Annotated in this window: 47 protein-coding genes, 1 tRNA gene and 1 riboswitch (2 of these 49 only partly in view); of the genes, 29 read left to right on the forward strand and 19 right to left on the reverse strand. The window is 36.6% G+C overall.

Features of this window, described 5'->3' with window-relative positions:
• The 4 genes in view from BK580_RS04630 to BK580_RS04645 are tightly spaced (each overlapping or abutting the next) and all read right to left on the reverse strand, a layout consistent with a single transcriptional unit that may run on beyond the window.
• Window positions 1-756, reverse strand: partial view of a Na+/H+ antiporter subunit D gene (locus BK580_RS04630; RefSeq protein ID WP_078379230.1) — the 5' portion only. Its footprint begins 726 nt before the window's first position; only the first 756 of its 1,482 coding nucleotides appear in the window; it begins with the start codon at window positions 754-756; its stop codon lies beyond the left edge, outside the window.
• The gene (locus BK580_RS04635) at window positions 749-1,090 is read right to left on the reverse strand and encodes a Na(+)/H(+) antiporter subunit C (RefSeq protein ID WP_078379231.1); all 342 of its coding nucleotides are present in this window, start codon (window positions 1,088-1,090) and stop codon (window positions 749-751) included. Before BK580_RS04635 ends, BK580_RS04630 begins: the two co-directional genes overlap by 8 nt.
• On the reverse strand, window positions 1,090-1,515 hold the full coding sequence (locus BK580_RS04640; protein WP_169864821.1) for a Na(+)/H(+) antiporter subunit B: 426 nt from the start codon (window positions 1,513-1,515) through the stop codon (window positions 1,090-1,092). The genes BK580_RS04635 and BK580_RS04640 overlap by 1 nt, the downstream gene beginning before the upstream one ends.
• Entirely contained in the window at window positions 1,499-3,910 is a 2,412-nt protein-coding gene (locus tag BK580_RS04645) for a Na+/H+ antiporter subunit A (RefSeq protein WP_078379232.1), read from the reverse strand. The genes BK580_RS04640 and BK580_RS04645 overlap by 17 nt, the downstream gene beginning before the upstream one ends.
• A 301-nt stretch (window positions 3,911-4,211) precedes the next feature.
• On the opposite strand from BK580_RS04645, the gene BK580_RS04650 reads away from it, so the two are divergent.
• From BK580_RS04650 to BK580_RS04660, 3 genes are all read left to right on the forward strand, one after another.
• Complete coding sequence (locus BK580_RS04650; protein ID WP_078379233.1) at window positions 4,212-4,469, forward strand: hypothetical protein; 258 nt, start codon at window positions 4,212-4,214, stop codon at window positions 4,467-4,469.
• Window positions 4,470-4,658: 189 nt separating this feature from the next.
• The gene (locus tag BK580_RS04655) at window positions 4,659-6,008 is read left to right on the forward strand and encodes a glucose-6-phosphate isomerase (RefSeq protein ID WP_078379234.1); all 1,350 of its coding nucleotides are present in this window, start codon (window positions 4,659-4,661) and stop codon (window positions 6,006-6,008) included.
• Window positions 6,009-6,178: 170 nt separating this feature from the next.
• Entirely contained in the window at window positions 6,179-6,586 is a 408-nt protein-coding gene (locus BK580_RS04660) for a YugN-like family protein (protein WP_078379235.1), read from the forward strand.
• On the opposite strand, the gene BK580_RS04665 is transcribed toward BK580_RS04660, so the two are convergent.
• On the reverse strand, window positions 6,583-7,584 hold the full coding sequence (locus BK580_RS04665; protein WP_078379236.1) for a potassium channel family protein: 1,002 nt from the start codon (window positions 7,582-7,584) through the stop codon (window positions 6,583-6,585). The two genes, BK580_RS04660 and BK580_RS04665, sit on opposite strands and share 4 nt — an antisense overlap.
• Entirely contained in the window at window positions 7,574-7,831 is a 258-nt protein-coding gene (locus tag BK580_RS04670) for an atypical membrane-integrating protein (Mistic protein) (protein WP_078379237.1), read from the reverse strand. Before BK580_RS04670 ends, BK580_RS04665 begins: the two co-directional genes overlap by 11 nt.
• A 127-nt stretch (window positions 7,832-7,958) precedes the next feature.
• On the opposite strand from BK580_RS04670, the gene BK580_RS04675 reads away from it, so the two are divergent.
• Window positions 7,959-8,147, forward strand: a complete 189-nt coding sequence (locus BK580_RS04675; RefSeq protein ID WP_078379238.1) for an H-type small acid-soluble spore protein — start codon at window positions 7,959-7,961, stop codon at window positions 8,145-8,147.
• Between the two features lie 88 nt (window positions 8,148-8,235).
• On the opposite strand, the gene BK580_RS04680 is transcribed toward BK580_RS04675, so the two are convergent.
• Window positions 8,236-9,402 (reverse strand): dicarboxylate/amino acid:cation symporter, encoded by a 1,167-nt coding sequence (locus BK580_RS04680; protein ID WP_078379239.1) that lies wholly within the window; start codon window positions 9,400-9,402, stop codon window positions 8,236-8,238.
• A gap of 458 nt (window positions 9,403-9,860) precedes the next feature.
• Between BK580_RS04680 and cspD the strand changes: the two genes are divergently transcribed.
• The 7 genes from cspD to BK580_RS04715 all read left to right on the forward strand — a co-directional run bounded on the left by cspD (window position 9,861) and on the right by BK580_RS04715 (window position 15,952).
• Window positions 9,861-10,058, forward strand: a complete 198-nt coding sequence (gene cspD / locus BK580_RS04685) for a cold-shock protein CspD (protein WP_078379240.1) — start codon at window positions 9,861-9,863, stop codon at window positions 10,056-10,058.
• Between the two features lie 235 nt (window positions 10,059-10,293).
• A complete protein-coding gene (locus tag BK580_RS04690; protein ID WP_078379241.1) occupies window positions 10,294-11,070 on the forward strand; it encodes an SDR family oxidoreductase in 777 nt (258 codons plus the stop codon).
• A 27-nt stretch (window positions 11,071-11,097) separates the two neighbouring features.
• The gene (locus tag BK580_RS04695; protein WP_078379242.1) at window positions 11,098-11,565 is read left to right on the forward strand and encodes a hypothetical protein; all 468 of its coding nucleotides are present in this window, start codon (window positions 11,098-11,100) and stop codon (window positions 11,563-11,565) included.
• Window positions 11,562-12,596: an alpha/beta fold hydrolase gene (locus BK580_RS04700; RefSeq protein WP_139364840.1), complete on the forward strand. Its 1,035-nt coding sequence runs from the start codon at window positions 11,562-11,564 to the stop codon at window positions 12,594-12,596. Before BK580_RS04695 ends, BK580_RS04700 begins: the two co-directional genes overlap by 4 nt.
• 264 nt (window positions 12,597-12,860) lie before the next feature.
• Complete coding sequence (locus BK580_RS04705) at window positions 12,861-13,160, forward strand: DUF3817 domain-containing protein (protein WP_078379243.1); 300 nt, start codon at window positions 12,861-12,863, stop codon at window positions 13,158-13,160.
• A 159-nt stretch (window positions 13,161-13,319) separates the two neighbouring features.
• Entirely contained in the window at window positions 13,320-14,378 is a 1,059-nt protein-coding gene (locus BK580_RS04710; protein ID WP_078382638.1) for a metallophosphoesterase, read from the forward strand.
• 131 nt (window positions 14,379-14,509) lie between these two features.
• On the forward strand, window positions 14,510-15,952 hold the full coding sequence (locus BK580_RS04715) for a DEAD/DEAH box helicase (protein WP_078379244.1): 1,443 nt from the start codon (window positions 14,510-14,512) through the stop codon (window positions 15,950-15,952).
• A 133-nt stretch (window positions 15,953-16,085) separates the two neighbouring features.
• Here BK580_RS04715 and BK580_RS04720 read toward each other — a convergent pair whose 3' ends face one another.
• A complete protein-coding gene (locus tag BK580_RS04720; protein ID WP_078379245.1) occupies window positions 16,086-17,408 on the reverse strand; it encodes an aspartate aminotransferase family protein in 1,323 nt (440 codons plus the stop codon).
• A gap of 261 nt (window positions 17,409-17,669) precedes the next feature.
• Window positions 17,670-17,776: riboswitch (SAM riboswitch) on the forward strand.
• A 61-nt stretch (window positions 17,777-17,837) separates the two neighbouring features.
• Between BK580_RS04720 and BK580_RS04725 the strand changes: the two genes are divergently transcribed.
• Both BK580_RS04725 and BK580_RS04730 read left to right on the forward strand, forming a co-directional pair.
• On the forward strand, window positions 17,838-18,068 hold the full coding sequence (locus tag BK580_RS04725) for a Fur-regulated basic protein FbpA (RefSeq protein ID WP_328589037.1): 231 nt from the start codon (window positions 17,838-17,840) through the stop codon (window positions 18,066-18,068).
• Window positions 18,069-18,300: 232 nt separating this feature from the next.
• On the forward strand, window positions 18,301-19,851 hold the full coding sequence (locus BK580_RS04730; protein WP_078379246.1) for a multicopper oxidase family protein: 1,551 nt from the start codon (window positions 18,301-18,303) through the stop codon (window positions 19,849-19,851).
• A gap of 123 nt (window positions 19,852-19,974) precedes the next feature.
• Here BK580_RS04730 and BK580_RS04735 read toward each other — a convergent pair whose 3' ends face one another.
• From BK580_RS04735 to BK580_RS04750, 4 genes are all read right to left on the reverse strand, one after another.
• Entirely contained in the window at window positions 19,975-21,153 is a 1,179-nt protein-coding gene (locus BK580_RS04735) for a Ger(x)C family spore germination protein (protein WP_078379247.1), read from the reverse strand.
• On the reverse strand, window positions 21,150-22,241 hold the full coding sequence (locus BK580_RS04740) for a GerAB/ArcD/ProY family transporter (protein WP_078379248.1): 1,092 nt from the start codon (window positions 22,239-22,241) through the stop codon (window positions 21,150-21,152). The genes BK580_RS04735 and BK580_RS04740 overlap by 4 nt, the downstream gene beginning before the upstream one ends.
• Window positions 22,242-22,278: 37 nt before the next feature.
• Window positions 22,279-23,895 (reverse strand): spore germination protein, encoded by a 1,617-nt coding sequence (locus BK580_RS04745; protein ID WP_235863993.1) that lies wholly within the window; start codon window positions 23,893-23,895, stop codon window positions 22,279-22,281.
• Between the two features lie 163 nt (window positions 23,896-24,058).
• On the reverse strand, window positions 24,059-25,027 hold the full coding sequence (locus BK580_RS04750) for a S8 family peptidase (RefSeq protein WP_078379249.1): 969 nt from the start codon (window positions 25,025-25,027) through the stop codon (window positions 24,059-24,061).
• Between the two features lie 388 nt (window positions 25,028-25,415).
• Between BK580_RS04750 and BK580_RS24015 the strand changes: the two genes are divergently transcribed.
• The 6 genes from BK580_RS24015 (at window position 25,416) to BK580_RS04780 (ending at window position 30,351) form a co-directional block, all read left to right on the forward strand.
• Window positions 25,416-26,585 (forward strand): exosporium glycoprotein BclB-related protein, encoded by a 1,170-nt coding sequence (locus BK580_RS24015; protein ID WP_213083616.1) that lies wholly within the window; start codon window positions 25,416-25,418, stop codon window positions 26,583-26,585.
• Between the two features lie 247 nt (window positions 26,586-26,832).
• Window positions 26,833-27,183, forward strand: coding sequence for a lmo0954 family membrane protein (locus BK580_RS04760; RefSeq protein WP_078379251.1), 351 nt, complete (start codon window positions 26,833-26,835; stop codon window positions 27,181-27,183).
• 16 nt (window positions 27,184-27,199) lie between these two features.
• Window positions 27,200-27,847: a PspA/IM30 family protein gene (locus tag BK580_RS04765; RefSeq protein WP_078379252.1), complete on the forward strand. Its 648-nt coding sequence runs from the start codon at window positions 27,200-27,202 to the stop codon at window positions 27,845-27,847.
• Between the two features lie 110 nt (window positions 27,848-27,957).
• Window positions 27,958-28,683, forward strand: coding sequence for a cell wall-active antibiotics response protein LiaF (gene liaF, locus BK580_RS04770; RefSeq protein ID WP_078379253.1), 726 nt, complete (start codon window positions 27,958-27,960; stop codon window positions 28,681-28,683).
• Window positions 28,680-29,726 carry a sensor histidine kinase gene (locus BK580_RS04775; RefSeq protein ID WP_078379254.1) on the forward strand — a complete coding sequence of 349 codons (1,047 nt, stop codon included), beginning with the start codon at window positions 28,680-28,682 and terminating at the stop codon, window positions 29,724-29,726. Before liaF ends, BK580_RS04775 begins: the two co-directional genes overlap by 4 nt.
• A complete protein-coding gene (locus tag BK580_RS04780; RefSeq protein WP_078379255.1) occupies window positions 29,719-30,351 on the forward strand; it encodes a response regulator transcription factor in 633 nt (210 codons plus the stop codon). Before BK580_RS04775 ends, BK580_RS04780 begins: the two co-directional genes overlap by 8 nt.
• Before the next feature lie 439 nt (window positions 30,352-30,790).
• Here BK580_RS04780 and BK580_RS04785 read toward each other — a convergent pair whose 3' ends face one another.
• The gene (locus BK580_RS04785; RefSeq protein WP_078379256.1) at window positions 30,791-32,935 is read right to left on the reverse strand and encodes a catalase; all 2,145 of its coding nucleotides are present in this window, start codon (window positions 32,933-32,935) and stop codon (window positions 30,791-30,793) included.
• Between the two features lie 316 nt (window positions 32,936-33,251).
• Here BK580_RS04785 and BK580_RS04790 point away from each other — a divergent pair, with 316 nt between their 5' ends.
• Window positions 33,252-34,154 (forward strand): TRM11 family SAM-dependent methyltransferase, encoded by a 903-nt coding sequence (locus BK580_RS04790; protein WP_078382641.1) that lies wholly within the window; start codon window positions 33,252-33,254, stop codon window positions 34,152-34,154.
• Window positions 34,155-34,292: 138 nt separating this feature from the next.
• On the opposite strand, the gene BK580_RS04795 is transcribed toward BK580_RS04790, so the two are convergent.
• Window positions 34,293-35,084: a DUF169 domain-containing protein gene (locus tag BK580_RS04795; protein ID WP_078379257.1), complete on the reverse strand. Its 792-nt coding sequence runs from the start codon at window positions 35,082-35,084 to the stop codon at window positions 34,293-34,295.
• A 21-nt stretch (window positions 35,085-35,105) separates the two neighbouring features.
• Window positions 35,106-35,804 carry an N-acetylmuramoyl-L-alanine amidase gene (locus tag BK580_RS04800; protein WP_078379258.1) on the reverse strand — a complete coding sequence of 233 codons (699 nt, stop codon included), beginning with the start codon at window positions 35,802-35,804 and terminating at the stop codon, window positions 35,106-35,108.
• 169 nt (window positions 35,805-35,973) lie between these two features.
• Here BK580_RS04800 and BK580_RS04805 point away from each other — a divergent pair, with 169 nt between their 5' ends.
• Both BK580_RS04805 and BK580_RS04810 read left to right on the forward strand, forming a co-directional pair.
• A complete protein-coding gene (locus BK580_RS04805; RefSeq protein WP_078379259.1) occupies window positions 35,974-36,171 on the forward strand; it encodes a ChaB family protein in 198 nt (65 codons plus the stop codon).
• Between the two features lie 111 nt (window positions 36,172-36,282).
• Window positions 36,283-36,522 carry a glutaredoxin family protein gene (locus BK580_RS04810; protein WP_078379260.1) on the forward strand — a complete coding sequence of 80 codons (240 nt, stop codon included), beginning with the start codon at window positions 36,283-36,285 and terminating at the stop codon, window positions 36,520-36,522.
• Between the two features lie 97 nt (window positions 36,523-36,619).
• Here BK580_RS04810 and BK580_RS04815 read toward each other — a convergent pair whose 3' ends face one another.
• Window positions 36,620-37,183, reverse strand: coding sequence for a hypothetical protein (locus BK580_RS04815; protein ID WP_078379261.1), 564 nt, complete (start codon window positions 37,181-37,183; stop codon window positions 36,620-36,622).
• A 262-nt stretch (window positions 37,184-37,445) separates the two neighbouring features.
• Window positions 37,446-38,585, reverse strand: a complete 1,140-nt coding sequence (locus BK580_RS04820; protein WP_078379262.1) for a zinc-dependent alcohol dehydrogenase — start codon at window positions 38,583-38,585, stop codon at window positions 37,446-37,448.
• A 174-nt stretch (window positions 38,586-38,759) separates the two neighbouring features.
• Here BK580_RS04820 and BK580_RS04825 point away from each other — a divergent pair, with 174 nt between their 5' ends.
• The 4 genes from BK580_RS04825 (at window position 38,760) to BK580_RS04840 (ending at window position 43,660) form a co-directional block, all read left to right on the forward strand.
• On the forward strand, window positions 38,760-39,842 hold the full coding sequence (locus tag BK580_RS04825; RefSeq protein WP_078379263.1) for an endospore germination permease: 1,083 nt from the start codon (window positions 38,760-38,762) through the stop codon (window positions 39,840-39,842).
• On the forward strand, window positions 39,839-41,299 hold the full coding sequence (locus BK580_RS04830) for a spore germination protein (RefSeq protein WP_078379264.1): 1,461 nt from the start codon (window positions 39,839-39,841) through the stop codon (window positions 41,297-41,299). The genes BK580_RS04825 and BK580_RS04830 overlap by 4 nt, the downstream gene beginning before the upstream one ends.
• Window positions 41,300-42,472 carry a Ger(x)C family spore germination protein gene (locus BK580_RS04835; protein WP_078379265.1) on the forward strand — a complete coding sequence of 391 codons (1,173 nt, stop codon included), beginning with the start codon at window positions 41,300-41,302 and terminating at the stop codon, window positions 42,470-42,472.
• A gap of 183 nt (window positions 42,473-42,655) precedes the next feature.
• Window positions 42,656-43,660 carry a DUF3231 family protein gene (locus BK580_RS04840; RefSeq protein ID WP_078379266.1) on the forward strand — a complete coding sequence of 335 codons (1,005 nt, stop codon included), beginning with the start codon at window positions 42,656-42,658 and terminating at the stop codon, window positions 43,658-43,660.
• A gap of 518 nt (window positions 43,661-44,178) precedes the next feature.
• On the opposite strand, the gene BK580_RS04845 is transcribed toward BK580_RS04840, so the two are convergent.
• Window positions 44,179-44,251 (reverse strand) — tRNA-Ala (locus BK580_RS04845).
• 61 nt (window positions 44,252-44,312) lie between these two features.
• Entirely contained in the window at window positions 44,313-45,014 is a 702-nt protein-coding gene (locus tag BK580_RS04850) for an MgtC/SapB family protein (RefSeq protein WP_078379267.1), read from the reverse strand.
• A 127-nt stretch (window positions 45,015-45,141) separates the two neighbouring features.
• On the opposite strand from BK580_RS04850, the gene BK580_RS04855 reads away from it, so the two are divergent.
• The 3 genes in view from BK580_RS04855 to BK580_RS04865 are tightly spaced (each overlapping or abutting the next) and all read left to right on the forward strand, a layout consistent with a single transcriptional unit that may run on beyond the window.
• Window positions 45,142-46,053, forward strand: coding sequence for a DMT family transporter (locus tag BK580_RS04855; protein WP_139364841.1), 912 nt, complete (start codon window positions 45,142-45,144; stop codon window positions 46,051-46,053).
• Window positions 46,050-46,592, forward strand: coding sequence for a GNAT family N-acetyltransferase (locus BK580_RS04860; RefSeq protein WP_078379269.1), 543 nt, complete (start codon window positions 46,050-46,052; stop codon window positions 46,590-46,592). Before BK580_RS04855 ends, BK580_RS04860 begins: the two co-directional genes overlap by 4 nt.
• Window positions 46,585-47,083: the 5' portion of a GNAT family N-acetyltransferase gene (locus BK580_RS04865; RefSeq protein WP_078379270.1), read on the forward strand. It continues 335 nt past the right edge of the window; the window shows 499 of its 834 coding nt (coding positions 1-499); it begins with the start codon at window positions 46,585-46,587; its stop codon lies off the right edge, out of view. Before BK580_RS04860 ends, BK580_RS04865 begins: the two co-directional genes overlap by 8 nt.

A 47,083-nucleotide genomic window follows, 5' to 3' on the forward strand; every position in this document is an offset into this window, starting at 1 on the left:
CCCTACCTTAGTTAATAATGCTCCAAAAAGTGCGGTTATCGGGTAAGGAGGAGCTTGGTAAGAACCTGGTAGCCAGAAATAAAGTGGGAAAATCCCGCCTTTTAGCCCAAATACTATTAAAAATAAAATGGCGATGACAGTCAGTAAGCCTGTTTGACCAGATTCTGCTACTCTGCTTGAAATATCAGCCATATTTAACGTGCCTATGACTCCATATAGGTAAGCAAGCGCTATAACGAATAAAGCAGATGAGATAATGTTCACAAGTAGGTATTTAAGAGACTCTCGAAGCTGAATGCGAGTACCACCTATCACTATTAATGCGTAGGATGATATTAACATTACCTCAAAGAATACAAATAAGTTGAAGATATCACCGGTTAAAAATGCACCCATTACACCAGTAATTAAGAATTGTGTAAAGGCATAGTAGAAATAGTTCTCTCGTTCTTTTCCGATGGAACGGAATGCAAACAATACACAAGTGAAACTAACGATAACACCTGTTAAAACTAATAGAGAAGAAAACATATCAGCTACTAGTACAATTCCGAATGGAGGTCGCCAACTTCCTACCTCTAAAGTTTGTATCCCATTTGTAAATACTGTTTGAACTAATACGAATGAGGCAATTGTTGTTAAAGATAACGCAATCACACTAATCACTTTTTGTAGCTTTAGCTTTTTAGGGAAAAGCAAAAGAAGTGTCCCTGTAATTAAAGGGATTAGTATGGGTAAAATTACTAAGTTATTCATGATTATCATTTCCCCTTAATTGATCCATATCGTCTGTCTTCAGTTCTTGATATGCACGATAAGCCAGTACGAGTAAAAAGGAGGTAACACCGAAAGCAATAACAATTGCTGTTAATATTAGTGCTTGTGGAAGCGGGTCTGTATAGACATCTGCTTCTTGTCCAAGCAAGGGTGCTGCTCCACTCTTTAACCCACCCATCGTTAAAAGGAAAAGGTGAGCGCCGTGTGATAAGAGTACGGTTCCAAATATAATTCTCAAAATACTTTTTGATAGCATTAGATAGGTAGCAGTTGCAATTAAGATGCCTGCTACTACTGTCATTAATAGTTCCATTATTCGCTCTCTCCAATCGTTTGAATAATGGTCATCGCTACACCGACAACAACTAAGTAAACACCTAAATCAAAGGCTAAAGTAGAAGCAATCGCGGTTTCTCCAAGGATAGGTAACTCAATATAGTCAAAAGTATGAGTTAAAAAAGGAACATCAAAAAAGAATGAACCGACCCCTGTTAAAATAGAAATTAACAATCCACTTGCAGCTACTGTTAAAAAATTTATCGGAAAAACTTTTTTTATCGTTTTTAAGTCAAATGCCAATAGTAACAGAACTAGGGCTGCTGATGTCATTAATCCTCCAATAAAGCCTCCGCCAGGCGTATAATGTCCGGCAAAGAATAGGTAAAAGGAGAAGATGATAATGATAAAAGCTAAAATAGTGGTGACGGTTTGCAAAATCAAATCATTTACTTTCACCATTTACTCCTCCTTTCTTGTCTGAAAGACGAAGCTTAATAAGGGCATAGATTCCAAAAGCAGCTATAGTTAATACCGAAATTTCAAAAAGTGTATCGAATCCACGGAAATCGACTAAAATTACGTTAACCATATTCTTTCCGCCTGCCTCTTCATAAGAAGCTGTTTCGAAATACTCAGATATCGATTCGAATAGTCTAGAACTATTTACAGAGAATCCGATTAGGATAACGATTAATCCAACTCCTATAGAGATGATAAAATTCGTCAGTTGAAATCTAACTCGATTCATTTCCTTCGCTAATTTTGGTAAATGATAAAAACATAGTAGGAATAATGCGACAGACACAGTTTCCACTATCAATTGTGTTAATGCTAAATCTGGTGCTCTAAATAATACGAAAAACAAAGCCATCGAATAACCGACTACACCAAGTGAAATAATTGCAGCCAAACGGGATTTGGCAAATACAGTGGTTAGTGCTCCAATTACCATTACTAATGCAAGAATCACTTCATATGCTCCTATTGGAGAAACGTTTGTAAGACTCACTTTAAACGCATTTGTTTTAAGTAACAATCCACCAAGTAAAAGTATAATAAAACCGAATATTACCACAAGGTAGTCACGAAGAAATCCTGTCATGTATGTGCGTGTAAAAACAAAGGAGCCTCTATCCAGTCCAACTAAAGCTCCGTCATAAAGCCTATTTAAGGCTAGACGCTGTGGGAACCAATCGTAAATCTTCCCCCATTTTGCAACAGTTAGATAAAGCAACGTTCCGACACTAATGACCCCAATAGTCATAAATAATTCCGTATTCCATCCATGCCAGAAATAGATATTTACTTCTTTCACAGTGAAATTGCTTGGGAGAATGGAATGTAAAGTTGCCTCAATTATGTTCTTTAAAATCATTGGGAAGAATCCAAAGATAATCACTAATGAAGCAAGGATAATTGGAGGAATTAACATACCAATTGGCGCTTCATGTGGTTTCTTATCAAAGTTTTTTGGTTGATATTTTCCAGTAAATGTTTTGAAAACAATTAACATACTATAAATAAATGTGAAGATGCTTGCCACCCATGCTAAAACAGGGAATAACCAACCGATTGTTTCAACATTCCATATCCCAATCTCTGTGACACTAAGCATTCCAGTAAAGAACATTTCCTTACTTAAGAAGCCGTTAAATGGCGGCAGACCAGCCATGGAGAAACAGCCAATTAAAGCTAGAGTGAACGTAATTGGCATAATGTTCATCAAACCGCCGAGCTTACGGATATCCCTTGTCCCAGTTTCGTGATCTACAATACCAACAACCATGAACAAACTACCTTTAAATGTTGCATGGTTTATTAAATGGAATACTGCAGCTAATGTGGCTACCGTGTAGATATTTTCATCTAAATAATCATAGTAGACAGCCGCACTTCCAACTCCGAGAAGTGTCATAATTAAACCGAGCTGACTTATAGTGGAGAAGGCTAGCACCGATTTTAAATCGGTTTGCTTTACCGCAGAGAACGATCCCCAGAATAAAGTAATGATACCGATGACGGAAATAATCCAAAACCACTCAGGTGCTCCTGCAAATACAGGACTCATTCTAGCTACAAGGTAAATTCCAGCTTTCACCATAGTAGCGGAGTGTAAATAAGCACTAACTGGTGTAGGCGCTTCCATCGCATCTGGTAACCAAATATGGAACGGAAATTGTGCGGATTTTGTAAATGCTCCTAGTAAGAAAAGAATTAGTGCTGGCACAAATAACTCATGGCTAGTAACGACATCTACATTCGCTATTATTTCCCGTACGCTGAAGGTGCCTGTCATATTGTAAAGGAGAACGATACCCGCAAGCATGGCAAGTCCACCGAAAACAGTAATGACCATGGATTTTAACGCACCATAGCGCGATTTTTCCCGTTTATACCAATAGCTAATTAATAAAAAGGAAGAAATACTAGTTAACTCCCAGAAAGAATAAAGAACAAGAAGATTGTCGGATAATACTACTCCGAGCATCGCTCCCATAAACATTAATAAATAGACATAAAATGTGTTAAGCGCTTCCTTTTCTTTTGGGAGATAATAAATAGAATAGAGAACTACTAAAGCACCTATTCCTGTTATTAGGAGGGCAAATAGTAAACCTAATCCATCTAAATATACACTGAAGTTAATTCCCATAGAAGGAATCCAACTCATCGTGCTTAATAGTGCCTCGCCGTTCATGGTTATGGCTAGAAAACCAATAAAATATAGAAACAAGGCAAGTGGGAGGATTAAAACAAACCACCCGGTATGTATTGGCTTAAAGTACTTATGCAAAAATGGTACAAATATCGCCAATAAAAACGGCGATAAAATCACTAAATGAATCAGTGACAAGACGCAAACCTCCTTCAATTTCTTTTAAAACTTTCATACAAAACAAAGCACAACAAAATAAAGCACTTTTTTTATAAGCACTTTTCCATGTTTTAATTGAAAGTAATGTAAGAATAAATACTACTAAAGTAAAGTATATACTAAATCAAAACCTTGTGCATCATAGCAGATTCTTAGTATGGTCTGATTTTTCCTGATGTATTAAATAAATAGAAACTCGGTAAAATAAATCGAAAATTTTTTTTGAAACTGCATAAAATATTGTTTAATTAGCCATTCTATATTTAGGGTGGTGGTAGATATGACGAAAACAAAAGCAACTGTGGCTCTCTCCATATTTTCCACTTTATTTGCTGGTGCTTGGTGGTTTAATACAGAAATGAAGAGTGATTTCAATGAACAAATGAACAACTCTAATTCAGGGGTTGTGTTAATGAACACTAGTCAAATGGAAGGTCAAGGCAGCCTAAATGTCATTCAACCATTTAAGCCCCGTGAATATATCAGAGTTGTAGTTGCAAAAAAGCAAGAGGAAAAGAAAGAAGTAGAACCTTCTTAAGTGAATTTAATGTTTATTTAGTTAGAAGCGGTTATACACATCGTATAGCCGTTTTTCTATGGGAACAATTAAAAATTTTGATTAATTTTACACTGTATCCGCTTTCACTGAGGGAGCATTCTTGATATATTGAACTTATTTCTGTAAAGTGAAAATTGGAATAGTAAATCTGTATTAGGAGGGTTTAACATGGTACATATTCGTTTCGATTATAACAAGGCTCTATCTTTTTTTGGGGAACATGAAATTACATATTTAAGAGATGCTGTAAAAGTTGCGCATCATTCACTGCATGAGAAAACAGGCGCTGGTAACGATTACCTTGGGTGGATTGACTTACCGACTGCATATGACAAAGAAGAATTTTCTCGTATTGTAAAAAGTGCGAATAAGATTAAAAGTGATTCCGATGTTTTATTAGTGGTAGGGATTGGTGGCTCTTATCTTGGAGCTCGTGCTGCGCTTGAGATGCTAAACCATTCATTCTATAATGCTTTGACAAAAGAACAGCGTAAAACACCGCAAGTAGTTTTTGTTGGTAACAATATTAGTTCTACTTATATGAAGGATTTAATGGACCTAATAGAAGGAAAAGATTTCTCTATTAATGTTATTTCTAAATCCGGTACTACAACGGAACCAGCATTAGCTTTCCGTATCTTCCGTAAGATTTTAGAAGAAAAGTATGGCAAAGAAGAAGCTCGTACACGTATCTATGCTACTACTGATAAAGAGCGTGGAGCGTTAAAAACTCTTGCATTAGAAGAAGGATACGAATCATTCATTATTCCTGATGATGTAGGTGGCCGTTACTCCGTGCTTACGGCAGTAGGTCTATTACCTATCGCAGTTTCAGGTGCTGATATAGAAGCGATGATGAAGGGAGCGGCAGATGCAAGCCAAGAGTTCTCTAACTCAGAACTAGAAGAAAATGCCGCTTATCAATACGCAGCAGTTCGAAATGTCCTTTACAATAAAGGAAAAACGATTGAAATGCTAATCAATTATGAGCCAGGATTGCAATATTTCTCTGAATGGTGGAAGCAGCTATTTGGCGAAAGTGAAGGGAAAGACCAAAAAGGAATTTTCCCAGCATCCGCAAACTTCTCTACAGACCTTCATTCTATGGGTCAATATGTACAAGAAGGACGCCGTGATCTATTTGAGACAATCATCAAGGTTGAAGATTCAAGACACGAGTTACTTGTGGAAGAAGAAGCATCTGATTTAGATGGTTTAAACTATCTTGCTGGCAAAACAGTAGACTTTGTAAACACAAAAGCTTATGAAGGTACGTTACTTGCTCATACTGATGGAGGGGTACCTAATCTAGTGGTGAACATCCCAGCGATGGATGCTTATACTTTTGGATACCTCGTTTACTTCTTTGAAAAAGCGTGTGCCATGAGCGGATACTTATTAGGCGTAAATCCTTTCGATCAGCCTGGAGTAGAAGCTTATAAAGTGAACATGTTTGCTCTTTTAGGGAAACCAGGGTTTGAAGAAGTTAAAGCCGAATTAGAAAAACGTTTAAAATAGAATGTAAATGAAAAACGAAGCTGCCGAGTTTATGGGTGGCTTCTTTTTTGTTTGGCTTTGTTAAAGTACAGCGGTGTTTAACAAAGCCTTTTGTTTTGAAAAATGCCGTATCAGAACTTTTGTATATAAGTTTTTACTAAGGGAAACCTACTTCAAAAGGGGGGATTTCTATGATTCCAATTCCTTCAAAGGTAGAAGGTACAGATTTTCATCTATACAAATTAGAAAAAGAATTGCAAGAGTTAGGATATTCTATTGGGGGCAACTGGGACTATGACCATGGGTACTTTGATTATAAGATTGATGATAAAGTAGGGTATCAATATTTACGGGTACCATTTCAAGCGGTGGACGGTCAACTCGATTCTCAAGGTACAACAGTAAGAATAGGCAGGCCATTCTTACTGTCCCATAAATATCAAATTGGTGTGGACGATAATGCACATGTAGGTAATGGAGCAGCGGCCTTTAATCAGTTTTCAGAACCTGTGGATTCAGATGCTTCCTTCCCAAAGGAATATGTTGAATTAGGTCGTTCTTTGGTGAAGGAATTAGAAGCTGTTCTTTTAACTAATTAGTCTTTGATTACAAGTAGACAATCGTCAGCTTGAATGAGTGTGTAAAGAGGAGGATTAACCATTGTCTCTCCTCTTCTTTTTATGCCTATAAGTAGTATTTTATTTTGCATGAGTGTGTTACTTACTGATTCAAACGTGTTTCCAATATGAGAATTCTCGACGTCTAAGTATTTTAATTTACTACCCTTCAACTGATCAAGCATGTGTAAAAGTGTATTAGACATTCCATTGGAAACCATACTGTTAATCATGACATAACTAGATAGCATATTGGTTTGAATAATTTCATCTGCCCCAGCGCGTTGAGCATTTTTCACCTGAACGGAAGTTAATATTTCAACAATTGTATAAACATTCGGGTTCAATCCTTTGACAGTTAATAAGGTTAAGATCGCATTCATATCAGCTTGGACTTCATCTTTACTTTGATCAGATGTAACAACAACAAGTTCAGCTTTTTTTATATTCGCATGAAGTAAAATATGATCGTAAATAGGATTGCCCTTAATATAGTGTACATTATGACCAGGTAATGGATTTTGATCAAGGGTCTGATCAATTAAGACAATGGATAATGGTTTCTTTCCGAGACCTTTTATCTGTGTTAGTGTTTCTTTCACTCTTTCGTTCCAGCCTACAATTATAATATGTTTCTCATCTTTATACTCCACTTTGCCCTCCAGATAAGCATTTTGTGTTGTAATGGCACTTGATGCAAGTGCAACGAAGTAGGTAGTGACAAATCCAGTTCCGATGAAGATTAATAAAATTGCCAAGGTTCTTCCTGGTATGGTTATGGGTACATAATCTCCATAGCCAAGAGTTGCTGTTGTAACGAGTGCCCACCAAATGCCATCAAAAATGGAGGGAAACTCTGTAGGTTCAATAAAATGTATGATTACTCCAAATGTAATATTGATTATGAAAATAATACATAAAACTCTTATAATAACTGGCCAATGAATAAAGTTGAAATGAAATGAGGTATTATTCTTCATGTTCTTTCTCCTCAGTTGATACGAAGGAAAGAACCTCCTTTATAATAGTGTTTATCCTCTTGGTTAGCGCGGCTTCTCCAAATTTTTCTTTTCCAGCTTCAAGTAATTGCAAAACCTCTTCATCAAAATCAATTATGGCTTTATCTTCCTCCGCCTCGTTATATAATTCAATAAATTGGTCTAAGCCTTCATTCATGCGGTCTATTGCATCACTTAAGGCTACTTTTTCATTCGGTTTTAACTTCAATTCATTCACCTCAATGCTTATTGTTGACAAAACAAGGAGATGATTAAACTTGAGAGGCATAATTATCATGAAAAAAAGCAAAAATAAGAAAGATATGTCATGATGTTCTTAAGCAGGAGTGATAAAAATGGAAGAAAAACGAGTGAGACAAATATTATCATCGTCAGCTACTATAAATGTCACCTTTCAAGGCGCTAGTGTATGGATTGACGATGTAAGTCAAGATGGAAAAACGGCAACAGTTCATCTTCGCGGTCCAGCTGGAGAAGAACGAACTACTGTAGATATTCAGGATTTGCAGGAGGTAGAGGGGTAATTAGATGATAGTTTTATCTATTTAAAACAAAAAAAAGAGGTGCACACATTTTTAAAATGTCCACCTCTTTTTTTGTTATTTATTTGGATTAAGCAGATTTTGTTCTTGTTAAACGATCTACAGCATTAGCAATTGCACCGTCTCCGGTTACGTTACATGCAGTACCAAAACTATCTTGAGCTAGGTAAAGTGCTATCATTAAGGAAACCATTGTCGCATCAAAGCCAAGCATAGTTTGTAATAGACCTAATGCTGCCATTACTGCTCCTCCTGGAACTCCTGGTGCTGCAATCATTGTCACACCTAGCATAAGAATAAATCCAAGAATTGAAAGGAAAGTGTATTCCATCCCGTTAATAAACATTACTGCAAGCGCACATGTGACCAAGGTTATCGTACTACCAGATAAATGGATGGTAGCTAGTAATGGTACAGTAAAATCGGCTGTTTTTTCGTTCACATCCATTTTCTTAGCTCGTTCTAATGTTACTGGTATGGTTGAAGCGGAAGATTGTGTTCCAAGTGCTGTGAAATAAGCCGGCATCATTGTTTTTAACATTTTTAATGGATTTTTCTTCGTTAAAACGCCACTAGTTGTATATTGTAAAAGTAACATAGTCAAATGGAGTAAAATAATTAATACGAATACTTTTGCAAAAACAGAAATAATTGTTTGAACTTGTCCACCATAAGTCATATTCGCAAATATACCTAAAATATGAAATGGTAAAAGTGGAATGATTACCTTTGAAATAACTAATTCTATAATCTTTCTGAATTCAATCATTACTGTTTTTAGTGCGTTTCCTTTAATTGCTGCCATACCAAGTCCAAGTGTAAAGGAGAGAACTAATGCAGTCATGACTCCCATAGCTGCCGGGATTTCCAATTCAAATAATGGAGATAGTAATGCTTCCTCAGGATTATCGAATGCGTTAGATAAACTAGCATTTTTTAATATAGTAGGAAATAATGAGTTTGCTGCTAGAAAGGCTAATAGACCAGCAACGATAGTTGATAAGTAAGCAATTACTGTTGTAAGACCTAGTAACTTTCCTGCCCCTTTGCCAATTTCCCCAATTCCCGGTGCAATGAAAGCAATGATGATTAATGGAATAGCAAAACCTAAGAAATTACCAAAAATTTCATTGAAGGTTACAAAAATTCGTATTAACCAACTTGGTGCAAAATTACCTAAAATAATTCCTAAAATAATTGCTACTATGATTCTGGGTAAAAGTCCAAATGTTTTCATGTTGTCCTCCCTGCTAGTACAGTTGTCTATGTATTGTAACAATTTCTATGTTACATCATTCGATTACAAAAAGGGAAGATTAAATTGGTTTAATTTTATGAATGTTATTTCCAGTTGTTAAAATTTTTTTAAATAGGTTTATAAATTTGTTTATAATGGGTACACTACTACAGAAATTCACCATAGTTGTAGCTTTTTGCTGCATAATCTTTCTAATGAATTTCTCCATTCGTTATTGTGTCTTTTCCAGCAACATCGTTGAATATTGATGGAAGTTACTAGCAAAACCAAATAAAACTTGATTTTTAAAGAAGAAACCTCTATGATTAAGTTAATTGTTTTTGTTCGGTAAGGCTGATAGAAGGAATTTACTTCAATGTTTTTCGTCTTGAAAGATTATGCAGAGCAAGAATGGTAATACAATTGTGGGAACTATCCACTGTAGGAGGAAACATATTATGTTACAAGGTAAAGTAAAATGGTTCAACGCTGAAAAAGGTTTCGGTTTCATCGAAGTAGAAGGACAAGACGATGTATTCGTTCATTTCTCTGCTATTCAAGGCGACGGTTTCAAATCTTTAGAAGAAGGTCAAACTGTATCTTTCGAAATCGAACAAGGTGCTCGTGGACCACAAGCAACTAACGTTCAAAAGTAATAGTTTTGACAAAGAAAGGCTCCCTTTATGGGGGCCTTTTTTGCGTTTTTTTTATTGTTATCGGGTTGGGGGCTCTTTTGTTGTTCTATTAAAAATATGCTACGGCGATATCATCATTTTAGACACCACTCTATCACGTTTTATCTATAATATATAGAAGTCTCTTGTAAGTATGAATGAATTACTAGATAGGATTCTACTTGCATGAGAGTTAATAGGGAAAGGAGGTTGCTTAGTGGAAATAGCAGAGCTTTTTCAGTTGAATGGTAAAACAGCGATAGTAACAGGTGGAGGTAAAGGGCTCGGTGCTCAGATTGCCAATGCTTTAGCTGAGGCAGGGGCTAATGTTGTGGTGTGTTCTCGAGATTTAGAGGCATGTAAGTTAGTTAGGGAACAGTTAGAAAAAAAGGGGGTTCGTTCACTTGCACTTTCATGTGATGTAACAAAGTCAGAGGATATTCAAGAGGTTGTTCAAACTACACTTCAACATTTTGGAACGATTGATATTTTAGTTAATAATAGTGGAACCTCGTGGATGGCGCCAACATTAGAGTTACCAGCGGATAAGTGGGATAAAGTAATGAATGTTAATTTAAAAGCTGTTTTCTTGTTTAGTCAGGCAGTAGCAAGAGTGATGGTGAAGCAAGGTAGTGGAAAAATTATTAACATTGCTTCGATTACAGGACTAGGTGGAACACATCCTGCTTTAATGGATACAATTGCGTACAACACAAGTAAAGGTGGTGTTATCACTTTCACCAAGGACTTGGCAGTAAAGCTAGCTTCACATAATATTCAAGTCAATGCGATTGCCCCAGGAATGTTTCCAACAAAAATTACGAAAAGCATTGTAGAAAAGTCGGCACCTACATTAATGAGTCAAATACCTGCTCAGCGCTTTGGCAGTGAGTCAGATCTTAAAGGAGCGGCGGTGTTTTTAGCTTCACAGGCTTCTGATTATTGTGTCGGCCATATCCTTGTAATAGACGGAGGAATGACAGCACTAGTTTAAAGCGTAAATAAGAAGGGAGGGATAAGAATGGCAAATGCTAATAATGTAGTAGCGTTAAATAGACTTAAAAAGAAAGGGTTTGAGATTGAACAACTATTAAACGGAATGATTCAATCGCAGTTAAACAAAGAGAGTGTTGCTCGATATGCTGGGGTAGGTAGTGAATATCTTGCAGAAAGAATGCAGTTAGTAAAGGATGAGGTGGAGCTTCTTTCTTTGCAGTATAATTTTCCAACAAAAAATGATGTTGCGAATCTAGCAAAGCTTATGATTCAAATTGAGGAAAAAATAGAAGCAATAGAGGGGCAGCTTGCAAGTGTAACCCAAACATTAGAAGAGCTAAATAAAAAAGTAAATAGTAATCTACCAAATCAAAGATATTTACGAGAGTTGACCCCAAAAGGTCAATCAGCCAAAAATGGTGGAGTTGTTCTATCAAAGACACCTGGTAAGGACTCGAAAGTAGTTCAGATGGAGAGGTGGTTTTATCTTTGAAAAGAAAAGAATTATCAAAATGGAAGGATGAAATGCTAACGTACAATAAACTTCCATACAGTGACGGAATAACACCTAGACAAGCAATATGGAAAAAGAATAAAGCAACACTATGGTACTATGCTGCTTCCGAGAAAAAATATAATGTTCCGCTGTTCCTTATCTATTCTCTAGTTAATCGTCCGTTTGTATTGGACTTAATGGAGGGTGGAAGCTCTATTGAGGCGTTCGTCTCTAATGGATTTGATGTGTATCTATTAGATTTTGGTGTGCCAGGTTTAGAGGATAAAGACTTATCTATTGATGATTATGTCACAGATTATATCCCAAAAGCGGTACAGAAAGCGTTAAATCATGCAAGCGTAGAGGAGATGACGATAGTAGGATACTGTCTCGGTGGAACACTGGCAGCAATATATGGTGCGATAGCTGAAGAATCAATTAAAAATATTGTCCTTATTGTAACACCGATCGACTTTAGCGAGATCCCAGTTTTTGATAAATTATTACATGCAGTTAGAGAAAATGACATTTCTTTTGATAAATATATAGAAGAAATAGGCATTGTTCCAGCTAGAAATGTTGAAGCTGGTGTACGTTTAATAACATCCCCAATTTATTATAGCCCCTATCTATCCCTTTTACTAAGAGCAGATGATCCAAATTATGTAGAAAGATGGATTCGCTTTAATACTTGGACAAAGGGTCATATCCCACTTGCTGGTAAAACGGCAAAGCAAATATCAGAAGATTTACTAAAAGGAAATAAATTAATAAAAGGTCAATTAAAGATAAATGGAAAACAGGTGAAGCTATCTAATATACATGCGAATCTTTTGGTTGTTGTCACCGAAAATGACCGCTTAGTTCCGAAAGAACAAAGCATCCCTATTTTAGAAGAAGTTTCAAGTTTAGATAAAAACTGCGAAATACTGCAAGGAGGGCATACAGGGACAAACATAAAAAAAGATAATCTACCAGCGTATTTAGCAGAATGGCTGCCGCTTCGTTCAGAACGATTGGAAAAATAGAATAATAGGGAGGTATGATGTCATGTATTTTTTATTTACTGACTTGGACAAAAGGATCGATCCCTATACAGAGTATATGGGAATAGGAGCCATTGTCTATCAACAGTTTTTTATGTATTTTAAATAAAGAGTAGAGAGCCGATAAAATATTTGGCTCTCTTTTCATTTCCTGTTGTTTCACAAGATTGTCATGTTTTCTATGGTATTACTAGACCAACCTAATTTATAATACAGGAAGCAAAGTCTGAAAGTAGGGTGGTTGAAATGGTAAAAACACCGGTTGATAGATTTCGAGTAATGGGTTTAATAGAAGGGGGCTCCCTATTAGTTTTATTATTTATTGCGATGCCAATAAAATACGGCTTAGATATTCCAGAAGTAGTAAGCATTGTAGGGGCAATACACGGTTTGCTTTTCGTTATGTACCTTTTCTTTATTGCCTATGTAACGTATAAAATAAGATGGTCCTATAAATGGGCAGCGAGTGCTGTAGTAGTTGCCTTTATCCCTTTTGGTAATATGATTTTTGATTCATATATCAAAAAATCTTCACTTGTAAACTGACTCTGTTCAATGGGTCAGTTTTTTTTGTGCTTAATATTTCTTGGTTTTTACGTTATTAGCTTATAATAATAACTGCATAGGTTACTAAAAGGAGTTGTAGAATTGAAGTTTCGTCCTATCTTATCAATTATTGCTTTTTTTTCACTCTATAATATTTTAATGTATTATCTTGGCTGGAATGTTTGGGTTTATTTACGTGTTATTTTTGAATGGGAAAGCCCTATTATTTACAGCATCCTGCTAGCGCTAATCGCTTATTCCTATATTTTAGGAAGACTCATTAAATCGTTATCTTGGTTATCTGTGGTAGGTTCGTATTGGTTTGCTTTGGTGCAATATGGTTTACTATTGTTTCCTCTAGCTAATCTCACAGTTTATCTCCTAAATCAATTCCCAATTGACGAGAGGAGTGCCATAATATGGACTGGAAGTATCACATTATTATTATTGCTGCTTCTGTTTATCGTGGGCACCTATAATGCCTATAGTCCGGTTATTCGTCATTATGAAATAGCTATTTCCAAAGAGATAGAAAACTTAAAGGAACTCCGTATTGCGGTGGCATCCGATATGCATTTTGGAAAACTTTCTGGACGAGCCCATGTCAATCGCTTAGTAAAGACAGTGGAAAAGATAAAACCCGATCTTATCCTCTTACCTGGGGACATTATCGATGATGATCCTAAACAATTTGTCCGAAAAAAAATGGGGGAAATCTTAAAACAGCTTCAAGCCCCATTAGGAGTTTATGGTGTATTAGGTAACCATGAATATTACGGAAGAGAGATTCCCGCGTTTCTGGAAGAGATGGAGAAGTTGGATATTCGAATATTAATGGATGAAGTAATCAACATAAATAATAGTTTTTATTTATTGGGAAGAAAAGATAAAACAGATGCAAGAAGAAAATCATTTACGGAATTAGTGGATGGTTTAGAACCTGGAATACCAATCATTGCAATGGATCACCAACCAGCAGAATTGAAAGAAGCAGAGGTAAGCGGAATTGATTTAATTTTGTCTGGTCATACCCATCGTGGACAAATGGCTCCCAACCACTTCATTACACGAAAAATATTTGAATTGGATTGGGGATACTTAAAGAAAAATAAACTACATGCAATTGTGTCTTCTGGTTTTGGATTTTGGGGACCGCCAATTCGAATTGGAAGTAGGTCGGAAGTAGTGGAGATTACGGTGAAATTTTTGAAGGCATGATGTTACCCTTTTATTCCCTTGTGGAGTGAAAGGGTATTTCTTTGTATAGGTATAAGCTATAATAGCTAAGAATAAGAAACACTTGTCATTATTATAGATAAAATAAAAGCATCAGGATAAGAGGTACCTAAATGAATAACAAATTTGAGAAATATAAAGTTAGTCACGAAATAATAAAAGCACTTACTAGCTTACAGTACACAACCCCTACAGAAGTTCAGGAAAAGGTAATACCGATTGCCTTGCAGGAAAAAGATCTTGTCGTGAAATCTCAAACAGGAAGTGGGAAGACCGCTTCTTTTGGAATTCCATTATGTGAGCTAGTAGAGTGGGAAGAAAATAAGCCACAAGCGCTTGTCTTAACTCCTACTAGGGAACTGGCTGCACAGGTAAAAGAGGACATAACAAATATAGGTAGATTTAAACGTGTTAAAGCGACAGCTATCTATGGAAAGCAGCCCTTTGATAGACAAAAACTTGAGTTGAAACAAAAGTCGCATGTTGTAGTTGGTACACCAGGACGTGTACTTGACCATATTGAAAAAGGAACCTTTGAGGTAGATCAGCTTAAGTATCTCATCATCGATGAAGCGGATGAAATGTTAAATATGGGATTTATTGAGCAAGTGGAGGCGATTATTCAAGCGTTGCCAAGAGAGAGAGTGACGATGCTGTTTTCTGCTACATTCCCAGAGGATGTTGCCCATTTATCTCATAAATATATGAAAGATCCTATTCGGGTCGAGATACAAGCTACAGGAATTACAACGGATAAAATTGTTCATCGTGTTATAGAAGTGCAGGAAAATGAAAAATTTCAATTATTAAAGTCTGTGACTATCATCGAGAACCCTGAAAGCTGTATTATCTTCTGCCGTACACAAGAACAGGTAGATAATGTTTATAGTGGTTTAGACCGTTCTGGGTATCCATGTGATAAACTTCATGGCGGACTAGTTCAAGAAGATCGGTTTGCTGTGATGAATGATTTTAAAAGAGGGAAATTTCGCTACTTAGTGGCAACAGATGTTGCCGCAAGAGGGATTGATATAGATAACATCACTCACGTTTTCAACTATGATTTGCCGCTTGAAAAAGAGAGCTATGTTCATCGAACAGGGCGTACTGGCCGAGCAGGGAAAACTGGAAAGGCCATCACATTTGTCACACCTTATGAAGACAGGTTTTTAGAAGAGATTGAAGCGTATATCGGATTCGAGATTCCTAAAATGAGCGCACCAACTAAAACAGAAATTACCAATGCAATGGTTTCTTTTGAAGAGAGATTAAATACTCGCCCAGATCTAAAAGAAGAAAAAGGTGCGATATTAGACAAAGATATAATGAAGCTCTATTTTAACGGTGGCAAGAAAAAGAAAATTAGAGCGGTAGACTTTGTTGGAACAATCGCGAAGATAAAAGGTGTAACTGCTGCTGACATTGGAATTATTACAATTCAGGATAATGTTTCATATGTAGATGTATTAAATGGGAAAGGGCCACTTGTTTTAAAAGCAATGAAAGATACGACCATCAAGGGAAAGCTTTTGAAAGTGCATGAGGCGCGGAAGTAGTATAAAAACTGCCATGCTTTTCGCTCCCCTGTTAATAAATAAACCATCTTCCTTAAGAGTTAAAACTCAAGCTCCTGTGGAAAGATGGTTTATTATATTTGTCTTAGCTAAACGAGAGTGCAAGTTTCATTCACTATTTTTTCATTACAACTGCTTGTTTATGTTCATATACGGTTATAGCCTCATCTAACATTCGTAACCCCTCATCTACTTGTTCTTTCGTAACGGTCAATGGAGGGATCATACGAATGACTTCACTGTTATTCCCACAAAAATAGAAGAGTACGCCTTTTTCTAAGGCAATATCTAATATTTCAAATAAGGCATCGCCATGAGGTTCCCCGCTCTCTGGATGAACGATTTCGATACCAATCATCAAACCAATGGAACGTATTTCCCCAATAATGGAATGCTTTTCTTTTAGCTTATAAAGTTGTTCAGTAGCATATGCTCCAACTTCTCGGGTATTTTTTAATAAGTCCTCTTCTTCGATTATATCCAATACAGCTATAGCTGCCTTGCAAGCGATAGGATTCCCGCCAAAGGTTGTTCCATGGCTTCCAAGTGGCCATTGCTGCATAAGGGTATGGGAAGCAACTGTAGCACTCAATGGTATTCCATTGGCAATTCCCTTAGCTATTGCCATGATATCAGGTGTTACATCAAAGGCTTGTGCTGCAAACCATTCACCTGTACGACCAAATCCGGTTTGTACTTCATCGAATATAAGTAAAATGCCGTGCTGATCACAAATCTCGCGTACTTTTTTTAACCATGCTTTTGGTGGAACAATGTAACCACCTTCTCCTAGAATTGGTTCAACAATGACTGCTGCTACTTCTTCAGGTGTTACTTGGTGTGCAAAAAGTCTTTTGAAGTCTTTTTCAAGTTGCTCTACTACATACTCCTCTGGATTAACGCCTAGTGGGCAGTCAGAGGTATTTGCATAAGGTACCTGATACGATCCGCTTGGCTGTAAAAACTTACGATACTTACTTTTAGAAGTAGTTACGCTCAATGCCCCCATGGAGCGACCATGAAAACAACCGATAAAGGAAACAATATAAGGGCGTTTTGTTACATGTTTTGCTAGTTTAATAGAGCCTTCGATCGCCTCTGTTCCACTGTTAGCAAAGAAGAAGCAATCTAAATCTCCTGGTAATTTTTCAGCTAGTCGATCGGCAAGTCTTAAAATAGATTCATAGATAATAACGCCGGATGGTCCATGTGCAAGTTCGTCTGCGGCATTTTTTATTGCTTGCACGACTTTTGGATGTCGATGTCCTACGTTTGTCGTAGCAATTCCAGATGTGAAATCTAAGTATTGTTTCCCATCAAGTCCGTAATAGTAGCATCCCTCTTCCTTTACAACAGGTAAATTTGGATGATCCTTCGCCATACTTGGTGCTAATCGTTTGGACATGTTTTCTACTAAATGACCCCAATCTTTTTTCATGATATTTCCCTCCTAGTTGCCAGAAACTCTTTTATTCTATTAATAATTGAATTTTTAGATTGTATTTAAAATATCATTAATTGCACGCTTATACAATATAAACTGATTATCACGGAGAAAGTGAATCTAAATTACTTATCATTGTTCTATTGTAACCAAGATGAAAATAGGACAAATAACCTCTTAATTCCTAGTTGACTAATCGGAATTCGAGGGTATATACTGAAAGAGAAGTATAAATCAATCAACCAAATAATATAAAACTTATCCAGAGAGGTGGAGGGAATGGCCCTTTGAAACCTCAGCAACAGATTCTTCGTTGAATACTGTGCTAACTCCAACAAGCATAAAAGCTTGGCAGATAAGGTGAGGTGTTTATTCCAGAGCTAAGCCCTCTTCTTGTCTTTATACAAGAAGAGGGCTTTTATTTTGAATAGGAAAGGAGATGGAGAAGAAATGGGGAAATTATTGCGGCAGGCTGTAGAAAATAGACGGATAGAATTAATAAACAAACTTATTTATTTTCAAGTTTTTAAAAAAGAAGATCAACACTTATTTGAGTTATCTTTAACAGACTTAGAAAACGAATATAAAAAAATTCAGTCGTATGTACATCCGCATGATGATATGGGTTCGATTCAATGGGTTAACAGAAAGTAATAGAAGTAGAAAAATTTGCTGGTCTTGGCTACCCTGAAAATACGGTGACTCCTTTGAACACCTTGATGATTTCCGTTCCTGGTGTTCACTTTCTGAGGGATGGGCAAGCTCCGGGATTCAGCGGCTAAAGAACCTATTACTCCGCTCGGCGATAACTCAACATTTTAAAAAGAATTATCTTAGCGCTGGATGAATATTGTTATGGGAGAGCAAATATCAAGGGGGTATATCAATGAAGGGGAAGCATGTAATATCAACTCTTGCTAAATTTGTAGACGCCCTCCCGATTCCTTCTATATTAAAGCCAATAAAAAAAGATGCTACTTTTACTTATTATGAGGTTAAAATGACAGAATGTAAGCAATCACTCCATAGGGATCTAAAGGAAACAACTATTTGGGGTTATGAAGGCTGTTATCCTGGTCCAACGATTGAAGTGGAAAGTGGAGAGCAAGTTTTTATTAAATGGATGAACAATCTCCCGAAAAAACATTTACTACCTGTCGATTTTACTGTGCATGGGGCTCATAAAGATGTTCCAGAAGTTCGAACGGTTGTACATGTTCATGGTGCTAGTGTGGAGGCAGAGAGCGATGGGTATCCAGAGGCTTGGTTTACTAGAAACTTCGAACAAGTAGGTCCATATTTTATGAAAGAGGTTTATCAATACGATAACTACATGGACCCATGTACACTTTGGTATCACGATCACGCACTTGGTATTACTCGCCTGAATGTTTATGCCGGTCTAGCTGGCTTTTATCTTATTAAAAATAAGTGGGAACGTTCTTTGAATTTACCGACTAGTGAGTATGATATCCCGCTGCTTATCCAAGACAGAACTTTTCATGATGACGGTTCGCTTTTTTATCCTAATCAGCCAGATAATCCCGTACCAGAATTGGAGACTTCTGTTGTCCCTGAGTTTTTTGGAAATACTATTTTAGTAAACGGGAAGGTATGGCCCTATTTAAATGTGGAGCCTCGTAAATATCGTTTTCGAGTTCTTAATGGTTCCAATAGTCGCTTTTATAGAATAAAGCTTAATTCTGGCCAGCTGATGTATCAAATAGGAACTGATAGCGGGTTCATGGAACATCCAATAGGAATTCGAGAAATCATTCTTGCTCCTGCCGAAAGAGCAGAGCTCGTCATCGATTTCACCAATCTCGATGGAGAAAGCGTGATAATGACAAATGATGCTCCTGCTCCTTTTCCGAATGGTGAAAAAGAAAATGAGATTAACGAAGTGTTGGAATTTCGCGTGCAACATCCTCTTCAACATATAGATACTAGTGTAATTCCTCAATTTTTAGAGAAAATCCCAAAACTAAGCATGCAATCCGTTTCGAAAAAACGATTTTTGACTTTAGACCATACATTAGATAAATATGGTCGTGAGCTGATGTTATTAGATAATAAAGATTGGGATGCTCCGATATCAGAAATACCAAAACTAGGGAGTACGGAAGTTTGGTACCTGATCAACTTAACACCAGATACACACCCTATTCATATTCACTTAATTGATTTTCAAATTCTTAGTCGGAGAGAGTTTGATGTCGACCGATATCTGCGAGAGAAGATCATACATTATACAGGTCCAGTACTTCCGCCAGAGCCCCAAGAGTCTGGTAGGAAGGATACAGTAAGAGCTAATCCTAATCAAGTAACAGAGATTATCATGAAATTTGGTCCATATTGTGGGCTATATGTCTGGCATTGTCACATGTTAGAGCATGAGGATTATGAGATGATGCGGCCGTATGTCGTTATTCGATAACATCCTATATCTAGAAAATGGTGAATATTCTAGAGTGATTATAGGAAAAACTTCTAGGGAATGTAACTTTTTAAGTGTCTGTATCCATGGTAATAGAGGCTGGATACAGACACTTATCTCCAATTAATTATTAATATTCACCCCATAATCGGCTATATTGATATCTACCTTATAATTAATAGAAGTCTGACTAAAAATATTGTCCCAATCATTTTTGTGATCTGCCCAATACTTTGGATACTTAATCCTTACGTAATCATGAAAACCAATAACGTCTACTTGTAATTCTTGTTGAATTTTCACGAGGCTATTTTTAATTTCTTCTTTAACCTTTTCTTGAATAAGCTTCTTTAGTTTTTTTATATTTTCTTCTTTTGTAATATCATCAGTTTCAGCTAGTATTTCGGTTATGATGCCGTCTAACTTCACTTTTACATCAAAAGAAAGTTGTCCATTTTCTAAAATAGGTATTACTTTACTTTTTATATCCTCAAGTTCATATATAATAACTTCTTCTGTTTCTTCTTCAAAGATCTTGACGATCCCACCATCTGTGGAAGCGGTTAACCATGTGACACCAACTAAATCTTCTTCATCTAAAAATCCGACAAGAGATAAGGTACTACCTTTTATAACAGCCGCTCCTGTCATTTTAATTTCCTGGTTACTTAATATAACATTTTGTAATAAAAAGCTAGTTTGTGATACAAGCTTAGCATTGGTTTTTGCGAGGGTCATTCGTTCTATTAACTTATTTGATTTTTCTGTATGTTCTGAAATGTCGAATATATGGAGTGATGGAATGTCATCAGTTTCCATATAATCAAGCAGTTCTTTCGCTAATCCGTCAGTAACCATTACAAGGCAACTCAGTCGAGCTTCAGGGTCACGGAAGAAGAAATCTAGTATTTCTCTAACATTTCGATCTCTTAATACTTCACTGCTTATTAAAATAATGCGCTGGTGCTGCCCGTTTAAAATATTCTTTCGTTTAAGAATGACGTCTCGGGCTGTTTCAAGAAAAGAGGAACCCGTTTCCTCTACATTCCGGTAGGGTTTAGCCGAATCCGAGGACTCGTTAATACTTTGCTTGTGATTTATTTTCGCAAGTTGATAAGTGACAGTTAATAATTGCTCGTCAGTTCCCGCATGCTGTTGGAGGTCATCCTGTACTACATCTACTCCAATTCCAATAATCATATCTAATTTTTCGATATCTTTTGAACTCCAGCATCCTGTAAGAAGTACAACGGTGAAAAGAATTGGTAAAGCAAGTTTAATAATGGTTTTAGACTGCTTCATCTATTTATCCTCCTCAAATAGGAGATAGATAATAAAAGAATTGGTAAAATACCGAATAAAAGAATCGCTGCATTTCCTAGCATGTCTCCTAAGGAGAAGATTTGATGTAGATCTTTAGGAAGCATGGAAATAATAAAAACAATGGGAAGCAGGGCATACATAAAGTATTTTATATTTTTATTAAATATCTGGGAAAGTCCTAATGATGCAGCAAAAAGTGTGATAGAAGTAGTAGCGAATATTTGTAAAATCCAAACTATCAGAAACAAAGAGTCGTATCTTTCAAAGAATATACCTGGGAACTCAAAGGATCGTATTAAGGTAATCGTAGGCCAAGTTAAGTTGCTAACACCTTCCACCGATAAAGCGCCTATAACAATAACAACAGTTATTAGATAGAAAATCATTGGCATTAATACTCCAATTAATACAATTTTTTTCCCCTTATTTTTGTCAGTTAGAAAGACAGAGAGGATGATCATTATTTCAATTCCTATGTAAGACAGAGATGTAGTTTTTATACCTTTTAGTACAGGAACAATTCCATTTCCTAAAACAGGACGTAAATTATTTAATTCAAATAAACCTAGACTCAACAAGGCTAGAAATATGAAAATAAATACAGTTAAGGGGAAGATGATTTGAAACATACGTGCAATGGAATTAATTCCATCAATGTTTAAATAGAGAGTAAGCCAAAGAAACAAAATGATGAGAATTTGAACTGGAGTACCCTCAAGTAGATATGTTTCTGTTACCTCTGCCATAACCCTTACTTCAAAACTAGATAATGTAATGAAATAACCAATCATGAATAATCCAAGAATGATGCCTAGAAATTTCCCAACAATATTTTTACAGTATTGATAATAGGTTTTGTTCGGATATCTATTGTTAAGTTTTAAAATTATTAACCCTGCTGCTATTGGGAAGATGCTACTAATTAAAATGGTAATCCAAATGTCAGGAGTTCCTACCTCGGCAGCAGCAGTCCTTGGTAACGTTAATATGCCTACACCAAGTATATAATTGATGATTATAATGATTGCTTGAGTAGGATTAATAATTGCCTGGCGATGTGTACTCATTTTTTTATTAGTCCCTTCTCATAAGTAATGCCTATTATCACTTTCGAATAGTGTCATTTGGTTTGATAATTTTCGGCCTTTTTTTCATAGCTGATAATGGTAATCGAATGAAAAGATCCTTCCAATCTCCTAGTTGATATGGTACTGCTGGGCTAAGATAAGGAACACCAAAACTATTTAAACGAACAAGATGTATACTGAAGAAAAGAAAGAAAATAATCACGCCATATAATCCGAAAGTTGCTGCAAGAAACATTGCAATAAATCTTAGGATTCTTAATGAGATGCTGAAATTATATTGTGGTAGAGAAAAGGAAGAAATGGCTGTTAAGGCAACAACGATGACTGTAACAGGACTTACAATTCCTGCCTGTACAGCAGCATCTCCGATTACTAAGCCCCCAACAATTCCTATGGTTTGTCCAATAGGTTTAGGTAAACGGAGACCAGCTTCCCTTAAAATTTCAATAGAAACTTCCATTAAGAGGGCTTCAATAAGAATTGGAAATGGAACTCCCTCTCGGGAACTGATAATGGAAATAGCAAGTTTGGTTGGAATAAGCCCCTGATGAAATGATACAAATGATATATACAAAGCTGGGGTAAATATGGCAATAAAAGATGCAACATATCTTAACATTCTAATTAAGGAACTGGGAATCCAACGCTCATAGTAATCTTCTGGAGATTGTAAAAACATATTGATAGTCACAGGAACTATTAAAACGAATGGTGTGCCATCTAATAAAATACCAACCCTTCCCTCAGATAATGCCGCAATAACCCTATCAGGTCGCTCTGTGCTCTGAACTTGAGGAAACAAGGAAAAATTATTTTCTTCTATTAACTCCTCCACATAACCAGATTCAGGTAAATTATCAATAGTGATTGTTTTTATTTTATTAATCACATTGTCTACTATCTCTTCATTAGCAATACCATTTAAATAGGTAATTACTAATTCTTTTTTAAAACGCTTTCCAACTTGATAGCTGAGAAATCTGAGGTCGGTATTCACACCAGCTTTTCGGAGAAGTGCTATATTATCCATAATATTCTCATTGAATCCAATTCGTGGTCCTCTTACTAGCAATTCAGTGGTAGGCTCTTCTTGATTTCGAGCTTTTGTATCACATGTTTTCAATATGAAAGCCTTATCGTAATTGTGGAATAATAACGCCGTCTCCCCTTTTAATATTTTTGACGTAATGTTATTTATACAACTTTCTTCATATATTTCGCTAATGGGTAAGCTGTTTTTTAAATGATTGAATGGTGAGATATCAATATCTATAGTCCATTCAAAAATATCTAACATTAACGGCTCCAATATATTATTATTAATGACATTTATATCAACTAGGCCCTTTGTAAAGATGATTGCTGCCTCGATGTTTTCCTTTCCAATTACAAATTCTCTTGTGACAATGTCATGACTTACACCGATTGCTTTATTGATTGTAGAAATATTATTTGAAAGGTTGTTAGAAAGAACAGATGTGTCTTCCTCCAATATACCGTTTCCTTGTTGAATATTATTATTGTACAGCGAAATTAGCTTGGTAATAAATAGGGGGGCAATCAGTGAAATGAGGGCGAAAACGTATATATTTGTTTCAGGAATAAATTTTTTTATCATTTCAAAATATTGCAATGTTGAACCTCCTAAAGCTAGAAGAGAGGATATATATAGTTTATAATACTCTCATTATATTCCTGTTTATTCTTGCTAAAATATCTAAAATTATACGTTAATTCATTCTAAACAAAAACCCCTGTGGCAAAATGCCACAGGGGTTAAAAAGAGTAATTATATGTTATACACCAATAGAATCTACTACGTTCTCTTGCCTTAGGTATTCGGCTAACAATTCAGGTGCAGTTAAATAAATGAGACCATTTCCTTCCAAGCTCTTCGGATAGCCAAGAGGGATGGTTCTTTTTATAAGTTGGGCATAAATTTCAGGCTCTGAGAGTATGCGTTCAAAGTCTGTTTCAGCTTGTTTTTTGATTAAGGCAAGCGCACCTGCTACATGTGGTGCGGACATGGATGTTCCACTAAAGACGGCGTATCGACCACCTGGTACAGTCGAGATAATTTTTTCACCGGGTGCAACAACATCTATTTCATTGTTAGAGTTTGTAAAATAAGAAGATTGTCGCTGAAGATTCACAGCTCCAACTGCAATTACTTCAGTGTAGCCAGCAGGATAGGAGAACTCTTCTGTAGAGTGATTTCCATCACCTTCATTACCAGCTGCACATACGACTAATATTTGCTTTTCAACTGCTACTTTTATCACATCATGTAGCTCTGGAACGTCAAGTGGCCCACCTAGCGACATGGAAATTATATCTACTTTTTCGTTAATTGCATAGTCGAGGGCATTGATTATCCATTCATATTCTCCAGAACCTTCTTCACCTGCGAGTGCTTTGAGTATGATTAACTTTACTTCTGGAGCGACTCCAATTACACCAGACTCTGCGTTTGTAGCAGCAATCGTTCCAGCAACATGTGTCCCATGTCCATTGTAATCGGTAAATACCTCAGGATCTCCATTATCATCATCAGTAAAATTGCGACCGGAGATTATTCTTCCCGCTAAATCAGGGTGCTGTGTATCGCAGCCAGTGTCAATAACGGCAATTACGACATTTTCCCCTTTAAATCCTTGATTCCATAGGGCAGGTGCTTGAATTAAATCAATACCCTCAGGAATTTGCTGTGTCTCAAATAATTGATTATCAACTTTGTACGGAATTAAATGTACTAACTTTTCCATCACAACGCCTCCTAATCATTTTTTCTAATAGAGAAACTAGAGACAGGTACATGTGTAACTTACTGAAAATTCTATCAAATGTATTAATAGAGTAACAAGGGCCAAAAAGACTAGTAGAATGCAGATAACAATCGTAGTTCAAAAAGTCCACTTCACAGATTAGAAAATAGCTTCTTTCTGATAATCAAAAAAGATTACATTAAGCAGATAAAATTCTGAGGATTTTGTAAAAATGAATGAAATATGAAAATATAATACATCACTGAATTGGAACAAAAAATGGGCTTATCCTTTTAGCTATGTATATTAGGAATAGTTCCATATTAAGGAAGGTGGAGTAATATGTTAAAGATTATGATTTAAATTACTATGTGGAGGTATATATACGTTGGGGATTTATAGAGATAACTGTTCTAGATGTTCAGGTGCAATAAATATTACTTGTAATTGTGGAGGAAATACTAATGGTGGCGGGGGTGTTGGTGTACCAGGTGCACCAGGTGTATCAGGTCCGGCTGGCCCGGCTGGTCCACAAGGTGTGGCTGGCCCAGCAGGCCCACAAGGTGTGGCTGGTCCTGCTGGATCGCAAGGAATTCCAGGGGCAGCAGGACCAGCTGGGGCAACCGGTCCGGTAGGTCCACAAGGAGAAGCGGGTCCACAAGGAGAAATAGGTCCACAAGGAGAAGCAGGTCCACAAGGAGAAATAGGTCCACAAGGAGAAGCAGGTCCACAAGGAGAAATAGGTCCACAAGGAGAAACAGGTCTACAGGGAGAAGTTGGTCCACAAGGGGAAGCAGGTCCACAGGGAGAAGTCGGCCCACAAGGAGAAGCTGGTCCCCAGGGAGAAGCTGGTCCCCAGGGAGAAGCTGGTCCCCAGGGAGAAGCTGGTCCCCAGGGAGAAGCTGGTCCCCAGGGAGAAGCTGGTCCACAAGGAGAAACAGGTCCCCAGGGAGAAGCAGGTCCACAAGGAGAAGTTGGTCCCCAGGGAGAAGCAGGTCCACAAGGAGAAGCTGGTCCCCAGGGAGAAGCTGGTCCCGCAGGCCTTCCTGGAGCAAGTGCAATAATTCCGTTTGCATCCGGAACACCTATTGAAGTAGCTACAGTGTTAGGTGGTTTAACAGAAACTATTGGTCTACTTGGATTTGGTAGTTCTGAATCTGTAGCACTTGTTTTAGGAGCCCCTCTGACTCTTTCAGGAGCTGGTGGATTATTGAATTTTGCGTTTACATTACCGAGAGAGGGAACAGTTACTTCTATAAGTGCATTTTTTAGTGTTTCTTTAGCGCTAGCCTTGAGTCCGGCATTTTCAATTGTAGCAACACTCTATAGTGCAGAGCCGGATAGTGATGAATTTACTCCAACAGCAGTAACAATAGAACTGGATCCTGAATTATCCGGATTAGTTAATGTCGGTACTACTGCTAACGGTTTGGCTACAGGTTTTACCGAGACTTTTCCAGCCGGAACACGATTATTAATGGTGTTTTCTATTGATGTAGGTCCAGGAGTGATTACAAGCGCTACAGGATATGCAAGTGGTAGTATAGCAATAAATTAGTTTTATGCTATAGGATAAAATGAGAAATTGCTTTTTATTTAGTATGAGATGAATAGATAAAATATATTAGTTACTGAAAAACAGGTGGTCTATTTCACACCTGTTTTTTTGTGCTTTGTATTTACATAATTGCAGTCAAGCCCTAACCCCGATAAGCCTCAAGTCTTACTTCAAAATATAGCTCAGGCTCATTATAGAAACATGTGGATGCAGGTAAGATAGAGACATAGAAAGGAGGAAACAACAAATGAAAAAATTCGGCTTGTTTTTAGTAGGTGTTATCGCATTTTGTATATTACTCGGAAACATCGGTCCGCTAGTAGGTTTGGCAATTAGCTTAGTCGTTTCCTATTATGCAGTAAAGGAATTTATGAAAACCGATTCCACAGCGAATAAAGTTTTATGGGGAGTTATCGGATTCATCGCTATTTCGTTCTCCATTGCAAATGTTCCTGCAATTCTAGGTTTAGTAGCAGCGTACATCCTGTATGTTATCTATAAAAACTGGAATAAATCAAAAGAAGAAGTAACCGTAGTAGACAGCTCAGACCCATTTACAAACTTTGAGAAGCAATGGAATGCACTAAATAAAAAATAAAGAGGAGTGGAAAAACATGAACTTATTTACAAGAATTAAAAACTCAATTTCAGCTGATTTTCACGAGGTGTTAGATAAAAAGGAACAGAAGAATCCAATTTCAATGTTAAATCAATATTTACGTGATTGCGAAAAGGAAGTAGAAAAGGTACGTAACTTAGTGGAACGTCAAAAATTATTAAAAGAAGAATTTGTAAGAGAACATTATCAGGCAGCAGACCTTGCGAAAAAGCGTAAATACCAAGCTGATATCGCATCAAAGGCTGGAGAGTCAGAGCTTTATGAATTTGCAAATAGAGAATATCTACAATATGAGGAACGTGAAAATCAGCTTACACTTTCCTTGGAGAAAGTTACACAAGACTTAACGACTCTAGAGCAAAAGTATGAAAGCATGAAGCATAAATTAAAGGATATGTACATCAAGCGTATGGAGCTAATGGGAAGAGAAAATGTAGCGCGCGCTAACCATCGAATGAACCAAGTATTAGAATCCAATAATCCAGAGCAATCCTTCAATAAGTTTAATGAGATGGAGAGTTACTTAGAACGACTTGAACATCAGGTGGACACTTCCTATCACCGCAGTACAATTGATGCCCGTATTGCAAAATTAGAAAAAGAATTACCAGTGGAAGAGAAAACACATTCTCATACTTCGTAAAAACTGTTAATCTAAAAAGGCGTGTATAAACGCCTTTTTTCACTACGCATATAATCATGCGGTATAATAAAACTATAATTATAACTATGCTAAAAAAAGGAGGGGAAACAGTGTTAAATAAAAAGAAAACAGACTTATTGAGTTATATCGTTATCATCGGATTTTTTATTTTTATCTTGGAAATTTCATTCTTTGAAACGGGTCTCATCTTTTCCCTTCTTATTTTTGGCATATTTATGTATTTTGGAAGAAAAAAATGGAATTGGTTTCTTGGGAAAGTACTATTCGCAATTGGGGCATTATCTATTTTTTTCACGATAATAGGATCCATTACTTTTCAATTTTTGTTATTAGCTATTATTGTGTATTTCTTTATTTTATTTACTCAATCTAAGAAGAATCCAACTTATATTCAGCCTGAAATCAATCCAGAAAAAAAAGAAAAAGTAGTCAAGCGTGAACAAAGATGGTTTCAAAATAAATTATTCGGTCGTCAAAAGACACCGGAGCATTCCTACACATGGGATGATGTGAATATTCAGTGTGGCGTGGGAGATACGGTTATTGACTTGAGTAATACAGTACTTCCGAAAGGAGAAGCTGTCATTGTAATTCGAAATATCGTAGGGAATATTCAAATCCATTTACCCTATGAAATCGATATAAGTGTCCAGCATTCCGTAATGGTTGGGTCTACTATGATTTTAGAAGAAGAAAGCTCTAATCTTTGGAATCAAACGATGAACTTCCAAACAGCAGATTACGATCAATCTACCCAAAAGATAAAGATAATTACCTCTGTTCTTGTAGGAAGCTTAGAGGTGAAAAGGGTATGAGTGTATTACAACGCCATTTGTTGTTAGGGATTGGAACATCTGTCCTATGCTTTTTTGCCTTCGGAGTTGTATATTTTATCTCTTTCCCATTGTTAGACTGGTCAGTCCTTTGGAACATCAAAGTGTTCGATCTTCCCTTCATCCTATTTGCTCTTAGTATTAGTATCTTTTTAGGGGCGCTAATTGGGCTAGCTTCTGGACTTTACTGGAGAAAGCAATTTGCATCTATTTCTAATAGTTTAATTCAAGTCGAGCAAGGAAGAAATATCGAATGGGATAACCAAAGCTCTATCCAGGATATAGACGAAATCGAAAGTGAAATAAAGAAAATTCAAAAGCAAATGAAGGAACAAACCAAAATAGCACAAAAACTAGCGAACGAAAAAGCTGTTGATCTCGAAAATAGAATACAAGAAATAGTATCGCAAGAGCGGAATAGATTGGCGAGAGAACTACATGATTCAGTAAGTCAACAACTATTTGCAGCTTCTATGCTTATGTCCGCTTTAACAGAATCGAAAGAAGCATCAGAGGATAGTGAAACAAAACAATTACGATTAGTGGAAGAAATGATTCATCAATCTCAATTAGAAATGCGAGCCCTTCTCTTGCATTTACGTCCTGTTGCATTAAAAAATAAAACACTACAAGAAGGTGCTGAGGAGCTACTTCTCGAACTCATGCAGAAGGTTCCGATGAGTATTACCTGGAAGATCGAATCCTTTTCTATTGATAAAGGGATAGAGGATCATCTATTTCGTGTTTTACAGGAAAGCCTTTCAAATACGCTTCGTCATTCCAAAGCAACATCTATTGAGGTACTACTAATCGAACGCGATGATTTAATTATTTTACGAGTGGTCGACGATGGAATAGGCTTCGATGTGGAAAAAGAACGGGCGGGATCGTACGGATTGCAAAATATGCATGAACGGGCTGTTGAAATAGGCGGGATCATGAAAATTGTTAGTGTAGAGAATTCAGGTACAAGATTAGAAGTAAAAGTTCCTAAGATTGATTTAAAGGGTGAGAATGATGATTAAAGTTCTATTTGTAGATGATCATGAAATGGTGAGAATTGGGGTTACTGCTTATCTATCCGCACAACCTGATATTGAAGTGATTGCCGAAGCCGATGACGGAAAAATAGCGGTTGACTTAGCACTGGAACATAGGCCAGATATTATCTTAATGGACCTTGTAATGAAGGAAATGGATGGAATTGAAGCGACAAGAAGAATTATCGAACAATGGCCAGATGCCAAAATCATTATCGTTACAAGCTTTCTAGATGATGAAAAGGTATACCCAGCACTAGAAGCAGGAGCCACTAGCTATATGCTCAAAACTTCAAAAGCGAGCGATATTGCCAATGCTGTCCGTTCTACCTTTAAAGGACAATCGATATTAGAGCCCGAAGTAGCAGGGAAAATGATGAAAAAGATGAGACAAAAAAATGAACACTTCCTGCACGAGGAACTAACAAATCGCGAGATGGAAATCTTACTTTTAATGACACAAGGCAAAGCCAATCAGGAAATAGCAGATGAGCTATTCATTGCCTTGAAAACGGTTAAGGTACATGTGAGTAATATACTGGCGAAATTACAAGTACAAGATCGAACGCAAGCAGTTATCTATGCCTTTAAGCATTCCTTGGTGGAGTAGATTTAGGGGATTAAATAAGAATTGTTAGGTGAAACTCGGGAAGTGTCAGATAAATTCCGGGAAATGTTAGGTAAATCCCGGGAAATGTCAGGTAAAACGGGTAAAACGCAGGAAATGTTAGATAACGCCATTCCACCAGCATTTTGCGCCTCCAACTAAGGCTCAATAAAGAAAAATGCGAAGTTTACTGCTATTTTTTCTAAAAAAGAAGAAATTCAGATGATTTTTACGCTTTTTTCGTAAATTTTAATGACATCTTGTATCGATCACTCTAACGTCCCATCACCGGCTACTAATTCAACTCTATTCCTAAGAAAAAAGCGTAATGCACCTTCTCATCATAAGATAAGGAGAGTGCATTACGTTTTTTTACCTTTTATCAAGTAAGCACCTTATACTTACACTCTAAATTAGTAATGAAAGCTGTAATGTTCATTACTCAACCAGACATCTTTCCATCCTGATTTTCTCGGATCCAATGACGATGCTGTGCAATACCGTTAATAAATGCCTCACTAAAGGCGCTAAAATCCTTAGGCTTCCGAATGGTCACTATTCCCATGTCCGTATGCAGCTCATTTTGAGTATCTGCTCCTGCTAAGGAGATATTCATCATATCAGTAGAAGCTAACAAATCGACACCTTCATTTGTTGCGCCAATCGTTTTGGCGTGCGCAAAAGCATCATTAATGAAATCCTTCGCTTCTTTATGCTTCATTAAATTAGATATGGACTGCGCCCCTCCTGCAACATAGACGGCATCGTACATAATAGCACTAGTAGTAGCATAGTTTTTATTAACTTCTAGCTCTTGTCCATCAGCACTTGTAATGTTTCCTAAATTTTTGCTAATAACGTCTGTATGAAGACCACCAGCATTTAGTGCGGATTGTACTTGTTGTACTTCATCAAGAGCAAAACCATCATATGCTAAGATCGCAACCTTCCTTGTACGTGCCCCCATTACCGTATTTTGCTGGCTAAGAGCTGGAGAAGCGGCAGTCGACTTCGTTTCGGTAGAAGAAGGCGCTGCTGAAGGTGGTGCTACACCAATCCCTTTTGCAATTTCCTTAGCAAGCTGTCCATCTACATTATTGAACATTTCTACGACACGTTCCTTAATCTGTTTATCTTTGACACTTCCAACTTCAAAATGAAAGGCTTTAATAATATGCTGCTTTTCCGCATCTGACATGCTATTCCAAAAAAGTGTAGCCTGAGAGTAATGATCATTAAAGCTCTCACTGCGTGAGCGAACTTTATGGCCTTCTACTTTCTCTGCATAGTGCACAAAGCCGTTCTCTTTGTCAGCCTCTGGCATATTCCCTTGTAGTGAATTTTTCGTATAGCTTACATTCCCGCGATTAATGGTCATACGATGGAACCCATCTCGCTGGTTATTATGAATAGGAGCGATTGGACGATTGATCGGAATCTCGTGAAAATTTGGTCCACCTAATCGCAGAAGCTGAGTATCTGTGTAGGAAAATAAGCGTCCTTGCAGTAACGGATCATTACTAAAATCAATTCCAGGTACAACATGCCCCGTATGAAAAGCCACTTGCTCAGTTTCGGCAAAGAAATTATCTTGATTGCGATTTAACGTCATTTTGCCAATGATTTTGACAGGGACGAGCTCTTCAGGCCAGATTTTAGTAGGATCTAAAATATCGAAATCAAACTTAAATTCATCTTCTTCCTCGAGTATTTGGACCCCAAACTCAAATTCGGGATGCTCGCCATTGTTGATCGCATCCCATAAATCACGGCGATGGAAATCAGGATCCTTACCAGCTAACTTTTGCGCCTCATCCCAAGTAAGCGAATGGACCCCGAGCAGAGGCTTCCAGTGGAATTTTACAAATCTTGCCTTGCCTTGCTCGTTGACAAATCGGAATGAATGGACACCAAAACCTTCCATCATACGGAAGCTTCGTGGAATCCCTCTATCTGACAGAACCCACATGATCATATGAGCTGTTTCTGTATTATTGACGACAAAATCCCAAAATGTATCATGAGCAGCGGAGGCTTGAGGAATCTCATTGTTTGGCTCTGGCTTAATCGCATGGACTACATCAGGAAACTTTATAGCGTCTTGGATAAAAAAGACCGGCATATTGTTTCCGACTAAATCATAGTTTCCATCCTCTGTATAAAATTTTGTAGCAAAACCACGTACATCTCTTACTGTATCAGCCGAACCACGTGACCCTACTACAGTAGAAAACCTTACGAATACAGGGGTTTTAACTGCTGGATCTTGTAGAAACTTCGCCTTTGTCCACTCACTCATCGACTCATAGACTTGAAAATAACCGTGTGCGCCAAAACCACGGGCGTGGACAACACGCTCAGGAATTCGCTCATGGTCAAAATGCGTCATCTTCTCTCTAAAATGAAAATCCTCCATTAAAGTGGGTCCGCGGTCACCTGCTTTGAGTGAATCGACTGTGCTTGAGACACGTACCCCTTGGTTTGTCGTTAATTTAGAGTCATGATTATCGACCCGGTAGTCTTCCAGTTGTTCATTTTTTTTATTCTCCATATTATCGGATTCGTTATACTGCTGTTTCTTGTCCATTATCCAAACCCCACAATCTTGTAAAATTTATTCAGGTTACTTGCTTTTTTGACTCGAATTTTGCTTTAATAAAAAAATCTATTTCTGATGGAAAAATAACCCTAAAAATAGTTTGGCATTAATAGAAATATTTATACTAATAATTCCCAGAAGTCTCTAAACGTAAGTAGTTGTTAAAGAACAAAAGATAAATCCATTGCTTTTCAGGATATTTATCTATAAGGTTTAAAAGGTAGAAATCGGACAAAAAAAGGATGGGAACTGTTTGATTAAGGAAATAAGCAAGCCTGCATTCATTTACACCTATGCGTATAGCATGGAAGAGAGCGCACTATGCCACTTAGAGATGCGTTCATTTTTTGGAACAGACTCTCAACAAAACATTGTGAAAAGCGACATTAAAATAGATCCTAGCCGAAGTCCATTTATTCGGGAACGTATCGAGGTATTGTATGAAGGAGATGGGTTACAGGATATTTATGACCAGGTAGGAAATATTCACATACATGATGCAACATTCAAAGTGATTTATATAAAAATTAATGATCTAGCTAGCTCAGAAAAAATAGAATACCAGGAACGACGTATTATAGAGCGAGAAATCGGTGCTAGAATCGAAGGGAAGGCAGATGTTCATCATCCTGATCAAGTATTCGGTATCGTTACTTTAGGTGGTCGTTGGTATTTTGGACACTATCATAAAAATGAAGCGGTTTGGTTAAAACACGTAAAGAAACCCCGTGAATACTCTACAGCTCTAAGTACTCGTGTCGCAAGGGCAATATCCAATATTGCTGTTCCCGACCCCAATGGAGTAAAAGCAATAGATCCTTGTTGTGGGATTGGGACTGTTTTAGTAGAGGCACTATCAATGGGGATTAATATAGATGGGCGTGATATAAATCCACTTGTTACAAACGGTTCAAGGGAAAACATTGCTTATTTTAACCTTTCAGGTGATGTAACGACAGGGCCAATATCTGATGTAACAGAGTACTATGATGTGGCCATTATTGATATGCCTTATAATCTTTATACTAATATAACGCGAGCAGATCAACTTTCCATTCTCAAAGATGCGCGCCGTTTCACGGATAAGCTCGTAGTTGTAACCATTGAGTCAATAGATCAAATGATTAAGGAAGCAGATTTTGAGGTTAAGGATCGTTGTATAACGAAGAAAGGGCATTTTACGAGGGAGATTCTTGTTTGTACTTAATTCTACCTTTGCCATTGGTAGCACGTATTAAAAACATGTTCAACTATAGCGGATAATTTCAATAATCTATCTATTCAAAATTAAAAGAGCTGTCTCAGAGGTAGTAGATTCACTAATGCAGACAGCTCTTGTTTTGCGCTATTCTTCAAACATTTGATTAAGTTTTTGGTAGGAAGCGGGATATTGCGCTTCGTATTGTAAGAAGGTTGGAATCGGATAACGAACCCCGCCCTTATGAGTGCCTACTAGTCCTTCGATAAAATCATCGACCATTTTATAGGGGATGGTAAAGGCCATTTCGTGGTCATGAGTTTGTCCAAATACTCGGTCTCCATAGCATGGTAAGATTACTTGAGGTAGTGTTGACTTTATCGTTTTAATGATGATATCAGCGCAGTCAGCACGCGCAGTAAAAGTAGAGGAAAGCTCGCCACCTGTCTTATAGAGTGCTGCTGCAACCATACGCATGACTTGAGCGGAATTCCCGTAGATAACAATTAAATCAGGGTCAAAAGTTACTTTTGATAAAGGTGCCATTAATATAGTTCCTGCTTCGCTCGCCGTAAATTTTGGAACCGCGGCCTCCGTTTTCATGCCTAAATCACAGGTTTTCGTATACATTCCGTCAGTTAAATTTCCTGTTTTATAATATTCAAGTTCTTCTTCATAGCCAAAAGCAATTTTGGCTATGGGACAGGAAAGGTCTTCGTTTCCCATTGCTAAAGCCCAATTATATCTTCTTGCCATTGTAATCCCTTGACATATACTAAAGCTTGTCTGGAGATCTTGTTTTGGGCGTTTTACTCGTTCTGGGAGTAGCTCATCATCCTTCATGACTCTTAAAGCCACTGGGTATGTCTCAGGTCTCACATATTGCGCAATCGCGTCGTCAAGTTTTTTCATATTAGTTATTTTGGTAGTCGGTTGCATCTTTTTCCTCCTTTTTTTGAACTAGAATCCAATTTTTGACCAATTAAATAAGGAACCTGGATCTGTTTTTCTAACAGGTGCATATTCGTTATGTCCCATGATATGCTCTCTATCTCGAAGAATAGTAGTGTGCCGATGTAAAATATCGTCTAATAGTATGTTTAATGATTGATACTGTGCATCCGTGTATCCAATGTGGGAAGGGTCTACGACATCGTAAATATCTTCCGGTACAGTAGGGAGCATTTCTTCCTTTGTTCCAATTGCAAGTAATTCAATGCCAATGGAAAAATCGTTAAGACTATGCTGGTATTCAGGATAATTAAGCTGGTTTCCTTTTCCTGCATGAAAGGCTACTCTTCCTTCCGGTACGAGATGAAAAATCTCTCCGTCTCTCCCAATCATATAGTGAGCCGATACCTCATACTCCTCAAATAGTGCGTACACAGCCTCCAGGTTATAAGGATCCTCAGGAGTTCGTAGTACATTATTAGTGAAATGAAGCATGATATGGGTGATGGCTCCTGTGCGTAATCTCGTATTTTTTTCTGGAAGGAACCAAGCGGTAGCCTCAATGGTTGGGATGAAATTGTCATAAGTTTCATCAAGAGGTTTTTGCTCCACGATTACTTCCTTGTTTGTTAGGGTGTTCTTTGGGGAAACGCATCCTACTAATAGGACAACACTAACTCCAATGATGATAAATATATTTCTTCGCATGTTAATCTCCTACTCCAAGACAAGGTGATACTCCAAAATAAAGTATTATTTAATAATTCCTTAACTTAGGCTGCTTTTCCTCCAAGGATTGAAAAATATTGCATGTTGTTTCATTTTCATTGGAATAGGAAATGTACAAAATAAGAGAAAAATAAAGGAGGAATAAGTCATGCCCTATGATTCATTATCAGAACTTCCAGGCGGTGTAAAAGATAATCTCCCAAAACATGCTCAGGAAATCTATAAAGAGGCGTTTAATTCTGCATCAGAACAATATGAAAAGGAGGAAACAGCACACAAAGTAGCGTGGAGTGCAGTGAAAAATAAGTATAAGAAGAACGAAAACGATAATTGGGTTGAAAAGTGACTAGTGTCTTGAGGTGTTAGAAGATGGTTCCTTATGATAAGATAAAATGGAATGTGTTGGAAGGTTATGTCGAAATCCTTTCTTCATAAGTACTATCTAGGAGGGACTACAGTGAGTGAAAAAGTGGTTGTTTATTCAGCTAAAGGCTGCAAGGAATGTGAGATGGTGAAAGATTATCTTACCCAAGAAGGAATTGACTTCGAAGTTCGAGATATTTTGGCAAACCAAGTGTATCAACAAGAAGTAGAGAATTTTGGTTTTATGGGCATACCAGTAACTGCTTTTGCAAACCAAGCAGTTAAGGGGTTTAATCCAGGAGAGTTAAATAAAATAATTGCATTAGTAAAATAAGAGGAAAAGCCGTGGAAGTTACCACGGTTTTTCCTTTTTTCAATAATGTTTTTTTCGAGTGCATGTCCGGTGTATGATAATAATTGGCCTAATTAATTTAAAGAGCAGCTTTTTTAAATCTAATCAGAAGCCTTGTTATCCAATAGGTGATATAGGCTATTACTAAATCAAGTATAAAGAGATAGACCTGGTGCATTCCTTTTCGGAAAAATACCAATCCAGAGTATTCCTCAATAGTTGCAAAACCGAAGGCAAACAATGCGCTTAAAAGAATCGTATATAAATAGAAATTTTTATTGTGATTGGTACAATACTGGTAAAGAAGTAGGAAGCCAACTGGCAGGACGGATGCTGTCATATTAGATGCATAGGGAAGTATTGGTACAAGAAAATAGGGGTGAATGAACAGATTATTTCTTGCAAGTATCATATCTGCATACGTCCAAAGAATGTGTACAGTATAGCCGAAGAAGAATACCTCGAAAATTCTTTTTCTGTCTACGGTAAAATATAGCAAGATTAGCGGTGAGACGAGTAGAGTAAGTACTAGCCAAAATTGCCAGTTTGTCATATCGGAATATTGTTGCCAATAGGATGAAAATAAAGATCGTAACTCATTATTATGGTGAAATATTTGCTCCCAATACTGGTTGTAATCCACAATTGCCCCCCTGTATTTGACTTAGACATGACTTTAACGTTTCACGAGGGATCAATTATTATACCATTTTTATCGAGTAGACTATTTTCAGATAGTAAAAGGCTGCCTGAAAATAGGTAGGGTATCTGTAAACTCCCTGTTGATTTCTGTGCTAGGCTTTCGCTTTCTGCGGCCGGTCTTGGGGATTTGGTTAAACATGACGTTTAACAGAGCAAAGTAAAAACAAGCTTAGAAACACTCTCTAAGCTTGTTTTTACTTTGATTAGGGTTTTAAAACAACTTTCACGCATTCATCTTCGTGATCGTTAAAGATTTTATAAGCTTCATTTGCTTGATGTAAGGGCATTTTATGGGAGACGATTTCAGTTGGATCAAATTCACCGGCTGTAATCATTTCAAATAGCTTTGGCATGTAGTGAATAACAGGTGCCTGACCCATTTTTAAGTTAATATTACGTTCGAAGATATTGCCTAAAGGGAACATATTATATTTTGAACCGTATACACCTGTGAGTTGAACGGTTCCATATTTTCTGATTGAATTTATTGCAATTTCAAACGCACTTAATGTTCCACCTTGAATTTTTAGCTTTTGGCCAATTTCTTCAAGAGCAGATTTTTTACCGTCCATGCCGACACAATCAATCACTACATCTGCTCCACCGTTTGTTATTTCTTTAATGTGTAAGCCCATATTTTTAAATTCGTCAAAGTTGAAAATTTCCACATTGTTCATTTTTTTCGCACGTTGTAGTCTGTAGGGAAGATTATCGACGGCGATGACTCTTTTTGCTCCCTTCATCCATGCGAATTTTTGCACCATCAACCCAATTGGGCCACATCCAAGTACGACAACCGTATCATCATTTTTCACACCAGCATTTTCAACGCTCCAATAGGAAGTAGGAAGCACATCAGACATAAAGAGCAATGCCTCATCTTCGAGTTCTACCGATTCTGGAATAACAAAGGGCATGAAATTACCATAAGGTACACGTAAGAACTCCGCTTGTCCGCCTGGGTGATTACCATAACGTTCTGTAAATCCGAAATATCCACCTGTGTCAATTTCTGGATTTGGATTGGAATTATCACATTGACTTTCTAGTTCGTTTTTACAATAAAAACAGCTTCCACATGAGATGTTGAACGGTATAACTACTCTATCTCCTTTTTTTACCTTTGTAACTTCTGGACCAACCTCTTCCACAATCCCCATGGGCTCATGTCCAACAACATAGTCTTTTTCTGCAGGGAGTGCCCCCTGATAAATATGTAAATCTGAGCCGCAAATCGCTGTAGAGGTAATTCGAACAATAATGTCATCCTTTTTCTGAAGAGTGGCGTCTGGAACTTCTTTTACTTGCATTTCTTTCATGCCTTGGAATGTTACTGCTTTCAATAAGAAACCCTCCTAGTAATTAAATCGTATTTATTTTTATATACCCAATTAGTAGAGAAGTTAGTTATTAAATATTTCAATAAAAACAAAATCAATAAAGTAGTCTATGTATAATTTAGTATGTTTAACAAAAAATACAATTAAATTATCACAAGCAGAATAGAGGACTCATAAATGAATTTCTCTCGTCTTCAGCTATCTTTTGTCATTTTGTTGTTTATTGGGATTTCAAATCATGTCCTAATGCTTCCCCATCTGTTATATGTTGCTAAGCGAGATGCATGGATATGCGTAATAATTGCATATCTTATTTTAATTATTTGGGGCAGCTTATTCTATCTAATTCTGTCAAAGAATAAACGCGAAAAATTATTTTCATGGATAAAGATGCGCGCAGGTAGAGGCGTTTCGATAGCGATTATTTTTTTACTAATTATCTATATTTTGATTATCGCAACTATTTCTTTTTATGATTTTATCATTACAATAAAAATCTATTTCTTACCATTAACACCTTCGTGGATCGTAGTGCTTCCTTTTTTATTGCTTTGTGCTTGGGCTGCTAGTAAGAGTTTAAAATCTATCGTGTATATTTCTACTATCCTTTTGCCAATGGTATGGATTCTAGGTCATTTTGTCGCCTTTGCTACGATGAATGATAAGGATTATTCTTATTTGCTACCAGTTATGATAAGTGGTAGCGCCCCGATCATACATGGAACGATTGTTGTATTAGGTGGAAGTGTAGACTTAATTATTCTTCTCTTATTGCAACAACATCTGAAAAAGTCTTTTACTTTATCTCAAATTATCATTCTAATCACTCTTCTTATGGGGCTTGTTCTAGGGCCAGCTTTGGGATCTCTCTCTGCTTTTGGTCCCAATGTAGCTTCTATTATGCGTTTTCCAGCATTTGAGCAATGGAGATTAGTAGAGCTAGGGGAGCATATTTCTCACTTAGATTTTCTTGCTGTTTTCCAATTAATTTCTGGTGCTTCTGTAAGGGTGGCACTATGTTTATTTTTACTTACAGATTTAATTGAAACTCAGTCAGAGTCTATGAAAAGAAACATATTTATCTTTTTTTCGGTATTCCTTATCTTAGTAGGGATAATTCCTATAAGTGATATTTGGATGCAAACAGTAGTAGGTAAGTATTTTTACCCTTCGGTGCTATTGTTCGGGGTTGCTATCACATTAGTTTTACTTATCATCAGTTATTTACCAACTAAAAAGAAGGGAGTAAGTAACGTATGAATAGAATTACTCCACCATCTCAAGAGTTAGTAAATATTGAACAAATTTTTCAAAATGGAAGTCTTTCAGGGGATGAAATAAAACATTTTTTTCATCCTTATGCAGACATTCATTTTTTTGAGTTGGAAGATGAATACAGTAATTTCACCGTGTTTTACTGTGAGGGTATGACTGATACTGGGCAATTAAATGAATTCTTTCATCCTATTATGGACTACATAACTTGTCGTAGTCTGAAATCTAACAAGGAAAAAGGTGTTCCACCAGTAATTCATATCCATCACATGAATGAAGTCGTCGAAAAAATTTTTTCAGGGTTTTTGCTTATTTTTAAGGAAGAAGAACGCTTCTTTTATGCATTTGATATTTCTAAAATTCCACAAAGAGATACAGCTGAATCCAATACTGAAATATCAATAAAAGGTCCTAAAGATGGCTTTACAGAAGAAATCCATGTTAACACCTCTTTAATTAGGAAGAGATTGAAAACAGAGCATTTATACAACGAAACCTTCGTAGTAGGTTCACTAAGTAAGACGAAAATTTCCCTTCTTTATCTTAAACATAAAGTAGATCTAGAAAGTATTAAGGAAGTACGAAGCCGCTTAGAAAATATTCAAACAGAGAGTATTATTAGTAGTGGGCAGTTAGAACAGTGGTTATCAGATCGAACGTTTTCCTTGTTTCCACTTTTTGATTATATTGGTCGGCCGGATTTTGCGATTGAATGTATGTTGCGAGGAAGATTTATTATTGTAGTGGATGGTTCTCCAATGGTTTTAATTGGCCCAAATAATATTTTTGTATTGTTGAAATCCCCTGAAGACATCCATTTTCCCTATCATACTGTTGCTTTTCAAAGAATCCTTAGAATTATCGGGTTATTGATTGCGATTTTATTACCGGGTTTTTGGATAGCAATTGCTTCTGTAAATATAGATCAGCTCCCATTCCAGTTGTTGGCAACGGTAGTGCTTTCTAGACATGGTTTGCCCTTTCCATTAGCAATAGAGGCTTTCATTATCCTTGGGCTCTTTGAATTGTTGAGAGAGGCTGGGGTTCGTATGCCTAAAGCAGTAGGACAAACAGTTGCTATTGTTGGAGGACTTATTATTGGGGATGCAGCTATTCGAGCGGGATTAGCCTCTGCAACTATGATTGTTGTCATTGCACTTACAGCCGTTGCCACTTTTTCATTAGTGAATCAGTCATTGTCGGGAACTGTTAGTATCTTACGCATTTATACGATGATATTGACAGCATTTCTAGGTATATATGGCTTATTTCTTAGCTTATATAGCATCCTTATTTATCTATCACGTTTAGAATCGTTTAAGGTTGCCTACCTTGAACCAATAGCGTCTCTAAATTTCAAAGAATTTCTTTCTGCGCTGTTAGTTGATCCAATAAAACGTCGAAAGTTTACAGCCCGAATACTTCAGAAGGGGAGAAAATAAATGAAAAATATCTCTAAAATCATTCTTTATTTTAGCATTTTCACTCTCCTCCTCCTTCTAACTAGTTGCGGAGATATAAAAGAGATTCATCAGTTAAGTTATGTCACAGCTGTTGGTGTCGATTATAAAGATAATCAGTACCACGGTTATCTTCAAATGATGGGGTTTGATACACAAAGTAAAGATGGTGGTGGTGGAGAACCAAAAGTATGGGTTTCCGAAACTATTGGTGACACCTTTGATGCAGCGCTCTCAGAAGCCTATAATACGGCACAGGATAGAATTCTTTGGGCACATGTAAATGCGATTGTTCTAAGTGAATCAGCTATACAAGAGGGGTTCCAAAAGGTATTTGATGTGTTAACGAGATATTATGAATTGCGGCTAACACCATGGATATTCGGAACATCGGATCCAATAGATGAGATTTTTTCTACTCAGAGTTTCTTTAACCAGTCTGCATTGGAAACAATTCTTCATCAACCAACTGGGACCTTTAAACAAAGTTCTAAGATTAGACCTTTAAATTTACAAAAATTCGCAAGGGAATTATATGAACCTACTATGACAACCTATGTTCCTTCTTTAAAAGTGAATGCAAGCCACTGGAAAGTAAATATGGAAACTGATCCGAAATTATCTGTAAACGGAGGATTTTTCATTCAAAATGAACTTTATAAAGGCTTTTATACATTAGACGAATTAAAAGGGTTGCAGTGGATTGCACCTGAAACAAAGCGTGCTTCAATCGTTGTGCCAGATGAGCAGCAGTCTGGAATAATAGTGGTGATTGAAGATTTGAAGGTGAATATCGAAACAAATTCAAATGAGCAACATACTCCTAAATTCAGTGTTCATATGAAGCTAAAAGGATTTGTTTCGAATCGTAATGACAATCATATTGTAAAACTCAAAGCTATGGAAGAAGCGATAAAGAAAAGTATTACGAAGGAAGTGAATGAGTTATATGAACTAGGGCTAAAAAAGGGCACGGATTTTCTATGTATCGAGCATGTATTATATAGAGAGCATAACAAAAAGTGGTTAGAATTATCCGAGCGTGATGAGGTGGTACTTCAAGCAGGCGCATTAGAAAATGTTAGTGTTGAAGTAAATATTGAACACACAGGTGCTATTAAAAATAGATCATTAAATTTATGGTTATCTGAATGAAAGAGACAGCCAAAAATCCCCTGGGTAACAAGGGGATTTCAACATTTTATAAGTTCTTTTTTAATAATACTTAGGTTCTAGACATTCTTTTTACAGCTATTGGATAAATCTATAAGGGGATTTTATAGGAGAATTCATATTTATTGCTAATATAGAAAAGAATATTTATGAGGTGAAAATAAAATGAGTAAGGATAATTTAAAACTCACATCTTCCGAAATAGGTACATTGTGGGGATCATATGTAAATGGAACAATGATTGATATAGTAAATAGATATATGGTAACTATTATTGAAGATGAAACAATTAAAAATATCTTTGAGGAAGCCATAAAAATGTTCGAAAACCAAAAGAATCAAATAGTAACTTTTTTGGAGAACGAAGGATTTCCTGTACCTATTGGATTTACAGAATATGATCTTAATAAGGGTGCCGAGAGATTGTTCACTGACATCTTTTGTTTAAATTATTTACATATCATGACCTTACACGGTTTGACGGGACACTCCACTTCACTAGCTGTATCTGTCAGAGAGGATTTAAGATTTTTTTATGATTCATGTGATAATGATGGTAAAAGAATGTATCATCAAACAATTGATTTATTACTTGAGAAAGGAAGTTTTCAGAGAGACCCTTTGTTTTATCCAGCCAAGAACCCTGAATTTATAACTAGTAAAGATTTTACCGATGGATATTTTGGAAAGGGGAGACGTTTATCTGCAATAGAAATCATTAGTATTTCTTTCAATCTTAAAAAAACTATCATGGCTAAGACTCTTTCTATTGCATTCAGTCAAGTCGCTCAAACAAAGGAAGTAAGGGGATTTTTAGAGGATTCGGAGAAAACGTCTGATAAACAAATACAAGTATTTTCAAAAATAATGCACGCAGACAATTTACCAATTCCTAAGTCGTGGGAAACTGAAGTGACAATGTCTACCGATTCTCCTTTTTCCGAAAAATTATTATTGTATCATATTGGTTTTTTATTTCAAACTGCTCAGGCTTATAATGGGACAGGATTAGCATCTGCTATGAGAACAGACCTTGTAATGACTTACGAAAGCGTGATTCTTAAGAATCTAACAGTTACTAAAAAATGGTATAATATAATGGTGAAAAATAAATGGCTAGAACAGCCACCACTTGCTCCTAATAGAAAAGAAATTGCAAGAGAAAAATAATAAGTTTATAAATGAGTGACTAAGGATTGCTTTGAAAAATTATTATCTAGCATCGCACTACCAAGGTTTGGGTAGGTTTAAAATCAAAAATATTTAAATGGTAGAATTTTATTGGTTTTTGAATTTGTGATTAATGTACAAGTAAATTTTAATCAGGTCATACTTTTAAGTTTACATAGTGAAATTAGTGAAGCAGTTAAACTTGCAGATTATCAGTGATTTATGTTTTATCCTTGTTTGTACTTAAACTATACTTATAAAAAAACATCCCTTATTTTAAAGGGGTGTTTTTTTTGGCCAGCCTGAAGAACCTCCGAATTATCCATGTGGAGTTTAAGATAATATCCAATTTTCTTATAGAAGCAAGAAAGCTTGCCAAGTTAGTACTAATGGAATCGGCCTAAGATATTACAATATATTAGTAATTAGCTAATCGAAACATCACCATAGCCAATAATTAATATGAATCCAAATAAAAAAATCCCTAGAAACCTTGTGGGCTCTAAGGATTGTATATATGGAGCATAGCGGGATCGAACCGCTGACCTTTTGGCTGCCAGCCAAACGCTCTCCCAGCTGAGCTAATGCCCCGTTGAAACTGAATTTATTTTACCAAAAAATCTTTCTTTTGCAAATACTTTTCAAGAGAATTTTAGTCCAGGTTTTCCACTTCGGCCTGAATGACGCCGTTTAGCGTTTTGATTTGGTAGTACACGTCTGTAGTGTAGATGCTCTTTTTTGTTGTAATGATGCAGTTTAAGACGATATCACTTTTTTCTTCTTTCACCTTTACTCTTTTCACATTTAAGTTTTTTTCATGGATTTCCTTCATTAATTGAGTTAAATCTATTTCTTTTTCTATGAATATCTTTACTTTTAATTCTTTTTCCTTCAGTTTTTTTGGTCCGATTGCATCGAAAAGCGATGGAATTGCTTTTACACCGAAAATAATAAAAATCATGCCGAATAGTGCTTCGATGAAGAACCCTGCTCCAATAGTAATTCCAATTGCTGCGGATGCGAGTACTAAAGCTGCGGTTGTTAATCCCGAAATAGCTTCATTACTTCTTCTTAATATAACTCCTGCTCCTAAAAATCCAATTCCACTAATTACATAGGAAGGAATTCGCCCCGGGTCCATTGGACGAGAATATTCTTTGGAGTAAAGGAAGGCGGACTCATAAGACACAATGGTTAGCAAACAAGCCATAACAGAAACAATGACACATGTTTTTAATCCTAAAGGTTTTCCTTTGAGTTCCCTTTCTAAACCGATAATTACTCCAGCTACAGTTGCAAAACTAAGTTTTATCACAAAATCATATTCAGCTACTAAGTTTAAAAAAATTTGCATTTGGCCCCTCCTCAATCTGTATGTAAAAAAACTATAATTAAAAAGAAATGGTTAGAAAATTATAGCAATATTCTGTACAATTATAAAGTATAACTTTTGATAACTGACAACGACGAGGAGTATGGAAATGAAAAAATATTTTAATCCATATGTGGCGTTAGCAATCGGTGTTATTTCCGTATCCACATCCGCCATATTTGTAAAATTAACAGATGCCCCTGCGGGAGTCGTCGCATTTTATCGACTTCTTTTCTCTGTGTTACTAATCCTACCAATTTTCTTATATAAGTATGTAGGAGAACTTAAGGCAATTACGAGAAGAGATTGGATCTCTTCCATAATAGCTGGTATCTTTTTAGCTTTTCATTTTATTTTATGGTTTGAGTCTCTTAACTATACAAGCGTTGCAAGTTCGACAGTGTTAGTAACATTGCAACCGTTATTTGCTTTTATAGGGACTTATTTATTCTTCCAAGAAAAGCTTAGTGCCAGGTCGATAACAAGTGGAGTGATTGCTATTATCGGTAGTGTGATTATTAGTTGGGGCGACTTTCGTATAAGTGGGATGGCTCTTTATGGGGATATGTTGGCCTTGGTAGCATGTGCATTAGTTACGGCTTATTTATTATTTGGACAAGATGTACGAAAGCGGCTTTCTTTAATTACTTACACCTTCTTGGTATATGGCGTTAGTACGATTACCTTGTTGTTATATGTATTAGTGCTAGGAGACCCACTAACTGGTTATGCACAATCAGACTGGATGTGGTTTCTGTTACTTGCCATCATACCAACCTTACTTGGTCATTCGCTTTTTAATTGGGCTTTAAAATATATTAGTACAAACGTCATATCGATGAGCATTTTATTCGAGCCAGTAGGTGCAGTTATTCTTGCCTATTTTGTTTTGAATGAATGGATTACCTGGACTCAATTTACCGGAGGCTTGTTAGTGATGCTAAGTGTTGCCTTTTTTCTAAGGGATAATCGAAATACAAAACAAGAGCAGGTATGGACGGAAGGGGAGGAAATACGATGATAATTAGATTAGCAAAACCAGGAGATGCACCATCAATTGCAAAAGTGCATGTAGATAGTTGGAAAACAACATATAAAGGATTGATAGCTGATAGTTATCTTGAGGAGCTTTCTTATGAAAACAGAGCAAGAATGTGGGCTGCTGCAATCGAAAGAGGTTTCGAGAAAAGTTGTATATTTGTTGCGGAAGTCGATGGAGAAATCGTAGGATTTGCAAATGGGGGAATGGAGCGGACTCAAAAATATGGAATAGACGGGGAATTATTTGCAATCTATCTTTTGCAAAGCTATCAGAAAAAAGGAATTGGAAAAAAGCTGTGTACAACAGTAGCGGAGTTTTTACATAATAAAAATTATCAATCCATGCTTGTTTGGGTATTGGCTAACAATCCGAGTCGGGCCTTTTATCACTCTTTACATCCTGAAGAAATAGGTGTTGAGCAAATTCAAATCGGAGACCAATCATTTCAGGAAATAGCATATGCTTGGAAGAATCTAAAAAGTTTACTGCATCAGAAGATGGAAAGTAAAAATGAATGAAATTTCATCAGGATCAAAAGAAATAAACATTAAGCATTTATTAGAGAAGTATGGATTGGAGAATCATCCAATTATAGGTGGAGTGATTTCAGGGAAACAATTAGGTAAAGTCTTTGTAGATAATAGGTTATATACTAAATTCGCCGTAGTTTATGCTATCCATGAAATGATTTATCTAATCGGTGAGGAACCCTACTTAAATATTGAAGATTGGTTCCTTGTACAAATTTTGCCAATCGCTTGTGAATATCGAGAAGAGGACATCAACATAGAAACATATCCAGTAAAAACGAAACTAGATATACAAAAGTTGTTTCCTAACTTACCTATTAAACAAGGAAAAAGAGTATCGTTTGTCTTTTCTAAAGAAATTTATAGTAATAATAGAAAGGAAATTGTAGTGCCAGATAGGTATTCAATTGAACGAATAAAAATGGAAACCTTCTATAAGGATACAGATGCTTTAATGAAACATGAGATTTTGAAGTTTT

This window comes from Sutcliffiella halmapala (assembly GCF_002019665.1).
Lineage (GTDB): Bacteria > Bacillota > Bacilli > Bacillales > Bacillaceae_I > Sutcliffiella_A > Sutcliffiella_A halmapala.

Excerpts from the sequence above, each read along its gene's own strand:
- BK580_RS04635 (WP_078379231.1), bottom strand. The coding sequence starts at position 1,090 with ATGGAACTATTAATGACAGTAGTAGCAGGCATCTTAATTGCAACTGCT.
- BK580_RS04640 (WP_169864821.1), bottom strand. The coding sequence starts at position 1,515 with ATGGTGAAAGTAAATGATTTGATTTTGCAAACCGTCACCACTATTTTA.
- BK580_RS04650 (WP_078379233.1), top strand. The coding sequence starts at position 4,212 with ATGACGAAAACAAAAGCAACTGTGGCTCTCTCCATATTTTCCACTTTA.
- BK580_RS04655 (WP_078379234.1), top strand. The coding sequence starts at position 4,659 with ATGGTACATATTCGTTTCGATTATAACAAGGCTCTATCTTTTTTTGGG.
- BK580_RS04660 (WP_078379235.1), top strand. The coding sequence starts at position 6,179 with ATGATTCCAATTCCTTCAAAGGTAGAAGGTACAGATTTTCATCTATAC.
- BK580_RS04665 (WP_078379236.1), bottom strand. The coding sequence starts at position 7,584 with ATGAAGAATAATACCTCATTTCATTTCAACTTTATTCATTGGCCAGTT.
- BK580_RS04675 (WP_078379238.1), top strand. The coding sequence starts at position 7,959 with ATGGAAGAAAAACGAGTGAGACAAATATTATCATCGTCAGCTACTATA.
- BK580_RS04680 (WP_078379239.1), bottom strand. The coding sequence starts at position 9,402 with ATGAAAACATTTGGACTTTTACCCAGAATCATAGTAGCAATTATTTTA.
- cspD (WP_078379240.1), top strand. The coding sequence starts at position 9,861 with ATGTTACAAGGTAAAGTAAAATGGTTCAACGCTGAAAAAGGTTTCGGT.
- BK580_RS04695 (WP_078379242.1), top strand. The coding sequence starts at position 11,098 with ATGGCAAATGCTAATAATGTAGTAGCGTTAAATAGACTTAAAAAGAAA.
- BK580_RS04705 (WP_078379243.1), top strand. The coding sequence starts at position 12,861 with ATGGTAAAAACACCGGTTGATAGATTTCGAGTAATGGGTTTAATAGAA.
- BK580_RS04710 (WP_078382638.1), top strand. The coding sequence starts at position 13,320 with ATGTATTATCTTGGCTGGAATGTTTGGGTTTATTTACGTGTTATTTTT.
- BK580_RS04715 (WP_078379244.1), top strand. The coding sequence starts at position 14,510 with ATGAATAACAAATTTGAGAAATATAAAGTTAGTCACGAAATAATAAAA.
- BK580_RS04720 (WP_078379245.1), bottom strand. The coding sequence starts at position 17,408 with ATGAAAAAAGATTGGGGTCATTTAGTAGAAAACATGTCCAAACGATTA.
- BK580_RS04730 (WP_078379246.1), top strand. The coding sequence starts at position 18,301 with ATGAAGGGGAAGCATGTAATATCAACTCTTGCTAAATTTGTAGACGCC.
- BK580_RS04735 (WP_078379247.1), bottom strand. The coding sequence starts at position 21,153 with ATGAAGCAGTCTAAAACCATTATTAAACTTGCTTTACCAATTCTTTTC.
- BK580_RS04740 (WP_078379248.1), bottom strand. The coding sequence starts at position 22,241 with ATGAGTACACATCGCCAGGCAATTATTAATCCTACTCAAGCAATCATT.
- BK580_RS04750 (WP_078379249.1), bottom strand. The coding sequence starts at position 25,027 with ATGGAAAAGTTAGTACATTTAATTCCGTACAAAGTTGATAATCAATTA.
- BK580_RS04760 (WP_078379251.1), top strand. The coding sequence starts at position 26,833 with ATGAAAAAATTCGGCTTGTTTTTAGTAGGTGTTATCGCATTTTGTATA.
- BK580_RS04765 (WP_078379252.1), top strand. The coding sequence starts at position 27,200 with ATGAACTTATTTACAAGAATTAAAAACTCAATTTCAGCTGATTTTCAC.
- BK580_RS04775 (WP_078379254.1), top strand. The coding sequence starts at position 28,680 with ATGAGTGTATTACAACGCCATTTGTTGTTAGGGATTGGAACATCTGTC.
- BK580_RS04780 (WP_078379255.1), top strand. The coding sequence starts at position 29,719 with ATGATTAAAGTTCTATTTGTAGATGATCATGAAATGGTGAGAATTGGG.
- BK580_RS04785 (WP_078379256.1), bottom strand. The coding sequence starts at position 32,935 with ATGGACAAGAAACAGCAGTATAACGAATCCGATAATATGGAGAATAAA.
- BK580_RS04790 (WP_078382641.1), top strand. The coding sequence starts at position 33,252 with ATGGAAGAGAGCGCACTATGCCACTTAGAGATGCGTTCATTTTTTGGA.
- BK580_RS04795 (WP_078379257.1), bottom strand. The coding sequence starts at position 35,084 with ATGCAACCGACTACCAAAATAACTAATATGAAAAAACTTGACGACGCG.
- BK580_RS04800 (WP_078379258.1), bottom strand. The coding sequence starts at position 35,804 with ATGCGAAGAAATATATTTATCATCATTGGAGTTAGTGTTGTCCTATTA.
- BK580_RS04805 (WP_078379259.1), top strand. The coding sequence starts at position 35,974 with ATGCCCTATGATTCATTATCAGAACTTCCAGGCGGTGTAAAAGATAAT.
- BK580_RS04825 (WP_078379263.1), top strand. The coding sequence starts at position 38,760 with ATGAATTTCTCTCGTCTTCAGCTATCTTTTGTCATTTTGTTGTTTATT.
- BK580_RS04830 (WP_078379264.1), top strand. The coding sequence starts at position 39,839 with ATGAATAGAATTACTCCACCATCTCAAGAGTTAGTAAATATTGAACAA.
- BK580_RS04835 (WP_078379265.1), top strand. The coding sequence starts at position 41,300 with ATGAAAAATATCTCTAAAATCATTCTTTATTTTAGCATTTTCACTCTC.
- BK580_RS04840 (WP_078379266.1), top strand. The coding sequence starts at position 42,656 with ATGAGTAAGGATAATTTAAAACTCACATCTTCCGAAATAGGTACATTG.
- BK580_RS04850 (WP_078379267.1), bottom strand. The coding sequence starts at position 45,014 with ATGCAAATTTTTTTAAACTTAGTAGCTGAATATGATTTTGTGATAAAA.
- BK580_RS04855 (WP_139364841.1), top strand. The coding sequence starts at position 45,142 with ATGAAAAAATATTTTAATCCATATGTGGCGTTAGCAATCGGTGTTATT.
- BK580_RS04860 (WP_078379269.1), top strand. The coding sequence starts at position 46,050 with ATGATAATTAGATTAGCAAAACCAGGAGATGCACCATCAATTGCAAAA.